The organism is Gemmatimonadales bacterium (assembly GCA_036279355.1).
Classification (GTDB): domain Bacteria; phylum Gemmatimonadota; class Gemmatimonadetes; order Gemmatimonadales; family GWC2-71-9; genus DASQPE01.
This window is the reverse complement of sequence record DASUJH010000016.1, coordinates 1-56614: the sequence shown is the minus strand read 5'-3', so window position 1 is coordinate 56614 and position 56614 is coordinate 1. Positions and strand designations below refer to the sequence as shown.

The following is a 56614-nucleotide window of genomic DNA, read 5'->3' as shown; positions in this document are numbered from 1 at the left end:
TCGCCGCGCCCACCGTGGCGTTGGACGGCTGCACGACGAAGACGAGTTTGTTGCTGATGCCGATCGTGCCGGTCGCGATGAACGTCGCGGGATTTCCTTGCGGCCCCGTGCCGGCGGCGGTCGCCGTCAGCGTATTCCGCCCCGCGATCACGCCGAGCCGCCACGAGGTGGCCGAGGCGACGCCGTTCGCATTGGTCTTGACCGGCGTGATGGGCGCCACGCTGCCGCCGCCCCCGGTCACCGCGAAGGTGACGGCGACGCCCGCCACCGGATTGTCATTGGCGTCGGTCACCTTGACGGCCGGCGGCACGGCCACCTCGCTGCCCGCGTTCGCGGTCTGGCCGTCGCCGGCCGACTTCGCAACCCTCGCCGGGGGCGATGCCGCCGCCGTCGCCGTGAACGTCGCCGAGAGATTTGCCGGCGCACCATTCCCGGTGGGCTTTGCCACGACGGTCTGCGCGCCCGCGACGTCGCCCAGCAGCCAAGCGGCGGCGGCGCGCCCGTTGGCGTCGGTGGACGGCGACGGCGGCACCACGGTGCCGCTATTCGCGCCGGGCGTGAAGCTCACCTTCTGGTTCTGGACGGGACGATCCTTCGAATCGGTAACGCGCACCGCGATACTGTCGCCGAGCACACCGCCCACCGTGCCGCTCTGCTTGTCGCCGCCCAGGACCACGATCTTCGCGGCGACGCTCTCGGCGGGCAGCGTGAGGTCGTTACCGCCGCATGCGGTGGCGGCCAACGCAAGCGCCAAGGCCATGCACGGCACGAAGCCGAGAGCGGCGCCGGCCCGCGCAACGGAGACCGGACGGGATCGGTGGCGCGCGAGGCGCCGACATGCGATATGCACAGCACGGCGACGGGCATCTTCCATGCCCTGCCACTGAGGATGCATGAGCTTATCCTGCTTAGAGTTTCGTGGTGTGCGGGGCGCTTCGTGTAGGTCCGTCGCCACAATTTGCGGAGAAGGGACGGCAGAAGCGCCAGCGACAATCTAGCGCGGCCGCCGACACAATTGGCCCCCCTTGGAGGAGCATGGAAAGCTCGCCGACAAAGCCGGCCCGGAAATCACGCGTCATTCTCGTCATTCTGTTCTTCGTTGTCGCAGCCGTGTGCGCGCGGCTCGGTGTCTGGCAGGTGCACCGGCTCGAGCAGCGCCGCGCCGCCAATGCTCGGGCACTCGCGGAGCGCGCGCTCCCCGAGGCGAATCTGGCCCAGCACGCGCCGGACACCGCGCTCTCCGGACGCCGCGTGCGGGCGCGCGGCACCTACGATCGCGCGCATGAATTCGTGGTTCGCGGCGAGGTGATCGAAACGCCCGGCGTCGAGATCGTCACACCGCTGCGCCTTGCGGGCAGTGACACCGCGGTGCTGGTGGACCGCGGATTCGTGCCCTCGCCCGACGCGCTCACGCTGAGCGACTCGACCCGCGCGGCGATCGACGAGCCGGGCGTGCGTGACGTGATCGGCCTCGCGAGCCCGATGCACGCGGCGCCCGATTCGGGCCGGCCGGTGGTGACTGCGGGCCGCACCACCTGGCGCCGGATCGACCTGGGCGCCGTGCGCGCGCGGCTCCCCTACCCCGTCCTCGACGTCGTGATTCTGCAAGAGCCCAATGCCGCACTGCCGAGCTTCCCGCGGCGCCGTCCGCCGCCGGCGCTGGACGATGGTCCGCACCTCGACTACGCGATCCAATGGTTCTCGTTCGCGGTCATCGCACTGGTGTTTGCCGCCGTCGTGTGGCGCCGGGGCACGGGCGCCCCGCGGGAGATCTAGGCGCGCCCGAGTTGCACCAGCTCCGGGTGCGCAATGAACTCAGGGCAGATCGTGCGGTCGAACTCGTAGGGCCCGCCGGTCTCCGCGTCGGTCCAGGGGAATCCCCGGCAGACCGCGGGGTAGTACGGCTCCCGATGGATCGTGCAGCAATTCTCCACCAGGAAGATGCAACGCCGCCTGCGCACCCGCGTGCGCCACTCGCCCCAGCGCGTGCGATATACAGTGTGCGCCCCGTGCACGCGGGAAATTGCCGCGGCCTCGTCCTCGCTCAACGTGACGCCGTAGGCGCAACACGCGGAGCCGTGCGGGCACGGAAAGCAGGGAAGCGCGGGATACGCGCGCGGTGCGCTCATCGGGCGTTCCTCGCGAGGATCTCGGTCAGCAGATGGCCGCCGAGTGGCTCAGAGGGCTGGCGACCGAGGCGCGCTTCGGGCTGGAGTGAGCATGCGCCAAATTAGTTGTGCGCTGACACGGCGGCAAAGTGCAGCGCGCGATGTCGCCCTTAGAGCACGCGGTGCGTCACGAACGCGTGCGGCGGCGCGCTGAACGCGAGCGTGCATCCGCTGTCGGTGAGCGGCGCCGGCCGGGGCTCGCGCTCGTCGGCACGCACCCGCCATGCCCGGCCACGCGACGTGCCGAAGCACCACCGGCCGTGCACCGATCTCGCGCTCAGGTTCACGCAGCGCAGCACGACGCCATCACCCGCTTCGGCCGGCTTCACGGCGGAGACGACGAGGCCGTCGCCCTCGAGCGCGATGGACTCCGGCGATGGCGCGAGTGCCACGGCATCGGCCACCCACCAGGGGCGGAGCGGGAGAAAGGCGTCTTCCCAGCGCGCGGCGAGCCGATCGCCCGGATCCAGGTCGGCCGCCGTGATGGGGCAAAGCGCGAGGTCGATCGCATCGGGGCCGAGGCACTGCGCGAGCGGGGTCGGCTCGGGCCACGCTGCGTGGCCGGGGCGCGCGGCGAGGTCACCGCGCGAGAGCGCGCCCACCGCGCGGAACAGCGTGAGCAGGAGATCGCCCGCCGCAGTCCACTCGACCTCGAAGAAGCCGGGGATGAACAGGGCAAGTCCTCGCGTGCCCTCCGCCGCCGCGGCGACGCGGTGCGCGGGCGCCGTTGGCACCGGAGTCTCGCGGGGATACTCGCGCGGATCGGCCTCGACGGGCATCCGTGCCGCCATGCCGAACTGCGCACCCGTCACGAGCGGCGCCCCCACGAGGCCGAGCGGCAGGCGGGCGCGGAGGCGGTGATCGGTCGCATGATTGTCGACCTCGAGCCGGCAGTGCACGAGCGGGCTGTCATCGTGCAATCGCACGACGAGGCGAGCGGTGCCGCGCCCGGCGGGGAGCGCGTAGCGGGCTTCCAGCACGGACACGAGCGGTCCCGCCGCGAGCACCCGCACGCGCGCGGGACCGCGCGCCCGCTCGACCCGGTCGTTCAGCGGCGGAGCGTAGGTGTACGTGTCGCCCACGTCGCCGCCGCTCTCGAGCGCGAGCAAGCGGTCGAACCGCGCGCCGGTGCGGCGGTCGGTGAGGCGGAGCGAGCCGTCGCGGGCGACGGCCACTTCGACGAACTCGTTCCGCAACGTGCGCCCGACCGCGCGCGTGCGCCCGCGCGGGCCGGCGCCCGGCGGCGCGGGGTCAAGAACCGCCGCGCCGAGCCCGGCGATGGCGGGCGCACGAAAGGCGATGCGGACCAGGTCGACTTCGTCCTGGTCCGGATAGTGGTGGTCCGCATCCAGTCGACGCTGCGCGACGCGGCGCCCCAGGATCTGCAGCGGGATGCGGGTGCCGTCCGTGGCGCGGAGCGAAAGCGGCTGCCACCCGCTGCCCCGCCGCGGCTGGCGCGCGCCGGGCGGCCCGACGAGCACGTCGCGCCGAAAGAAGGTGAGGTCGGCGACGATGATGCCGCCGCGCCGGCGCACCGCCGGATTCCAGAGCACGAGGCGCGGGCGCACGGCGCCGGGCTCGTCGCGCGCGCGATCGGCATCGAGACCGACGAGCCGAGCCAGCGCGCGGTGGCTCACCTCGCGCGAGACGGCCTCGACCGCGCCGAAGCGCGCGCGCATGGCGGCCACTACGGCGTCGCTCACCGAGCCCGAGATCGAGTCATGGAACTGGTTGCGCAGCAGCGTGCGCCAGGCATGGCGCAGCAGCGCGGGGCCCGCGCCCGCGGCACCCGTGAGCGCGACGAGCGGCTCGGCCACTCGCTCGAGGGCGAGCTCGGCGAGCGAATTGCGCCGCTTGAGGTGCGCCCGGGTGCCGTGCACGCCTTGCAGCGTCCAGGTGTACCCGTAGGACCAGCGAAGCTCGCCGGCGAGCGCGGCGGGCGGCGCTGCGGTTCGCACGTCATCAGCCGCAGCGGCGCAGAACTCGTCCAGGCGCGAGATCCGCACCTCATGGCCCGGCTCGAGCGCCGCGAGCGCGTCGCGGAGCCCCGTGAGATCTGAGTGCACCCAGTGGTGATCGGCACCGACGAGGACAGCGACGTGGCGCGTCACCGCGCGCGGCACAAGCTCGGCGCGCGCTCGGCGCCATGCCGACGCGAGCTCGTCGCCGCTCGAGAGCGCAGCGCCGATTTCGTATCCGTCGGGCGGCAGGTGATAGAGCAGCACGTCGCCACCGGCGGCCCCACGCCAGCGATAGAGGTCGCGCGCGCCGGCAAGCCCGCGCCAAAGCGCAACGGAGCCGAGGCCGAACTCGTTCGCCAGATCGGGCAGTGTCGCGGGGTGGCCGAACGCATCGGGCGAATAGAGCACGTCGCTCCGACGCCCAAGTCGCTCGGCGTCCGCCGCACCGGCCAGGAGGTTGCGCACAAGCGACTCGCCCGAGGGAATCTGCTCGTCGGCGAGCACGTACCAGGGGCCGAGCTGCACGCGGCCGGCCGCGGTCAGCGCACGAATGAGCGGCTCGCGCTCGGGTCGCACCGCGAGGTAGTCCTCGATCACCACGGTCTGGCCGTCGAGCAGGAAACTCCGCAGGCCAGGCTCGCGCTCCAGCCGGTCTACGAGATCGTCGAGCAGCTCGACCAACCGCGCGCGAAACGCCGCGGCCGGCAGATACCACTCCCGGTCCCAATGGGTATGCGGGATGAGATGGAAAACGAGCGCGGGCACGCTCAACTGTAATTGGTGTACGGCTCGAGCAGCACGCGAAGGTCGAGGGGCTTGAAGCGGAAGACGTGGGTGAGGCTGACCTGGTCATCGCCGACCCGCTCGACGCGGGTCTCGAGCAGCTCGAAGTCGTCGCGGCCGCCCAGGCCCATCTGGTTGAGGCGCTCGGCTTCGGAACGGCAGACGTCGCCGGGCGTCGGGCGGCTCGCGGGATAGGCGTCCTCGTGGTGACTCACGAGGGCGCGCCACTGGTCGTCGCCGGCGCGCTCGACGGAGGCACGGATCTGGTCGCGGGTGTACGCCATGAGGAGGAGAGCAGAACCGAAAAGTGCGCCGCGTCAGGCCCGGGAGGAGAAGATGTACCAGAGGGTCGCGAGCCCGAGCCCCGCGCCGGCAAAGAACACCCACCCGGCCGAGTGCACTGCCTCAGTCACCGTGGCAGTTACCGTACTGAGGCCGGCCCCGAAGGTGAGCAGCGCGTACTCGACCATATATCCCTCCGGACCAGCACCCGCCGCTCCAGCACCCACTTGCCGGCGCCCGCCGCACCGGCCCCCATCCGCCGGCCGGCCCCACGGACCCGCTCTACGCTACATGCCGCCATGTCGGCCGTCAATGTATGTTGCCCCGATGCCTGACCCGACCACTGCGCGCCGCGCGGCGCCAGGCCGCATTGTCCGCAGCGCCGAACCGCCGAACTACGAGCTGGACCTCGCTCGGCTCACGACGCTACTCACCCCGACCGATCAGTTCTACGTCCGCTGCCACGGCACGGTGCCCGACGCCGCGGCCGATTGGCGGCTCGACGTTGGCGGCCTCGTCACGCGGCCGTTGACGCTCGACCTCGCGGCGCTGCGTGCGCTCCCGCAGGCGGAGTGCATCGCGACGCTCGAATGTGCGGGCAATCGGCGCACGCTGCAGCGGCCCGTGCCCGGCGGCGTTCAATGGCAGGAAGGCGCGGTGAGCACGGCGCGCTGGGGCGGGCCGCGCCTGGCCGACGTGCTTGCGCGCGCCGGGCTCAGGCCGGAGGCGCTGCACATCCGACTTGCGGGCGCGGACCGCTGTGCGAGCGAGGGTGGCGACCTCGCGTTCGCGCGGAGCGTGCCCCGCACGTTGGCGGAGCAAGACGGCGCCCTGCTCGCGCTCACCATGAACGGCGTGCCGCTCCCGCCGTTGCACGGCGCGCCGGTACGCCTCGTCGTGCCGACGCGCTACGGAATGGATTCGGTGAAGTGGCTGCGGGCGATCACGGCTGCGGCGGAACCGGAGCCGGGAGCGTTTCAGACCGCCGACTATCGGTTGTGGTACGGTGATGGAGGGCCGGGCGACGAGCTTGGCCCGCTGCGGGTGGCGTCGGTGATCGCGATGCCGCGTGCCGGCGCCCCGCTCCGTGCGGGAACGGTGCGGATTGCCGGGGCGGCGTGGACCGGCACGGGCACGATCGCATCGGTCGAGGTGAGCACGGACGGAGGAGCCCGCTGGCGATCCGCGCATCTGCTCGGCGCTGCGGTGCCGGGCGCCTGGCGTCTCTGGGAATCAGAGTGGGACGCGAGGCCGGGCGAGCATACGCTCGTGGCGCGCGCCTGCGACACGGCGGGCAACCGGCAGCCCGACGCGCTGCCCCCCAACCGGAAGGGCTACGCGAACAACTTCGTGGTACCCGTGACCGTCGGCGTGGGGCCCGCCTGAGGGCGCTACGCGCTCAGCAAATCCGGCTGACGGACGCCGCGAACCGCGCGCGATCGAGCAGCCGCGCGATCGACACGCCGGGCACCGTCATCCACCCCTCGCGATTCATCGTCAGTTTGATCACGTCCACGTTTCGGCCGAACCAGCGCGTGCTCGGCTCCAGGTCCGAGGGGTAGACAAACCCCGCCTGCGCCGCCATCGCGATCGCGGCCTGGCTGCCGAGCCCGGACTCGGGCATGGTGCCGCCCCAGAGCGCGGCGCCGAATTCTCGCGCGGCGGCGTGGATGCGGAGCGCTTCGGTGAGCCCGCCGACCCGGTGCACTTTGAGGTTCCAGACCTTGGGACCGTCGAGCTCGATGAGCTGCCGGGCGGCGCGCGCATCGCGGAGCGTCTCGTCCACGCAGATTAGGGTGCGAAGCCTGTGCGCGAGACGCGCGTGGCCCACCAGCTCGTCGGGCGCGAGCGGCTGCTCGATGTAGAGGAGCTCGGCGTCGTCGAGCACGCGCAGACTCGCCTCGTCGCGCGGCCACTCGTAGGCGCCGTTGGCGTCCACCGTGAGCGGAACGCCGCTGCCGGCGAGCGCGCGCCGTGCTGCGATGACAGGCTCCACGTCCCAGCCGGGCATTACCTTGATTTTCACTCGACGATACCCGTGACCGAGCGCCTCGTGAACGGCTCGCTCGAGGGTAGCCGGCTGCCGGTCTTCCGGGATGCCGAGGGAAATGCCGCAGGGGATCGCGGGGGCCGGCGGCTCGCCGACGCGCGCCGACAGGCAGGCCGCGAGACTGGTGCCGAGGCGCGCGGCTTCGAGATCCCAGGCGGCGGTCTCGATGCCTGACCGCGCGAAGGGGTTGCCGCGGATGCCGGGGCGGAGCGCCGCGTCCACTGCTTCGGGGTTCTCGAACTCGCCACCCACGACGCGCGGCAGCAGCGCCCGCTGGATGAGATCACGCGCGGAGGCGAGCGTCTCCTCCGAGTAGAACGGCAGCTCGAACGGAGGCGACTCGCCATAGCCCATGTGGCCCGCCTCGTCGTGCAGGACGACGACGAGCGATCGCCGCTCGCGCATAGTGCCGCCGGAGATGGCAAACGGCTCGCGAAGGGGGAGGGTCAGCTCGTAGAGCTCGGCGCTGGCGATGTGCATGCGGCGGTCCGCCGGTGGTAAGTCTCAGGCCCGCGGCCCCGGCACGAGCTCAAAGCCTGCGACCGCGAAGTGCCGGTCCAGCGCGAGCGCGCGGCGGAGCCGTCGCTGGCGCATCACCTCGAAGCTCATGGCGTCGGTGAGGCTCAGGTCCTGGTCGGTGAAACGGCGGAGCCACCGCTCGACGGCGGCGAGGCGCAAGTCCCGGCCGACGTCAATGACTTCATGCGTGGGATCGGTGGCGACGCCGTCCAGAAACCTGAGCGCCATTGCCGGGCCGCCCAGCTCGAGCAGGAGGATGTGCATTTCGGCGAGGACGGGCGCGGTGGTGATGAGCGCTCCTCCGCGCCGGACCTGATCGGCATACGCGGCGCGCGCCCCTGCGTGCGACGACTCCCGCCGGCTCAGCGCCGCGAACCAGCCGGATGTATCGAGGAAAAGCGCGCCGTTCACGGCGCGCGATGGGCCTCGGCCAGCACGTCGTCATGCCCCTTGGCGATGCCCGTGGGCCAATCCCCGGCTTCCGCCTCGTTCAGGAACGCCAGCATGGGGCTGTCGGTGCCACTGGCTGCCGCGGCAAAGCTCCGGATGCCGCGGCGCAGGATCTCGGCGCGGGAAAGTCCGCTGGAGCGCACCAGCGACTCGAGCAGCGCTCGGTCATCGGGAGCCAGGTAGACCTGGACCGGTTCCCGAACAGTGCGGCGGGGCGGTTTGCGTGGCATCATGATGCGACTGTAGCGCGTTACATGTACCGGGGCAATCCCCCGGCCGCGGGCGGCCGGCGCGCATCGCCTCACGCGCCGACCACATCGAGAAAATGCAGTTCCCCGCCGCGCCGCTCGAGCTGCCCCTGGTCCGCGCGATCGAGCAGGCCGGCCACGAGCCCATCGATGGGATGGAAGACGAGCGCGTGCAGCGCGCGCTGGGTGCGGGAGCCGGCGGTCGCGGGGTAGGCGCCAAGCGGGAGCTGGAAGAACGTGTGCAACTGCACGCTGGCGCAGCCGAGGCGGGCGTACTCCAGCAGCAGATGGCCGGAGCAGACATTGCCACTGCCGGCGAGCGGCGGGAGGGACACGCCGCGTCCGCGCGCGAGGGCAAGCGCGCGAAAGTTGCGATCGCTCAGGTCCCAGCCGCCGTAGGCGGCGCCGAGCTCGGCGTCGAAGAGCCGGTTGAACGCGACGGCCGCATCGGCCGAGCGGGCGGCGGCCTCGAGCATCGCTACCTGAAAGTCGTCGTCGAAGCGCGCGTTCATGAGCTTGAGGGACACGCGCGCGCCGCCCGGCGCAGCGGCGCGAACTCGCGCCGGCACCTCCGCGATCCAGCGGAGAATGCGGGCACGCTCGTCGCCCAGTGCGTCGCCGGCGAGGGTGGGGGAAAAGTCCTGCTCCACCAGCAGCGGCCCCGCGCCCCAGGCGCGCGCCAGCTCGGCCGTCGTGTGCACGTACTCGGCGTCGCGGAACGGCTCGTCGACCCGGGGCAGATGGTACTTGACGGACGGCACCACGAGCATCCCGTGCTCGTCCATGATCCGGCGGCCGGACCGCACGAGCTCGCAGTACGCGGCGAGGTCGCGGTCCCAGCCGCGGCCTTTCCATGTCACGGTCCATCCCTCGCGCCCGTCGCGCGCGCGCCGCGGCTCGACCCGCATGCGGGTTTCGTGGATGGCCCACGCGTCCATGGCGCGCGCGCCCGAGGGATCTTCGGCGATCACGGTCTTGAGCACGACGTACGCGAGCCCCGCCACGCAATCGGTCTCGAGCTGGTCGGCGTTGAGCGAGAGCTGGCCCGAGCCCTTGCCGATCGGGTGCGGCAGCGGCATGCCGAGATAGTGCGTGGCGAGGTTCACCCCGTACGCCTGCCGGACGTGATCGGCAAAGTCGCGCGGGAGCTCGCGCCTGAAGCGCTCGAAGTCAGCGGAGAGCCGCGCGCGCATCCCGCACCGCCTGCTGCACGACCTCCCGCTCGGCGTCCGGGAGCGCCGGACCCCACGGATCGTCGCAGGCGTCGGCCGAGATGGCGCCGTCGGCGGCGGCGGCCCAGAGCATCCGGCGCACGTAGCCTTCCATCGGCGGTGTGAAGGTGGCTTCGCCGAAGCGGTCGCAGACGGCGGAGAGGGCGACGAAGCGCGGCCAGTCGCCCGCCGCATGCGCGCACAGGAGCCGGGCCTGCACGTCGGTGAGCGCCGCGCCCATGCCCACGAGCGCGGAGCGCGCCCCCAGGAGCAGCGAATAGCCGAGGAACCGGTCCTCGCCGGTCATGAGCAGCTTGTCGGAGAGCGGGGTGACGAGGCGCGCCAGGCGCTGGAAGGTCATCACCGAATCGAGCGTCGCGACCTTGATGCCCACCACGCTCGGCAGCGCCAGGATGCCGCGGAGCGCCGCATCGTCGTACGCAGCGCCGCCCGCAGCGGCGTAGAGATAGAAGGCGAGCACCGGCAGCTCGCGGCCGAGATGCTCGTGGTAGGCGACGGCGTCCCCCGCGTCGGCGCTCCGCGGGAAGGCGAGCAGCGCGTCGGCGGCGAGCGCGCGGGCTTCGGCCGCGGTCGCAACATCCCAGGCTCCCGCAATGAGGACGCGGTCGGGAAGCGCGGCGCGCCAGGTGGAAAGCACCAAACGCCGGTCGTCGGGAGTCAGGTGCGGGCCACGGCCGGTGTGCACGTTGACCGCGACGCCCGCAATCGGCTGGCGCGCCATCCAGCGCGCGTACGCGGCGAGCGCCTCGCGGTCGAGCGCGCGGCCGCGGAACGGCACCGGAACAGCAGGCACCAGACCGCCGTCGAGCCGCTCGCGGATCTGCGCGGCGGGTTCGATCACACGTGCGCCGCCCGCGGTCATCCGGCCGCCAGCCGCTCCAGGTTCGCGTGCTCGATCAGCGCGCGCCGCTCGGGCGCCAAATCGAGCAGATCGAGCTTGGCGACACTCGTCTCCGGAATCCTGAGCGGCATGCCGGTGCCGAAGACGAAACGCTCGGCGCCCATGGTCGAGAGCAGCAGCTCGAGATGGTCCTCGGGCGGTCCCCAGATCCAGCAGATGTCCCACCAGATGCGCGCCGCCTCTTCGGGTGTCGAGCCGAAGTGCACCTCCTCGATGAACCCGCGGCCCGCGTGGGTGACGAGGAGACGCGCGCGTGCATGGGATCGGAGCAGCGCGCGCACGGCGGCGGCCGGCAGCTCGGGCGCGCGGTCGAGCGGATGCCGCTGGCGCGGGTCTTCGAGCCGCACCGCAAGCACCAGCGGGATGCCGGCCTCGGCGCACGCCGCAACGAGCCGCCGCATCGCCGCGCCGGCGGGATCGATCCCGTAGTAGGTCGGATCGGCGCGCACGGCCGGTGCGCGTGTCGCCGCGGCCTCGGCGAGCACCGCTTCCCAGCGCGGGAGTCCCGGGTGCACGGCGAGGGCCGGGCGGAGCCGCGGCATCTCGCGGCAGACATCGAGGAGCCACGGATTGCCTTCGGTCGGGTCCCGCCAGAAAATGCCGGGGAGGTGCGTCACCCACGCGCTGTCTGCGCCAATGCGGTCCATATCGCCGAGTACCGCAGCGGGAGAGGTTCCGGGCACGCGCCGATAGGGATACCCGCCGAGAAAGACGTTCGCGTCGAGGAGCATCAGCGAGGCATCATGTGGGACGCGTCAATCGCCGGTTGGGAACGCGCCGGGCGGGAAGATGCGCGCGGCGTTCCGCCAGCGGACCAGCTCCAGCTCGCCCGGCGAGAGTAGGTGCGCGAGGTAGCGGAGCTTTGCCCAGCCGGTGCAAATCGTGAGATCGCAGCCCCAAAGGATGCGCTCGATGCCCACCGCGTCGAGGCAGGCCTCGAGCATGCCGCCGTCGACGCCGCTCCCCGAGAGATCCACAAATACGTTAGGCACGTCGCGGAGCGCACGCAGCGAATGCAGCCAGTCGCCGCCGCCGCCGATGTGCGCGAGGATGAACGACACCGCCGCGTGGCGCGCCGCGAGCGCGCAGAGCTCCACCGCGTCCGACGCCTCCTGCCCCGGCACGTCGCCGCGGCGGTGCTGCCAGATGTGGTGCAGCACCGGCAGGCCATGCTCGCGCGCCGCATCTGCTACGGGATCGAGCAGCGGGTCATCGGCGCGGCGGCTCGCGGCGAGCTTCACGCCGATCATGCCGGCCGCGACACCCCGGCGGATTTCACGCAGCGCGTGCGCGGTGTAGTTCGGATTGACCGCGACGTAACCCCGGATCCGCGCGGGATGCGCGTGCTGGAGTGCGACGAGTCCATCGTTGGCGTACTCGAGATCGTCGGGCGAGGGAAAGTACGTGGGCGACGTCAGCCCCCAACTGCCGAGGATGGAGGCGACGTGAATGGTGATGCCGACGCGCTCCCCCGCGCCGAGCCGGCTCGCGTTGCGCGCGCGCCAGTCATCGCGGGGGGAACGGTCGGTGTAGAAATGGGCGTGGACGTCGACCAGCATGCCGGGAAGATACAGCCCCGGCTACAAATGCACGTCCTCGTCCCGATTGCGCTCGTGGACGATCTCGGCGGGGTCGCGATCGTCTCGGTAGATGGTGCCGGGGGGCGGCGGCACGTCGTGATCGCCCTCGATCGTGCCCGCGGGGCCGGTCACCTCGCTCGGATTCACTTCGTGCAGCGTGAGGTCGGTATCGTCCGAGATATCCTGGCTCACGGTGCCGTCCTCGTCGTCCACGTCGTCAATGTTGTCCACGGTTGGCTTCCGGTCGTAGAACTTGGGGCGCTCGACCGGGAACTCGGGGTTGCTCATTCTCACCTCCGCGCAGGCCTGAAGTCGGGGTTCATGGCGCGAAAGGTGGCCCGCGGGACGGCAGGCGTCGGAGATGCAGATCACAGCGGCGCGAATCAGCGGGTGAGGGCCGCGGCCAGGGCCTCGTCGAGGGCGGCGAGCGTACGATCGACCGCCGCCTCGTCGTGCGCCACCGACGCGAAGTTGTAGGCCGAGCGCTTGAAGAGGACGCCCCGGGGGGCCACGTCGCGGACCAGCGCCGCGCCGATCCGCTCGTCGGTGAACTGGAGAAAACACATTTCCGGGATGCCCGCGACACCGGCCACGAGCTCCGGATGGCCCGCAGCAAGGCCGGCAAGGCCGTTGAGCAGGCGCCGGCCCGCGGCGCGGAGCCGCGCCGGCACCTGCTCCCGCTCGATCACGCCGAGCGTGGCGCGGGCGGCGGCCAGCGACACGTACTCGGTGGCCAGGGTGGACGAGATCCAGGTGCGCGACACGCCTGCCATCACCTCGCGCCGGCCGCCGACCGCAGCGAGCGGAAAGCCGTTCGCAATCGCCTTGCCGAGGACGACGAGGTCGGGGAGGATGCGATAGCGCTCGGTGCCCCCGCCCACCGCGATCCGCCCCGCGGTCTTGATCTCGTCGATCACGAGCAACGCACCGACGCGCTCGGTCTCCTCCCGCAGCGCGTCCAGCCATTCGCGCGAGGGCTCAACCAGGACGATCGGCTCGGTAATCACGCACGCGAGCCGGTCGCCGGCGGCACGGATGGCCCCGCGCGCGGCGTCGGCGTCGTTGAACACCAGCTCGCCGTAGAGCGCGCTGGTGGCCGCGGGCACGCCCGGTCCGCTCTGACACCAGTCGAGCCAGCCGTGATAGCCGCAGCCGAGCACGAGCTCGCGGCCGGTGGCGACACGCGCGAGGCGTACGGCGGCGGCGCACGCCTCGGCGCCGCTCTTCAAGAAGCGGGTCTGCTCCATCCACGGCATGAGCCGCCGGAGCGTGTCGGCCACCTCGACCTCGAGCGCGGGCGCGAGCGGGCCGACGACGCCCGCTCCGACCGCCTCGCACGCCGCGCGGTTCACCTCGGGATGGGCATAGCCAAGGGCGACGGCGCCCAGGGCCATGATCCAATCGATGTACTCGCGGTCGTCGATGCTCCACACTCGGCATCCGCTCGCGCGGCGCATGCGGATGGGAACGTCGCCGGTGGCGGGCGCCACGTCCGCACCGAAGAGCGCCTCCGGCCGCTTGCTGCCGGTCGACGTGAAGCCGGCGACGGGCCACTCCGCCATCAGGCGAGCTCGAGCCGGCCGAAGCGCGCCGGGTCCTGCCGATCGCCGCGGAGGTAGACCCAGCCGCCGCCGCCGCTCCAGACGAGCTGACCCGCGCGCCGCTCGCGGTCGGGCAGCATCTCGTTCACCAGCAGATCGAAGTCGATGGCGTCGCCGGCCACGCGGGTATCCCAGCCCGGCGGGCGGAGGGCGAGCGTCACCGTGTAGCCGCCCTCACCCTCCGCCCAGGCGCCGGAGAGCATCTCGCCGGCGGCGCCCGTGCCGGGCACCGCGCGCACGCGAAGCTCCCCCGACGTTTCGGGCACGACGAGCCAGCCGAACACCGGGCCATCCGGCTCGAGCCGGAGATACACTTGCAGGCCGTCGGAGTGGATGTCATCGGCCTCATTGTCGAATCGAAGCGCCGGCGCATCCGCGGGGCGGAGACAGAGATCGGGCTTCGTCACCGCGACCGCGAGGTAGAGCGCCTCGTCATCCCAGCATGCTTCAGCGATGGCGCTCAGCTCGTCGGCGCCGGCGAATGGCTCCTCGCTCCGGCGGTACTGGTCCTCGTGATCGAGCAGCAGCGGCTCGTCGGCCTCGAAGCCGTCCGTCGTGCCGTCGAGCGGAGGCGGCTCGGCGATGCGAGTCGCGACCCCGCGCTGGCGGAACGGCTCCTCGCGCGGGAGCAGCGACGGGAGCGAGCGCTCCGTCGGGCGGCGGCCGCGCAGGCGCACCGAAGCGCCGGGGCCGTCGATGTTCCATCCCTCGAGCACGAGGTGGTGGCGATCGACTCCCGCGGAGGTCTCGATTTCGATCGCTTCGCCGGCGACACGGACGGCCGGCGGGCTGCCGCCGGCTCCGGCGGCAGCCGGCGTGAGCACCGACACGATGCGCGCGCTCTTCCCGCGCGCGCGCGCGACGTAAAACGGCGCCTCGCCGGTGCCCGGCGCGCCGGGGGCGACTCCACGGAACAACTCACCGTCGTGCGCCAGCGTCAGCGTGAGCGACGCGCCGACCGGTACGACAGCGTGCAGCACGATCGGGGCCGGCCCGGCCGGACGAAACCGCTCGACTCGCGACGCATGACCGCCCGCGCGCTCGGCGCCCTCGAGCTCGGCCGGCTCCCACACGCCCGGGCTCCGGACCTCGGCCTCACCGGTCGGATGCCACGGCAACTGGAGCGTATGCTCGCCCTCCGACGCGAGCTCCACGACGTCGAGCAGGTAATCGGGGCCTCCGATGATGGATCGGCTCACGTCGCCAAAACGGCCACGCACCCAGGTCCACTCGCCGTCGGCGTCAAAGAACTCGCACACGGCGTCGCCCGGCGCTTGCGAGCGGCCGTCGAGCAGCGGGGCATTGTGCGCGAGCGTCGAGCGATACCACGCCAGGTCGGGCGATACATACGAGCCCGTGCCGAAGTCCGGCAACCAATAAACACCGTCGGCATGGAGCGAGATGTTCAGCCGGTCAGGGTGGCCGTGGCCGCCGCCGTACGCGCCGCACTCGAGGCTCGCGTAGCGGGCGGGCGCGCGCAGCACGGCGAGGCCCTGGGGCTCGAGCAGCGCGCTACCGGCCTGCCAGCGCTCGGCCGCGCCGTCGAGCGCCGGCGCCGCGGCGAGGAGCATCCACCAGGAGAGATCGGCGCGACTCCGCGACTCGGGCGCGGGCTGGCCGGCCTCGTGCAGGTAGGAGTCGAACAGCTCCGCCGCGGGCGCGGGCGCTGCGTAGAGCGCGGCGAGCCAGTCCGCAAGGCCCGCGGTGTCGCGTTCGGCCCCGATGAGACCCGCGAGACCCGCCTCCCACAACTCCAGGTACATCGGCTGCGCGAGCGAAACGCCGAAGCGCGAGTCCTTGCGCGCGGGAAACGTCAGGTCGGGGAGTGCCGTGAGCGCAGGTGCGCGGAGTGCGGCGGTGAGCCGCGCGGCCAGCTCGGGCTCGGCAAACGGATCCACGCCGGCCGCGCGCGCCCAAGAAAATCCCGTGAGGAGTCCGCGCAGGGCGAAGAGATGGTAATTCTCGCCCTCGAACCACATCCCGTCGGCGCCGAATCCGCTCAGCAGGTGCGCGAGCAGGCCGGTCGGGCCCTCGACCGCGCGAGCGAGCAGCTCTTCGTCCTCGAACCAGACGGCGATGGCGGCGAGCGCCGCGTTGTGCCAGGTCTGGCGATTGGAGGCGCCCTCGTCAAAATCGCCGATCAGATTGGCGGCCTCATCGGCCAATTGCGAGACGAGCTGCTCGGTGGTCTCGTCGAGCAATGCCGACTCGCGCAGGAGCACGGCGGCGGCGAGATAGTTCGTGAGCCAGATCGACTCGAGATAGGTGGAGAAGAAGAGCCGAGCCGGGCCGAGGACGTTGTCGCGATTGGGATAGATGAGGTAGCGCTCGCCGTACGCGGCAAGCAGCTCGCGGGCGCGTGCAGCGGCGGCCTCCGCCGTGGCCGAGCTCGAGGCATCGGCCGATTCATCGGGAGCGAAGGCGGCGACCGCGGCGAGGTGCGCCATCCGCTCGGCGAGCCAGAGATGCTGGAACCGCGCCCACCAGCGCTCGTGGCGCTCGCCGGCGTAATACTCGCCGCAGCGAGGGCAGCGGTGCCGCCCCGCGGCCCACGGATCGAACGTGAGGGTGGACCCGTCGCGCGGGCAGACGCCGCCGTCCATCGAGAGCAGCGCCTTGTGCTCGGGAATGGTGGGCATGCGGTCGAGCACCGGCCGGGCACGCTCGGCGAGTCGCGCGTACAGCGCGGCGAGGTCGGGGGACCCGGCGATCTCGGCTTGGCGCGCCGCCAGCGCGTCGGCAGTCAGCACGCGCATGCTCCTTCGCTGGCCCAGCGCACGGGAAAGACGACCGCGCCCGCGCCGGCGGCTGCGGTGCGCATGCGGCTGGCCGTCGCGGCGTCGGGCGCGAGAAAGAACATGCACCCGCCTGCCCCGGAGCCCGCCGCCTTACCCCCCAGCGCACCGGTCCGCTGCATCGCGTCCTCCAGCTCGGCCATCTCCGCGGTCCGCATACCGGCGTCGAGCGCCTGTTGCTGGGTCCAGTTCTCGGAGAGCAGCCGGCCCATGCGCGCGAGATCGCCGGCCCGGAGCGCATCGGCCATCCGGCACGCCACGTCGCGCAGGCGGCGGAGCGCATTGCCCACGGCCGCATTACCCGCCTCGTACTCCGCCATCACCCGGCCAATCGTAGAGCCGGAAAAGCGCGATGCGCCCGTGTAGCAGAGCACGAGTCGGTGCTCGAGCTCGGCCGCCGTGGCCGGGTCGAGCCGGAGCGGGTCCACCGTGACTTCAGGATCGCGGAACGTCAGCAGGTTGAATCCTCCGAGTGCGGCCGAGTACTGATCCTGTTTGCCTCCCGGCACCCGCGCCTCGACCGCTTCGAGGCGCCACGCGCGCTCGGCCAGCTCATGCGGCGCGAGCGAGATGCCCGTGGCGGCGGCGAGTGCGCCAACCATCGCAACGTCGAGCGCGCCGGAGCTGCCGAGCCCACCGCCGATCGGCGCGCCGCAACGGGTCGTGAGCGTGAGCGGACCGGCGGCCGGCATTACCCGCAGCGCCGCGCCGAGGAGACCGAGCCTCCCTTCGAGCGGCGGCGCGGCCCCGGCCGCGAGCTCGACCCGCTCGCCCAGGTCCTCCGAGCAAAGCCTGACCGAGCGGCCGCCCGGCTCGACGGTGGCGCGCGCGAACAGCCGGATGGCGGCGTTCACCGCGACGCCGCCCTCGCGCGCGGAGAACGGGGGCACGTCGGTCCACCCGCCGGCGAAATCGAGCCGCACCGGCGCCTCGGCGGACGCCGCGCGCGGTCGATTCACGTGCGGGCCATCTCCGGCGCCGCTCACTCCCGCACCCACCAGTCGTGCACTGTAACGAGCTCTCCCCGGAGATCCATCGTGACGCCGCGCACTCGCCGGTTCATTCCCTGTACGCCGCGCGCATGATAAAGAAAGGCGACCGGCACCGAATCGGCGAAGAAGCGCTGGGCCGCGGCGGGGTCGCGCGGGGCGTCGAGGCCCGCGAGGGCGGCGAGCGGCCCAAGATAGCCGAGTCCGAGATCGCCCGAAACGCCGAGCACCGCGGCGTCGAAATCGTGCGCCGGCCCGTACACGCGGCCGAGAAACGCCGAAAGCTCGAGCTGCCGGATGACGACGCTGAAGCCGGCGTCGCGAAGCTGGGCCTGGATCAGTTGCTCCAGCACGTTATCCCCGCTGCCGACGGTGAGCAGCTCGATGCGTACGGGGTCGGCGCGGCGCGCTGCGGCAAGGCGCGCGGCATGCGGCATCGATGGCGGCGTAGGCGTGAGCGCCAGCGCGCCGGGCACGCCGGGCGGCACGGGGCCGGTCGCGGGCGTGCCGTAGCCGTACACGTACGCCTGGACGATTTCGCGCCGGTCGAGCGCCGCGGACACGGCGCGGCGCGCGGCGAGCCGGTCGAACGGCGGCCGCCGCGTGTTGAGCACGATGCCATAGGTGAAGAGCAGCGGATAGTCGAGCACCTCGAGCCGCGGGTCGCGCCGCACGAACGCGACGTGCGCCGGCTGGATGCCGGCGATGTCGAGCTCACCCGAGACGAGGGCGGCGAGCTTGGTCACCGGCTCGTCCACCACCGCGACGACGAAGCGCTGGAGTCGCGGCGGCCCGCCGAGCGACGCGGGGAAGTCGGGATTACGCTCGAACACCCAGCGCCGGTTGGGTTGGTGGGACACGAAGCGGAACGGTCCGTTGCCCACGGGGCGCTGGTTCCATGCGGCCCCGCGCAGGCGCCCGGGCGGCACCGAATCGAGCAGATGCGCGGGGAGAATGGCGAGGTCGGTGAGCACGTCGGGAAAGTCGTCCTGGGGCGTGCGGAAACGGAGCACGGCGGTCGAGTCATCCGGCGCGTCCACGCGCTCGAGATCGGCGAGATCGTTGGCGCGCGGATACCCGGTTGCCGGGCGGCGCGCCGCGTCGAGGGTCCAGGCGACGTCTCGCGCGGTGGTGGCAACCCCGTCGTGCCAGCGCACGTCGCGGTGCAACGCGAAGGCGAGCGTGCGGCGATCGTCCGACCACCGCCACGCCCGCGCGAGGTACGGCACGGGCCGGAGCGCCGAATCGTAGCGCGCGAGCGTCGTGAGCAGCACGTACTTCTGCACCTGCCTCGCGAGCGGGTGCAGGGTGAGAAGCGGGTTGATGCTCTGAAGATCCGCACCCGAGGCGTAGAGCACCGTGGCGCCGCGGAGCGCCGCGGCGGGGCGGCAGGCAGGCACGGCGACCGCGACGGCAACGGCGGCCGCCGCGATGGCGGCGCGCGACACGGAGCGACTCGGCAAACGAAGCACTCGCGGATTCTACTCAAATTGCCCCCGGCTGCGAACCGCACGACATTGCGGCATGATTCGCCAACTGCTGGTGCGCGGCGTCGCCGGCCTCGCCGTCGTCTGGGGCGTGGTGACGGCGGTATTCCTGCTGCTCCGCGTGGCGCCCGGCGATCCCGCGGCGCTGCTCCTGGGCCCGACGGCGACGCCGGTGCAGCTCGCGGCCGAGCGGCACACGCTGGGCCTCGATCGGCCCGTCGCCGAGCAATACGTCGAGTGGCTCGGCCGCTTCGCGCGCGGCGACTGGGGCACGAGCATCGCGAGCGGCCGGCCCGTGCGGCAGGTGCTCGCCACCGCGTGGCCGGCCACCGCGTGGCTCGTGGGCCTCTCGCTCCTGCTGAGCTACGCGTTCGGCATCGCGGTCGGCGTCATGCAGGCGGGCGTGGGCGGGACGCGGCTCGATACCGCGCTCTCGGTGGTGAGCGTCACGCTTTTCGCGCTGCCGGGCTATTGGCTCGGCCTCATGCTGGTGCTCGTCTTCACCTACGAGCTCAGGCTGCTCCCCGCCTTCGGAGCGAGCGGACTCGACGCCGAATTTCTCCCGGCCGGCGCGCGCGCGCTCGACGCGCTCCGACATCTGGCGCTGCCACTCCTCACGCTGGCGCTCATCGGCATCGGCAGCGTCGCGCGGTTCGTCCGCGGTGCGATGCTCGACCTGCGCGGCAGCCTCTTTCTGTCCGTGGCCCGCGCCAAGGGGCTCTCGCCCCGCCGCGTACTCCTGCGTCACGCGTTTCGGAACGCGCTCATCCCCGTGCTCACGCTGCTCGGCCTCTCGCTCCCCGCGATCTTTTCGGGCGCGGTGTTCGTCGAGGCCATCTTTGCGTGGCCCGGGGTGGGACGGGTGCTGGTCGAGGCGGTGCAGGCGCGGGACTATCCGGTGGTGCTCGCCGCGACCGCCGTGAGCGCGATCCTGGTCGTGATCGGCAATCTGCTGGCCGAGCTGTTCACGGCCTGGGCCGACCCGCGGGTGCGGGGCGCCGAGGGCGGGCGGGGGCGTGGCGGCTGAAGCGGCTCCGGCGCCCCGCGCGCCCTCCACGCTGGGCGCATCGCTCCGCGACCCGCGCGGGCGCTTCGGCGCCGTCGTGCTCGCGATCATCGTGCTCGCGGCAGCGCTGGCGCCGCTCATCTCGACCGGCACGCCCGCGCTCCAGCGCGACGTCGTGGCGACCCGCTTCCTGCCTCCCGCGAGCGTCGACCTGCACGGCGTGCTCCACCTGCTCGGGACCGATCGACTCGGCCGCGACGTCTGGACGCGGCTCGTGTACGGCGCGCGGGTGTCAATCGGCGTGGGCGTGCTGGCAGTCGCGATTTCGCTCGCGATCGGACTGCTGGTGGGCGCCGTCGCCGGACTCTGGCGCGGACCGGTGCGGATCGTCCTGCTCGGGGCGACCGACTTCATGCTGGCGCTGCCCCGCGTGGTCCTGCTACTGCTGCTCGCGGCGCTCTGGTCACCCAGCGCCACGCTCACGATCGTCGTGCTCGGCGTCACCGGCTGGATGCCGATCGCGCGGCTGGTGCATGGCGAGGTGCGCGGGCTCGTGGCGCGCCCGTTCGTGGAGGGCGCGGTGGCGCTCGGTGCGGGGCGCGGCCGGTTGGTCGCGCGGCACCTTCTGCCCAACGTGCTGACCCCCGTGATCGTGGCCGCTGCCCTCGGCGTCGGCAACGCAATCCTGCTCGAGGCAGGCCTTTCGTTCCTCGGCCTCGGCGTGCAGCCGCCGGCCCCGTCGTGGGGCAACATGATCGCCTCGGGCCGCGACGCGCTGATGAACGCGCCGTGGGTGGCGGCCGCGCCGGGCGTGGCGCTCGTACTCGTCGTGGTGGCCTGCACCTTGCTTGGCGACGCCATCCAGAGTGCACTGACCGCCCATTCATGATCCTCTTCGATTTCGGTGGCACGCTCGACGCGGACGGCGAGCGTTGGTGCGTCCGATTTTACCGCGCGTACCGGGCGGCGGGCGGCACGCTTCCGTTGGATGAATTCGAGTACCAGTTCCGCCGCTCGGACCGATGCCTGGAGCAGCGCGCCGGCATCCGTACGCTCGGCCTCGCGGCCATGGCGCGGGCGCAGGCCGAGCTCCTGCGCGGGCTCGTGGCGGACGGGGCGCGACTCGATTTCGGGCGCGTCGCCCGCGACTTTCACGAGGAGACCATCGCCGCGGTGACACGCAACCGGCCCGTGCTCGAGCGGCTCGCCGCGCGGCGCCCGCTCGGCGCCGTCTCCAACTTCACCGGCAACCTCGACCGCTGCTTGGCCGAGCTCGGCATCGCCGAGCTATTTTCCGTCGTGGCGGACTCGGCCATCGTCGGCGCATCGAAGCCGGATGCCGCGATCTTTCTCCACGCGCTCGCGGCCGGCGGGGCTCGCCCTGCCGATGCCTGGATGGTGGGCGACAACTTCGAGGCCGACATCCGGCCCGCGGCGGCGCTCGGGCTCGCCACCGCGTGGCTGGCACCGGCCGCGCGCCCGGTCCCCGCGTCCGGCGTCGCCACGGCGCGCATCGCGCGGCTCGCCGAGCTCGAGCCACTCGTGCGCTGACGCGACGCTTTCCGGATCACGCATGCACGGACTCATCCTCGCCGGCGGAGAAGGCACCCGGCTCGCGGCGAGCGGCGTGGCGGAGCCCAAGGCGCTGGTCCCCGTCGGCGGAACGCCGCAACTCGTCCGGCTCATTCGCACGTTCGCACGGCTCGGCTCAGACTCGGTGACCGTGGCGCTCAGAGACGATGTCCCGCCCGAACCGGCGCGGTGCGAGCTCGCGCGGCTGCCGCTGCCTTCGACCCTGCTTCGTTGCCATACGCCATCCTCGCTTCACACGCTCGCGGTGGGACTCGAGGCGGTGCCGCCGGGCCCGGTGTTCTGCAGCATGGTGGACACGGTGATGCCCTGGGCCGACTGGGCCCGCGCGCACGACGCCGCACGCCGCGCGCTCGACCCGGATGACCATCACCGGGCCAGGTGCGAAATGCTGGACGCGATTCTTGTCGTGACGCCGCACGTCGACGACGAGCGTCCGCTCCACGTGGGCCGCGACACCGAGGGCCGCGTGCGCGAGATCGGCGGCGCAGCGTCCGACCCGCCCTGCGTTTCCGGCGGCCTCTACGGATTCGGGCCGCGCGCCCGCGCGCGCGCCGCCTTCGCCCGCGCGGCCGGCATGGATCGGATGCGCGCCTTTCTCGATCTCCTCGTGCGCGACGGCGCGGCGGTGGGCTCGGTCGAGATCGCGCGCATCATCGATCTCGATCACCGGCGCGACCTCGATGCCGCCAACACGTGGGACGCCGCTGCGTGGCAGGACTCCTGCGAATGATCGGCGCGCATCAGTCTGCGCCGGCAACCAGGAGACATTTTGGCCCCAATTCGTGATCGCGCGGGACATTGTGTCGCGATCTACCGCAAGCCCGCCTACTCACCTCAGCAGCACCTTGCGAACGACGCCGCGATCATGGACGCGGTGGTGCTCGAGCTCGCACGCAGCGGCTGGGAGATCGCCAGGACACACGAGCAGGACGTCGAGGCTGATCGCGCGCGGCCTGCCGCAGATCTCATCCTCAACATGTGTCAGGGCGCCGCGGCCTCCGCGCGACTGGCCGACGTCGAGCGGGCCGGCGCGCTCGTCGTCAACCGACCGGAGAGCGTCCTCGCCTGCCACCGGCACGCGCTGGTGCGCGCGCTGGCCGGCGGCGACATCCCGTTTCCGCACACGCTCATCGTGCCCACCTGGATTCCGGACGACACCGCGCGCGCCCTGGCCGACTTCCTCGCGGGACACGCGCTCGTCTGGGTGAAGCGCGGCGACGTGCACGCCGAGCGACCGGACGACGTGCTCTGCGTCGAGCCGGACGAGGTGCCCGCGTGCATTGCCACGTTCGGCGCGCGCGGCATCACGCGGCTTGCGGTGCAGGCGCACGTGCCCGGACCCGTGCTCAAGTTCTACGGACTCGCCGATCAGAGTTTCTTCCGGTTCTACGGCGCCGAGGCGGGGGCCGCCGCGCCTCCGCCGCGGGTGGACGAGGCCCGGCTTCGCGCCGTGGCGTTTGGCGCGGCCGCGCGGCTCGGCCTCAATGTCTTCGGCGGCGACGTGGCACTCCCGGCGCCGGATGCGCCGGTGCTCATCGATATCAACGACTGGCCGAGCTTCGCGCCCTTCCGCAGGGATGCGGCGGCGGCCATCGCGCGGTACGTCCACAACGCCGCGCGGACCGGAGTTGCCGCATGACCGCGGTCGAGCCGCTCCTCGCCCTTCCCGGCCCGCGCTCGCGCGCGCTGTTCGATGCCGAAGCGCGGCACCTGGCCCCCGGCACACAGAGCGTCGCCCTCTTCAGCCGGCTCTGCATCGATCGGGGGGACGGCGCGTTCCTCTATGACGCAGACGGCCACCGCTACATCGATCTCCTGGCCGGCGTCGGCGTCGCGAGCCTGGGCTACGCGCACCCTCGCTACGTCGCCGCGATGCAGCGCCAGCTCACCCGGGTGCATGTGGGAAGCTTCACGTCGGAACACCGCGCCGCGCTGGTGCGGCTCATCGCGGATCTCGCCCCGGGCGACCTCAACCGCACCCAGCTCTACTCGAGCGGCGCCGAAGCAGTCGAGGCGGCGGTGCGGCTCGCCAAGTCGCACACCGGCCGCACCGAGGTGGTGGGCTTCTGGGGCGGCTTCCATGGCAAGACCGGCGGCGTGCTGCCGCTCCTGAGCGGCAGCTTCAAGCACGGGCTCGGGCCGCTCATGCCCGGCATGTATTCGAGCCCCTATGCCGCCTGGGGACGCACGCCACTCGGCCGTGACGAGGCATCGTGCGCCGCCGCGTGCCTCGATTTTCTCCGGCAGAAGATCGCATGCGAGACGAGCAACGACGTCGCGGCGATCATCGTGGAGCCGATCCAGGGCACCGCCGGCAACGTGGTCCCCGCGCCCGGATTCCTTCCGGGCCTCCGCGCGGTGGCCGACGAGCTGGGTGCGCTCCTCGTTGCCGATGAGATGATCACCGGCTTCGGCCGCACGGGACGGATGTTCGGCGTGGAGCATGAGGCGGTCCGGCCTGACGTCATGCTGGTGGGCAAAGGCTTCGGCGGCGGGTTTCCGATGAGCGGGATCATCGCGCGCGAGGCGGTCGCGTTCGCCCGGCCGTGGGCCAATCCGAGCGGCAGCTCGTCGTCGTACGGGGGCAACCCGCTCGCGGCGTGCGCCGCACGGATCACGATCGAGACGATCCTGGAGGAAGACCTGGTCGAGCACAGCCGCGCGCTCGGCGCACGCATGCTGGACGAGATCGCGAGTTGGGAGGACGAAATTCCCATCGTTCGCGGCGCACGCGGGCGCGGGCTCATGATCGGCTTCGACCTGGTGGTGCCGGGGACACGCACGCCGCTCGACGGGCGCGCGACCCGCTCCATCTTCGACACGCTGCTCGCCCGCGGCGTGCTCGCGATGATCTACACCCCGGCGGTGCGGATCAACCCGCCCCTCGTCATCCGCGATGACGAGGCGATGCAGGCCCTCGCCACCATGAAGGACGTGCTGCGTGAAGCCGCCGAACGCGCTGGCCGCTAAGGGCCAGGTGGTGGAGGAGTGGATCGACCTCCACTTCTTCCGCCCGCTCGGCTTCGCCATCGCCCGGCGCCTCGGCCCGACGCGCGCGACGCCGGACCAGGTAACGCTCGCCTGCCTCGTGCTTGGGCTCCTGGCGGGGACACTGTTCTACTTCCCCAGCACGCCACTCAATCTGCTCGGTGTGGCGCTCTTCGTCGCCTCCGACGTGCTCGACAGCGCCGACGGCCAGCTCGCCCGCATGCGCGGCAGCTCGACCCGGTTCGGCCGCATCCTCGACGGGGTGTCCGACAACCTGCGGTTCATCAATCTCTATCTCTGCCTGCTGCTCCGCCTGGTACACGCGGGCTGGGGCGCGGACGCGCTGGTGCTGGCGCTCGCGGCGGGTGTGAGTCATTCGCTCCAGAGCGCGGCGGTGGATTTCATCCGGCAGGCGTATCTGTACCTCGGCGCCGGGTCGGGGAGCGAGTTGGACCTGCCGGAATCGCTCCCGCTCCCGCGCGGCGGCTCGCTCCTGCGGCGCGTCGGGGCGGCGCTCTACCGCGACTACGTGCGGAAGCAGGCGGGGCTGCTGCCGCGCACGGCGGAACTGGTGCGCGCCGCCGGTCCGCACGCCGCCGAATCGGTCCGCACAGAGTACCGGGACCGAGCCACCGCGCTCGTGCCGCGCTGCGCGTGGATCGGACAGAACGCCCGATTCGCGCTGCTCGCGGTGACCGCCGCCGTGGGCTGGCCGGCGGGATTTTTTTGGATCACGGTGGGGCCGCTCAATCTGATCCTCGTGCTTCTGGTGCGCGCGCAGGAGTCGCGCGCCCGCGCACTGCTCGGCGCGGCGGCGTCTGCGCCCGCCGTGCCCACGCCGACCCATGTACGCGTCGCCTGAGCCGCGCCGCTATCGCGGCGCCATCATCGGGTTGGGAAACGTGGCGCGACAGTCGCACGTACCGGCGTACCGGCTCGAGCCCGCCGCATCGCGGCTCACGCTGGCGGCGGTGTGCGAACCGGCGCCGCACACCGTGCCGCCGGTTGACGTGGCGCTCGTGCGCAACCTGTTCGACCTCTCCGAGCTGGTCGGGCCGCTCGACTTCGTCGATATCTGCACGCCGACGGGCACGCATCTCGACCTCACGCTCGCGTGCCTCGAGCGCGGCTGGCACGTGCTCTGTGAAAAGCCGGTGGCCACGACTCGCGCGGAGGCCGACTATCTCCGCCGCGCGGCGGCGCGGGCGGGGCGCGTGGTGATGCCCTGCCATCAGTACCGCTACAACCCGGCATGGCGGCAGATGCGGGCCTGGCTCGACGCGGGCACGATCGGGCGATGGCATCTCGCCGAGCTCGACGTGTACCGGGCGCATGCCGACCGCGGCAACGACAAGCGCCCTGTGCCGTGGCGCGCCCGCGCGGCGGCGGCACGCGGCGGGGTACTGCTCGACCACGGTACGCACCTGGTGTACGAGCTGCTCGACCTCGCCGGCGCGCCCGCCGCGGTGCGCGCCTGGACCGGACGGCTCCGCCACCGCGACTACGACGTCGAGGACTCCGCCCACCTGCTGCTCGAATACCCGGAGCGGCTGGCCAGGATCTTTCTCACCTGGGGCGGGCCGCGCCGCGAGGCGAAGGTCCGCTTCGTGGGTGAGCTAGGGACGATCGAGTGGGTGGGCGGCATCCTGATGCTCGAGCGCGGCGGCATCACGGAATGCTTCGACTACTCCGCCGAGCTGGACAAGACCGCCTATGCGCGCTGGTACGCCGACCTCTTCAGCGACTTTGCGGCGGCGCTCGATGGCGGCACCACGGCGCCGCTCGACGACATCACCGCGGTGGCCGACGTGCTGGATGCCGCGTACCGCTCCGCGGCGAGCGGTGGTGTCGCAACCGCGCCGGGAGGGCCGCCCGCAACGCCTGCCTCCGCGCAGAGTGGGAAGCGGAGGTCGCGGAAGGAGCCCGTGCGAAAGGCCCGCGTCAGGTGAGCCGCCGCTGGCAACTCGCCCTGCTCGCGCTCGGCGCGCTCCTCTTCACGCTGGTGGTGCGCCGGATCGGCGCCGGCGAGATTGTGGCGAACGCCATCGCGGTCGGGTGGTACTTCGTCCCGATTCTGGCGCTCTATGGCGTGGCCTACGCCTGCAATACCGCCGCCTGGCGCCTCGCGATGCCGCGCGGGTACGAGCGTCCATCGTTCTGGCGCACCTACGCGATCACCGTCTCGGGTTTCTCGCTCAACTTCGTGACGCCGATGGTCAACGCCGGCGGCGAGCCGTTCCGCGCGGCCGCCGTGGTGCCCTGGTTCGGTCGCCGGAAGGCGACGAGCACGGTGATCCTGCACCGGATGCTGCACACACTGGCGCTGCTGCTGACCTGGCTCACGGCGCTCGTACTGGCGCTCGTGCTGCTGCCGCGGAGCGCGCCGGTCGTCGGGACCCTTCTCGCGGCGACGGCGGTGGTGGCCTTGCTCGCGTGGCTCCTCGTGCGCGGACACCGCCACGGCGTGCTGGAGGGCGCGCTCGACCTGCTGCACCGCATGCCGCTCGTTCGCCGCGTGGCGGCGCGATTCGAGCCCCGCCGGGAAATGCTGGCCGACATGGACCGGCAGATCGCCGAGTTCTATCACGCGTCGCCGGTCGCCTTCTTCGCGGCGCTCGCCCTCGAGTACACCGCCCGCGGCCTCTACATGGTGGAGTACTGGCTCATCTGTCTCGCGGTGGGCATTCCGGTGACATACGCCAAGGCGTACCTCATCGGAGGCCTCTCGTCGCTCGCGCTCAACGCGCTCTTCTTCATTCCGTTCGAGCTGGGGTCGAAGGAGGGGACACTGTACGTCCTGTTCAGTCTCGTGGGTCTCGATCCGAGCGCCGGCGTCTACACGGCGATCGTAAGCCGAGCGCGCGACATGCTCTGGATTGCGGCCGGGCTTACGCTGCTCGCCGTCGTGCGCCACGAGCGGCGTCCCCGCGTTCCCGTGCCCGCGACGCCGCCGGGGGTGGCCGGATGACGATCTTCACCCACATCCTCGCCACCACCGCCGTGGTGCAGGCGATGGGTCTCCGCGATCCCAAGCAGATCGCCCTCGCCTATCTCTTTGGCGTCGCCGTGGACGTGGACCACCTGATCAAGGCGCCCTATTACCTGCGCGCAATCGGGCTCCGCGACAAGCGGGGCTACTACTGGCGCTCCTCGCTGCAGGAGCCGATCGCCTTCCTCTGGATCGTGCCGCTCTCGCTCCTGCTCGGCACCGTGGTGCCGATCGTCTGCTTTGGGGTTCACCTCGCAATGGATTATTCGGTGCGATTCGAGAAGATGCCGCTCTATCCCTACTCCCGCTGGGTCACGCGCGGGTGGCTCGTCGATGTTCCCGACCGGACCAAGGAGTCGGTCGTGTTCGCCGCGCTCGCCGTGCTCACCGTCGCGCTTTACCTCGTCCGCCGATGAGACGGATCGCCGATCGCGCGGTGCGGCCGGCCGCGCGGCTGCTGCACGTGACGTTCGGCCTCTCGCCGAGCCAGGTGTCGTGGTTCGCGTTCGCGGTGAGCGCGGGAGCCGCGGCGTCGATCGCGCTCGGGCGGATCGAGGCCGGGCTTGCGCTCATGCTCGCGGGCCAGGTGCTCGACGGGCTCGATGGCGCCATGGCCCGCACGTTCGGGCTCCAGTCGCCCCAGGGCCACCGGCTCGACACCCTGCTGGACCGCGCGTCGGAAACGGTCATCTTTCTGGCGTTCGCGGCCGCCGGCCGAGTGTCGCTCGAGCTCGCGCTGCTCGCAGTGGCCGCCGTGCTGCTGCTCACCACCGTCTGCGACCGTTCCGGTCTCGACCCCGGCGCCAAGCGCGTGGTGCTCTACCTCGGCCTCTGGGTGCCCTACCCGGTGCTGTTCGAGGTGATCTTCGGGGTTAACCTGGCTGCGTACGTGATCGGTCTGCTCGTGATCGACTGCCAGTTTCAGCGGGCGATGGATGCGCTGGGCGGCGATCTGGACACGGTCGCCTCGCGCGCGGTGGCGCTCGAGGACGCGCTGGAGTCCGACGGGCACGCAACGAAACGGCCGCCGAGCCGAAGCTCGGCGGCCGTCTCCGCGTGAACTAGGCCGAGGGCGGGGCATCGCTGCCGCCGTTCTCCTCTCGGCGACCGCCGGCGGTTGATGGACCGCGGTGGGGCCGCACGAGGCCTCGGTTTCGATCCCCAGGCCGGATGGCCGTCCCGCCTGGTTCGTTCCTGCGAGCGCTGCGGATCGGATCGGGTCGCGGACCGATCTTCCGCACTGCACTCCGGCGCGCCAGCCCGGAGTGAATGGGACACGCGACTGGCCCCACTCGCCCAAACGAGATGCCCATTGGGATCGACAGGCGCCTGAGCCCTTGGTTGCATCGGCGCCCTCCCCCGAACTCCTCGTCCGGTCCGCTCTTCCATTCGCTGCCGAGGCCGGGGGCCGGGGCGCGCGAGCGGCGAAGCGTGGGCCCAATCTACCGGTCGCTAGAAATCCCGCAAGTGCCTTTGTTTCTTCGGGTTACGCCCTCGTCATGTGGATTGCTGTGGAGCGCCAACGGTCGCGCGCAGGCGCGCTTGGAGCGCGCTTCCACATGGTGTGCAGATGTGCGCGCACGATCTCCACAGCGACGCGGTCCGATCGCGATTCGCGCACGCAGAGATGTGGCGCGAATCGCCGGACCTGAGTTATGATCGTGCCGGCACGTCGCACGACCGGGACTCACACGGCGGGAGGCGCCATGGCGGATCAGGCTCGCTATCCGGAAAATCACGTCGTCGGCGTCATCGACACGCCCGAGGCGCTCAGCACCTCGCTCGCGCAGCTCACGAGCGGCGGCTTTCTCGAGTCGGAGGTGAGCGCGGCGTGCGGAACCCAGCGCGCGGAGCAGCTCGCGAGGAGCACCGGGCACGCGGGACTCGTGGATCGGCTGGTGCGGGTGGCGCAGCGGATCGGAGTGCGCGACGAGGAGATGGAAACGAAAGATCGGTACGAGAAGGCGCTCCGCGACGGGCAGTACGTCGTATCGGTCCTGGCGCCGACGCCCGAGCGCAAGACGAAGGCGGCGGACATTCTGCGCCAGCACGGCGGCCACTTCATCAACTTCCTGGGGCGATTCACGATCGAGTCGCTCACGCGATAGGGCCTACGACCTCCCGCTACACCATCCCCACCGACGCCGACATCGGCCACGTGCATTTGCGCGTGGCCGACCTCGAGCGTGCGCTCGCGTTCTACACCGGCGTGCTCGGCTTCGAGCTGACCCAGCGCTACGGGACCGGGGCGGCGTTCGTCTCCGCGGGCGGATATCACCACCACATCGGGCTCAACACCTGGCAGAGCCTCGGCGGCTCTCCGCCGGCGCCCGGCAGCACCGGGCTGTATCATCTCGCCATTCGGTACCCCACGCGCGCAGCGCTGGCCGAGGCGCTCCGCCGGCTGCTCGAGGCGGGCGTGCGGCTTGACGGTGCCAGTGACCACGGCGTGAGCGAGGCGCTCTATCTGCGCGATCCGGATCAGAACGGGGTGGAACTGTACTGGGACCGTCCGCGCGAGGCGTGGCCGCGCTCGGCGGACGGTGGGCTCGAGATGGTTACTCGGGCACTCGATCTCGAGTCGCTTCTCAAGGAGGCACCGACGAAGTAGCCGCCCCATCCGACATCGCTGCCCGGGCCCAGCAGGCGGTCGGCCGCCCCCGCGGAGCCGTGCCTCAGTGCTTCTGAAACAGCTTCAGCAATCCCTTCTTCACTTCCTCCTTCGCCTTGGCCTTCGCCATCGAGCCCACGTCGACCGAGGTCTTCGGCGCCGTCGTCGTCCCGGTGACGGTCACCGGGACGCTGATCTCCCCGCGCCCGTTCTCCATCTGCCGGAGCGCCCCCACCTTGGACGCGAGCTCGGCCGACTTGGCCGCGCTAAAGCCCGCGTTGAGCCGGAAGTCGAGCGTCCGATCGAAGCCGAGCACCCCCTTGCCGGTCATCGCGAGGTCGCCCGCCTTCATCAGAAGGTCGTCCGTACGCGCCTTCCCGCCGGCGATTACGGCCGACCCCGAAAGCACATCGTACTTCGTGTCGCGCGCGTCGCCGCCGGTGAGGCCGAGGGCGTGGTTCACCGCCGAGACGAGGGGGAATCCGCGTAGCACGCCGTCCTTGAGCTCAAACTTGACGGTGCCCGAGAGGCTACGCTGAATGGCCGCCGCCTCGTTGCCCCGGCCGCGCACGTCCGCGCTGAGCCTGCCGGTGCCGGTCAGAAAATCTTTCATCGTCGTGTTGGCGCTCAACGCCTGGTTGATGTCGAGCCCGTCGAGCGCGGTGCGGATAGCATAGCCGGCCGGCGGCTTGGCCAGCGCGATCGTCACCGTGCCCCGCTGACGCCCGCCGTAAGCGGCGAACGTGATCGGGTCGAGCATAAAGGTGCCATTCGACAGGCGGAAATTCGCCTGAAGCCCCTCGAGCGTGAGCGTGCCGAGGCGCACGCGCTCGACCGCCGCCTTACCGTTCACGGCGAGGCTCGCGAGGTCGGAGCCCACCGTGGTCGTCATCTCGAACGGCGCCTTGCCGGAAAAGCTCAGGCCCGGATACGGCGCGAGCCCGGCAAGGCCGAAGAGCGCGGCCACGTCGGCATCCCGGATCGACTCCGAGGCGAGCCGCAGCTCGGTGTGCCTGGGGCTCGCCTCGGCCGAGCCGGTGACGGTGGTGCCGCCGAGGCGGCCGGTGAACTGCGGAACGGAGACCGCGCCGCCGGAGGCGTGGAGGTCGGCCCCGATGTCGGAGATCGTGGTGATCGTGGGCGCGCCCGCGGCGGTGTGGAGGCTTTCGTCCACCACCCGAATGGCGCCGTTCCGCACGCGCAGCACGCCCAGCACAAAGGCCGTCGATGCGGGCGCGGCGCCCGGCGCGCCGGACTTGGGCGCCGCGCTCGCGGGCGGCACCGGCAAGTGCCAGTGGCCCGCCGGATCGCGCAACACCGACACCGTAAGGCCCACGAGCTCGACCCGCGAGATCGTCGGCGTGCGCCCGGGAAGAAACGAGCTGATCGTGGGTACGACGGTGAGCCCGGCGAGCGCGATGCCGGGCGCCCCCGCGGCGCTCCGTGCCGCGCCCGAATCCGCGGCACCCACGTGGATGCTACCGGCACGGAGCGTCGGCGTCGGCAGGAGCGAGAGCGACATGTCGCCGATTGTGACCGGCTGGCCAAGCGCGGTCGAGAGCGCCCCCGCGATCCGCGTGCGTCCGGTTTCGGTGCCGAGCGCGCGCAAGCCGACGAACGCGGCGACGAACAGCAGCACGACGAGGCCGAGCAGCACGTAGACGATACGGCGCATGGGAGGCTCGTGGTCAGGGTCTGGAGCGATCTACCGAGTCGATGGCGGCTAGCACCGCCTCCGGACGTTCCTCCTGGATAAACTGGCCTGCGCCGAAGATGCTGTCCACGGCAAAGTCCCGGAGGCCCTGCTTCAGCTCCGCGATCTCGGTGTCGCCGATGCCGCTCCCGTGGCGCATGCTGCCGACGAGGAGCCGCACCGGGCCGCGGATCCCGCCCAGGTGATCCCGCAGGAGCTCCGGCTCCTTTGCCCGCGCCATGCCGTGCATCGCGTCGATGGCCTGGTGAACGTTGCGCGCGGGACCGGCGGTGTAGCCGTACACCACGGAGTCGGTGATCCAGGTGCTGTCGGCCGAGTTCTCCAACATGCCGTGGCGGACTTTCTTGCGCAGCGTGCCGCTCCCCATGAAGAGCTTGATGAGACCGGCGAAGCGCATGGCGCTCCGGAGGCCCGGCGTGGCGGCCTCCTCGACCGGGCCGCCGTCGAGCGAAACCACGCTTCGCACCAGCTCGGGCCGCCGATACGCGAGGCGGAACGCGATCGAGGCGCCGACCGATTGGGCGACAAGCATTGCGTGCGTCACGCCCAGCGTGTCCAGCGCTCGACCGATGCGATCGGCTTGCGCCGTCAGCGAGTAGTCGGCGTGCTTGGGGTAGCCGGAGAAGCCGGTGCCGAGCGGGTCGATGATGATCGCCTGGTACCCGCGCTCGGCGAGCGGAGCCATGATCGTGCGCCAACTGTACGCGCCGCCCACGAGACCCGGAATGAGCACCACCGGCTTGCCGATCCCGAGCAAGGTCGTGCGCACGACTTCATCGGGGCCGAGGGTGATATCGCGGGTGGTGACATCGAGGGCCGGCCGACGGGCGGGTCCGGCGGCGGCAAGGGCGGCGCCCCCGATGACGATGGCGACGACGAGCCGGGCGCTCACGCGAGCGCGGCGCGACGGCGCTCGATTGCCCAGTACGTGCCGGCGCAGGCGACCGCGATGATCGGGAGGATGGCCCGGAGCGGGTGGATCAGAAGGATGCAACGGCCGCTTCCGCAATGGTGAATCGGCAAAAGCTAGCGAGGCGCGGTGCGCTCTGCATGGAGGAGAGGGTGGTAGAGCGGATGGCGATTGGAACTGAATGCGCCCCCAGGGAGTCGAACCCTGAACCTAGGGATTAAGAGTCCCTTGCTCTGCCAATTGAGCTAGAGGCGCGTGACCGATCGAATCGGCCGTGCGGGAGGGGAAAGCCCCCGCGAGGGTATAGCCCCAACGGGAATCGAACCCGTCTTTCGACCTTGAAAGGGTCGCGTCCTGAACCGATAGACGATGGGGCCGCGGTCCCGTCGAGCCGACGTCGAACAATAGCGCTAACGGGATTCGAACCCGTGTTTGGGCCTTGAGAGGGCCCCGTCCTAGTCCCCTAGACGATAGCGCCAGGTGCGCCGCCGTGTGCCAGCCCCGCGCGGCCTCCGCGCGCCCCACGCGACGCCAACACCACAGGCCCGGAGGGAATCGAACCCCCAACCCCCGGTTTTGGAGACCGGTGCTCTACCAATTGAGCTACGGACCTACATCCCCCGGACATGCACCCGCGGAAATGCGACCGCAAGGGTGGCTGACGGGACTTGAACCCGCAACCTCCGGAGCCACAGTCCGGCGCTCTAACCGATTGAGCTACAACCACCGCGAGCTATGACCACCTGCGGAGCCGCGACCGCGCCCAGCCGCTCAAAATATCGGCTCCGCGCGAGGCGGGTCAAGCCCAGAATTGGCGCCGAAGCGCGGCGAACGCAGCCTCGACGGCGCTCCCGAGCGCGCCCGGTGCGGGCACCGGAACGCCGTCGAGCGTCGCTACCTCCACGATGCCTCGCACCGCGTTGGCGACGAACATCGGCGTGCCGTCGAGCGCGCCGCGCGGCTCCCGGCGGCCGGCGAGATCGGTCAGCTCCTCGATCCGCGCGCGGGCCACCCCCGGCAGCACGCCCAACTCGAGCGCCGGCGCGCAGAGGCGGCCCGCTTCCCACCAGAATACGTCCCAGATCGATGTCTCGGCCACGAGGCCGGCGGCGGTGAGGAGCAGCGCGTCGTCGGCGCCCGCGCGCGCGGCCTCCGCCGCCGCCTCGTCGAACTGGCGGCGCTCGGTGGTCTTGTGCGGATACGGCTGGTGGACCACCGCGCTCGTCACGAGCCGCACAGGCTCGGTCTGGCCCACCCTCCGCTCGGACACGCTGACGCGCGCCTTGCCGCCTCGCCCCGTCACTTCCAGCCGATGGACCCGGTCCGCACCACCCGCCGGCACCGCGAACTCGGCGGGAAAGGGCACACCGAGCTCGCGACAGCTTCGCACGAGACGCCGAAGGTGCAGGCCCCAGAGCGGCGCCGTGCCGTTTCGCACGCGGATGGTTTCGATGAGCGTCGCCGTCACCTGGGGCTCACGCGGCCGTCGGTGGGCAGGGTTCGGGCGGCCGGGCGCCCATGTCGAGCGCCGTTTCCTTACGGGAGTCGAGCCAGGTCTTCGCGGCGGTGGCGCCGAGGATCACCGCGCCGCCTACGAGCGCCCACGCGCCCGGCACCTCACCTTCGAGCACCCAGGTCCAGAGCGGGTTCAGCGCGGGCTCGACCAGGAGGATCATCGATGCCGTGAACGCGGGGACGGCGCGGAGCGCCGACGTTACGAACACGTACGCGAGCCCGATCTGGATCGCGCCGAGATATATGATGACGAGCCAATCGGGCGCGGCGTGCGGTGCGACGGGAAGCGCGAGCGGAAGCGCCGCCGCGCACGCAATGACGTTGCCCACGACGACGGCGGCGAGCGCGGATTCCCCGCCCCGGGCCGTGCGGACGCGCGCCACGCCGCTGGCCGCCACCGCCCGGTACGCCTGTGCATCGGGCCCCGGCTCGCTGGCCGCCATCCACCGGAGGCCCACGACGGTAAGCGCCCAGGTGACGCCGCTCAGCGCGGCGAGCAGATCGCCGCGCGCCGGATCGGGCGCGGTGGCGAGCGGCTCCTGGCCCGCGACGAAGAACATCGCGAGACCGAGCGCCACGAGCGCCATGAGCGCCACGTCCCGGGGGCGCACCGGCTCATGCAACAGCCACGGCCCGAAGAGCAGCAGGTAGAGCGGCGCCGTGGACTGGAGAAAAATGGTGTTGGCCGACGTGGTGAGCCTGTTGGCGAGCACATAGAGGATGAGCGTCGCCGCGTAGGCGATGCCCACCACCGCCGCGCGCCAGGTCCAGCCGCGCCGGGCCTCGGGCAGGAACAGCAGCAGTACCAGCGCGGCGACGCCCGACCGGAAGCTCGCCACCTGCCAGCCGGTGAACGCGGCCGACTTGATCGCCGCGCCTCCGGTCGAAAAGAGCACGGCGGCGAGCACGAGCCGCGTGCGCGGAAAGCTGGGGGACTGCATCGCGCGAAGATCGCGCCGGGATGGCCGGAACGCAAACCGGCGGCGCACACCCGCGCGCGTCGCGCTGGAGCGCTACCCGCGCCGGTCCGCCGCCACCTGCCCGTAATTGAGCAGCGCCACGATGATCACGCCGCCCACCGCGTTGCCGAGCACGGCGGGCACGATGAACTCGCCGGCCATCTGTCCCAAGCTCGCCGAGTGGATCGCGACGCGGTAGAACGCCTCCACCGAGCCCGCAATCGAGTGGCGAAAGTGGAACGCGGAAATGGGCGCGGTGGCGAGCCAGATGAGCGCCAGCTGCGCGCCGGTGGCGCGGGTCGAGCCAAGAAGCCAGGTGAGGAGCGCGATGAGCCAGCCGGCAAAGATCGCCTGATATGCGACGAGCCAGAATCCGCCGGCCGTGGCGTGCATCGACACCTTTGCGAGCGGCGCCGCGAGCACGGCGTCGATCATCGGCGTAGACGCGAGCGCCCAGGCGAAGATCGCGGCCCCGACCAGATTCCCGAGGAGCAGCAATCCCCAGAGACGAAATACCCGCCAGAGCGTCCGGAGGTCACGCCGGTTGAGCAGCGGGAGGATCGGCACCAGCGTGTTCTCGGTGAAGAGCGCGCTGCGGGCCATGATGACGAAGATGAACCCGAGCGGGTACACGGCCGCGGCGGCCGCCTGGCCCAAGCCATCGGGCACGAGGAGCTGGACGTAGCCGCCCGCGAGAAAGCTGAAGCCGATCGCGAGGCCGGAGGAGAGCGCGGAGAGCAACACCGCCCACACCGGCCGCACCAGCTCGCGCTCGGCCGGCTCCAGGATGTTGTCGTGGATCTCGGCGGCCGAGAGGCGCGTATCCTTGGCCGGCTCGGGTGGCGGCGCGTTCCGGTGCTCAGGAGCGATTCCGCGTGGAGGTTCGGCCATTGCGGGGCGTCTACGAGAGGGCCGACTGGTGCATCGCCCGCGGGGCGCGCCGCTCGCCGGCATTTCGATCGCGGGCATCGCGCTCGCGGGCATCGCGCTCGCGGGCATCGCGCTCGCGCTCGTGTCGCACGGCCTGGCGCTCCGCCTCGTGCAGCCAGCAGACGAAGAGCCAGAGTGCGGCGGCGATGTACGCGGTGCCGGCCGGCACCCACATGATGAGCCCCGCGAGCTGCTGATCTTCGAGCGGTGTGACACCCCAGGCCGCGGTCCGCGCTGCATACGCCGGGTACCACGGCACCGTGGCGAGGGTGAGCAGCGCGCCGAGCGCGCCGGTGAGAAGCATCGTGACGAAGAGCCATCCGACGTTCTCGCCGGCGTGCACCCGCCGGGCGCGCGGGCCCAGCATCGCCCACCAGAAGAGGAGCGCCGAGCCGAGAAAGCTCGCGTGCTGCGCCGCGTGGGCGAGGTCGCTCACGAGCACCGTCGAGAAGACGGCCGGCAGGTGCCAGATCCAGAGGACGAGCATCTGGATGGCAGTGGCAACCGCGGGGCGGGAGAGCCACCGCCACGCGCGCCGTACGCTCGGCCGGCGCGCCAGGGCACCGAGCGCGAGTCGCCATGAGCGCGGGAGACCCCGGAGCATCGGCGCGAGCGGCCGGCCGAGCACGAGGAGCGGCGCCGCGACGGCCATGAGCAGCTCGTGCTGCACCATATGCGCGGAGAAGAGCGACTCGCCCAGCTCGTGGATCGGCGAGACGAGCGCCAGGGCGAGCGAGATCCAGCCGAGCGCGAACAGCGTCAACTCGGCGGGGGGCACGCCCCGCCGGCGCCGCATCGCGAGCGCGCCGCGGGCGTAGAGCACGCCGCTCAGTCCAAGGAGCGTGACCTGGCCGGGCTCCCAGGTCCATGCGCGCCAGAGATCGTGCGGCACAAGGGCGCCGTCGCCATGGAGTGCGAGAGCGAGGAGCGGAGCGAACGTCATCCAGCGCTTCCGCAAAGCGGCAGCATCGTGATCGGTATCCACTGCGCGATCACGACGGTCGCGAAGAGCACGCTCAGGATGAATCCGAGCGCGCCCATGAATCGCGTCCGACCGAGCGGGCCGCCGGCGCCGGCACGGGGCCACTCGCGGTCGGCGCGGTCGGCAGCATCGCTGCGTCCGGCAGCATCGCTGCGTCCGGCGCGCCCCCAGGTGCGCCAGGCGATCGCCACGCCGGCAAGGGCGATGAGAAAGGTCACGAGCGCAATGAGGTCAAGCGGAAGCTGCGCATCGTTGGTGCACGCCGACGGCTCCGCGAACGTGAGCGCCAGATGGTTCAGCACGAACGCGACCGGTCCGAGCAGCACTCCGGCCCAGGCCGCGAGATTGGAGACCGGCGGATGCTCGCGCGGCGGCGCCGCGGGGCGGACGATGGGAGGGGCACTCACCGGTCAGATCCAGCGGGGCAAGAGGTACACCATCGCATAGAGCGGCACCCACACGAGCACCATGAAGCGGGTATAGAACACGTTGTCGCTCGCATCGGGAAAGTGCTTGGGCTCGTAGTCGCCGGCGGCAAAGATGACCGCGCTGGTGCCGGTTTCGAGCAGGTCGACGATGAGCAGCGTGTAATGTCCGACGAGCACGGCCCACACGGCCGAGCCATAGCCGCTGCCGTCCCAGCTCACGTGCACCGCACGCAGCTCGAACCAGCGGAGCACCACCGTGGCGGCGCCGAAAGCGGTCGAGATCCAGAGCCAGCGGGTGGTGGCCGGGGCGTCGAGCCGCTTGGCCGCACGGTCGAGGATGCCGTAGGGCACGAGCGAGGCGAGCAATATGGCGAGGTTGATGGTCGGGATGACGAGCCCGGGGAGCGGCGTGCCGGGCGGCGGCCACGCGGCGGCGTCTCGCTGCAGGAAGAACCATGCGGCGGCGGCGCAGGCGAGTGTCATTCCCTCCACGATCATGAACCCGATTACGCCCCACCAGAGCACGTCGCGCGAACCGAATGCGACACTCGGGAGATCCGAGAGATCGACCACCGGGCGGATGGCGGACGGCGCGCTCACCGCGGCACCTCGACGACTTCGGGCGGCGCCCTGCCCGCACCGCGGGGCCACGCCCACACGAGGAGGGCGAGGAAGGCGAGCGCCGGCCCGAAGACGAATGCCCACGCGGTGTAGATGCCGGGTACGAGCGTCACACCGGTAGCGAGCGCCAGCAGCAGCGGCGCCACCGTGGGCGAGGGTTGGGTGTGCCGCACGTCGGGCACCGCATCGAGCATGGTGGTGAGCAGCACCTCGCGCCGGTGGTCGGAGAGTCCCGTCGTCACCTCGTGCACGGGGCCGGCGTCCCAGAGCGCCGAACGGCCACGCACCACCGGCAGGCGCGCGAAGTTATAGGGCGGCGCGGGCGAATCGGTGGCCCACTCCAGCGTTTCGCCACCCCAGGGATCGGCGGCCGCCACCCGGCCGCGGCGGAGCGACCACAGGACGTTGCCCAGAAAGACGAGGATGCTGAGCGCGATGAGCCCAGCACCGAGCGTCGCCACGAGGCTCAACCCGCCCCAGCCGCTCTCGGCGGGATAGGTATAAACGCGCCGCGGCATCCCCTTGAGCGCGAGCAGAAAGAACGGGAAAAACGTCACGTTGACGCCGATCACGAGCAGCCAGAACTGCACCCGCGCCCAGCCTTCGTGCAGCAGGCGGCCGGTCGCCTTGGGGAACCAGTAATGGAAACCGCCGAGCAGCGGGAACACCATCCCGCCGAGCATCACGTAGTGGATGTGGCCGGGCACGAAGTAGGTGTCGGTGACCTGCAGGTCGGCCGGCACGGAGGCCAGGACGAGCCCCGTCATGCCGCCCAGCACGAAGATCACGAAGAATCCGAGCACATACAGGAGCGGTACTTCGAGCCGCGGGCGGCCGGACCAGAGGGTCGCGATCCAGCAGAAGAGCTGGATGCCGGTGGGGATGGCGATCATCGCGCTCGCCGCCGTGAAAAAGGTCTGGCCGAGCTGGGGCAGCGGCGTCGCGAACATGTGGTGCACCCAGAGGCCGAAGCTCAGGAAAGCGACGGAGATCATCGAGAGCACCACCGCGGTGTAGCCGAAGACCGGCCGGCGGCTGAACGTCGCCACGATCGACGAGATGATGCCTAGGCCCGGGATAAAGGTGATGTACACCTCCGGATGCCCGAAGAACCAGTAGAGGTGCTGCCAGAAGATCGCGTCGCCGCCCATCGTCACGTCGAAGAACCGGGTGTGCACGAGGCGATCCATCGCGAGCATCATGCTGGCCGACGCGACCACCGGCATGGCGAACAGCACCATGAACGCGGTGATCACCATGGCCCAGACGAAGAGCGGCACCCGGTCGAGCGACATCCCCGGCGCCCGCTGCTTGAACGCGGTGACGATGAGCTCCACCGCGCCCACGATGGCGGCGATCTCGGTGAAGGTGATCATCTGCGCCCACACATCGACCCGCTTGCTGGGCGAAAACTCGGGGCCCGAAAGCGGCACGTAGGCGAACCAGCCGGCGTCGGGCCCGTTGTTGGCGAAGAGATAGACGTAGATGAAGAGTCCGCCGATGAGATAGGTCCAGTACCCGTACGCGTTGAGTCGCGGAAAGGCGACGTTGCGGGTGCCGATCATGAGCGGCACGAGAAAGAGCCCCATCGCCTCCATCACCGGCACGGCAAAGAGGAACATCATCGTCGAGCCGTGGGTCGTGAAGAACTGGTTGTAGCGGTCGGGGCTCAGCACGTGCCCGTCCGGGCGCGCGAGTTGGAGGCGCATGAGCGCCGCCTGGATGCCGGCGGCGAGAAAGAACGCGAGCGCCGTGATGATGTAGCGGAGCGCAATCGACTTATGGTCGACCGACGTAATCCAGCCCCAGAGGCCGGGCGGGTTGCGCCAGGTCCGCTCGAGCGTTTGGCGCACCTTTGCATCCTCGGCCGCGCTCGGGGCTCCGGCGGTGGAGGCGGCGGCGAGCGCCGGCTCGGCCGGTGTCATCAGAGCCCTTCCAGATAGTCGACCAGACTATTGAGGTCGGATGATGAGAGCGATGTCGCCGGCATGGGCGTGCCCGGCTTGAGCGTGCGCGGATCGAGGATCCAGCCGGCCAGGTTGCCGCGCGTGTTCGGCAGGAGGCCGGCGGCAATCTGCGCGCGGCTGCCGACGTGGGTGAGGTCGGGGCCGAGGCGCCCGCCGGCCGGCGTGCCGCGGATCGTGTGGCAGAGCGAGCAGCTATGGGCGAGAAAGACCTGCTCGCCGTGCGCGCGCGACGTCTCGATGGGCTCAGCGGCCGGCGCGAGCTGGCCGGCATACCACGCCGCGTAGTCCGCATCGGACTGCGCCACCACGACGAAGCGCATGTGCGCATGCTGCAAGCCGCAGAACTCGGCGCACTCGCCGGTCCAGACGCCGGGCGTGTCGGCGCGGAACCAGGCTTCGCTGCTGTAGCCGGGGATGAGATCGCGCTTGCCGTGGAGGTTGGGCGCCCAGAAGCTGTGGATCACGTCGTACGACGTCCCGACGAGGTGAACCGTGCGCCCGACCGGGACATGCAGCTCGTTCGCGGTGACCAGATGCTCGAGCGGCCTCGCCTTCTTGTAGGTGAACTCCCACCACCAGCGGTGCCCCGTGACCGACACCGTGACCGGCTCCGGCGCGCCGGGCGGCGCCTGGGCGAGCAGGTTGAGCGCGCGGCCGGTGCGCGCGCTCGCGCCGATGTAGATGAAGAGGACCAGCGCGGTGAGGAGCGCCGCGCCCAGCACCACGCGCCCGAGCCGTCGCTCGGCGTCCGGCGCAACGGAGGGCGTCGGCTCGCCGGGTGCGCTGCCCGGCTCGGCGCCGCCTTCGGCGCGCGCCCGCCGCCATCCGTGCCGGACCGCAAGCGCGAGCACGAGCAGCGTGATGAGATACACCGCGGCGCCCGCGGCCATGATGCCTATGAGGAGCGCGGCGATGCGCGCCGACTGGATGCCGGTGGGATGGAGCAGCGGGAATCCGCTCATCGGGCGTGCAGCCGACCATCAAGAAACACGGTGTCCTCACCGCGCATGCGAGTAGCCTCGAGCTGCCGCACCGGCGGCCACGACGTGCCGTGCGTGCCACCAAAGTGGGCGGCGACGGCGCGTGGTTGCTGTGCGGCAGGTCACCCGCCCCCGCGCCCTCCCCGGGTTATTGTGGCCGATGAGCCTCGGCCGCGTGGTCCGCTACGGCGCGCTCCTGCTGGTGCCGCTCTCGCTCGCCATGAGCCATTTTGGCGCGCCGCCCACGTGGGTATTCGTCGCTTCCGCTGTCGCCATCGTGCCGCTCGCCGACTGGATCCGGCGCGGCACCGAGGCGCTGGCGGCGAGCTTCGGGCCGGCCGCCGGGGGGCTGCTCAACGTCACCTTCGGCAACGCCGCCGAGCTGATCCTGGCGCTTTTCGTCCTGGCCAGCGGCAAGCCCGCGGTGGTGAAGGCGACGATCACCGGATCGATCGTCGGCAACAGCCTGCTCGGGCTCGGGCTCGCCATCGTGGTCGGGAGCTGGGGTCGGGATGTCCAGAGGTTCAAGCGGGAGCGCGCGGGCCTGCTCGCGAGCCTCTTTATCCTGTCGGTGATCGCGCTCCTCGTGCCGGCGCTCTTCGACTACACGGAGCGGAGCCTGCGCGGCGTGCCGAACGCGGGGGCGCTGGACGAGCGCCTGAGTCTCGGGGTCGCGGTGGTGCTCATTCTGGCCTATGGCGCGAATCTCGTGTACACGCTGGTGAGCCGGCGCGATGTCTTTGCGGCCGGGGGCGAGGAGATGGGCAAGCCGGCCTGGTCCGCATGGGCCGCCATCGGGATCCTGGTCGCCGCCACGGCCGCCGTGGCGCTCGAGGCCGCGCTGGTCTCAGGCGCGCTCGAGTCCGCCGCGCAACGCTTCGGGCTCACGCCGTTCTTCGTCGGCGTGATCGTGCTGCCGCTCATCGGTAACGCGGCCGAATTCTTCGCCGCCATCTACTTCGCCCGGCAGAACCGGATGAACCTGGTGATGTCGATCGCGGTGGGGTCGAGCATTCAGATCGCGCTGCTCACGGCACCGGTGCTCGTGCTCGTCTCGTGGGCTCTCGGGGACGCAATGAACCTCGTCTTCGCGAATCCGCTCGAGCTCATCGCGATCGCCGGCGCCGCATTCACCGTGAACGCCATCGCACAGGACGGCGAGACCACGTGGTTCGAGGGCGTACTCCTGCTCGCGGTGTACGCCCTTCTCGGCACCGCGTTCTTCTTCGTCCGCTGAATTCCCTCCGTCCGGTGGACCCGCGCGGGGGCGTGTGGGCGTCCCCGCGCGGCCGGGGCCGGCGAGGGGGCATGAAAGCCCCCGGCGTCAGCCTGCCTCAGTCAGCGTTCGCACATATCAGCCGAAGAGCGTCCCGATGCGGCTGGCGAACGATGTCCCGCTGAAGAGCGTGGCCGCGCCGAGCGCCAGCATTGCGATGGTCGCGAGCAGGAAGGGGTTGATCCCTGCGAGCCCGAGAATGCCGAGCACGATCGCGCCGAGGCCCACGAGCACTTCCGCGCCGCTGGCGGTGACCACCGCGCCATGGGTGGCCGAGGACCCGGGCTCCAGCGAGCGCACCCGCAGGGCGTTGTCGAGCTGCGCGAGCGACCCGCTGGACAGCAGGAGCGCGGCTCCGAGCACGATAGCGGCAATGCTGAGGAGCATCAGATTCCCGATGCCGAGCAACGCCAGGATGCCGAGGACGATGCCCGCGATGCCGCCGAGCACCTCGAGCCCCAGGCCTCCGCTGATTTCGTGCTGCTCCGACGGCCGGAGCGCCACCAGGCGGTTGTACTTGGCCAGCACCGCGCCGCCGCCGACCACCATTGCCACCCCGACCGCGATGGTCGCGATGGAGACGAGCGTGAGCGGCAGGACCCCGAGCAGCGCAAGGATGGCGAGGATGACCGCACCCGCGCCGCAGATCCCCTCGGTGGTGGATCCGCCTTCGATGCTCCTGACGGCCGCGTCAGGGCCGGTCGCCGGGTAAGACATGCCGATGTTGTGTGTCATGGATTCCTCCTGTTGTGATCGAATGACGGCGCCTGGACGAAGTCGCACGACGCGGAGCGCCGCGGCGGCGGGGGTGGGGCGGCATCTGCATGGGGGAACGTTGCCGGGGCCAGGCGGACACGGGCCGGTCTGGGGCCCGCGGCACTGCTCGCTTCCGGGACTCGTCGGCGCCGCCGGCCGCTCCGCCGCGCACGCCATCTCAGCCTGGGTCGTACTGTTACCCGCCCTGCGATCACCACAGCCATCTCCGCGCTTCGTCAGGTGCCAACCCGCACGATAGCGCACCGCGGCAGGGGGGCACAGTGAAGCGGGTCACCGCCAGGCGGTGCGCTACCGCAGCGTATAGAGGTAGGCAGCGATGTCCCTCGCCTGCTGCTCGGTGATGCCCAGATTGGGCATGTCGGTGCCCGGCTCGATGGCCTGTGGCACCTCGAGCCATCGGATGAGGAAGTCCGTCGTGTTGGGCACCTCGCCCGCGATGTACGTGCGCCGGCCGAATTTGAGGAGCGGCGGCCCGACCAGCCCATTGGCGTTGTCCACGCCCGGGATCATGTGACAGGTGCCGCAGCCGTACGCCACGATCTCCTGCTTCCCGCGGTCGGCATCACCGCCGGGAACGGCGGCACGGCCGGATTCCACGGCATCCGCGTTGCCGTTGCCGCACCCGGTGAGCCCGGCCAGCATGCCGGCCAGGCCGAGCGCGCCGGCCACGAACGCGGAGTAGGCCGCGCCCCGCGTGACCGCCCGCACCCTGCCGCCCGAACGCTCTCGGCGCCCACGGCGCATCGCTCCATCGTCCCTCGTGTTCATGCCGTTGGTCTCCCTCCGCCTCATCCGCACGCCGATACCAGAAAGAGCGACAGCCCGTTCATCACAATCCCGTACAGGAACAGCACGCTGAAGAGCACCCCGGAGAACGCCATGAACGGCACGCGGCCCTCCTGCTGCGCCTGCACTGTACTGCCGCGGTGGGCCTGCTCCGCGCCGATCCTCCGCCAGTTGCGCACCGCATACACCGTGATCACGATGGCAAGCGCCAGAAGGATCAGGGTGATGATGAGCGCGGCCGTCCAGGCACCGGGCGCCGGTTGCGACAACGGCATCGAGCGCGGGAAGCAGGCATGGCCGATGATCGCGGTGTCGACCAGCGCCTGGATGGACCAGAGCAGCGGCACGCCCATGAGCGTGATCCAGAGCATCCAGTCGCTGATCGGCTGCCGCGCCGTCGTGTCCGCGTGGGTCATGCGGGCCCCCTATGCCAGCCGGGGCGCGATGTAGAGCGAGGCGAACACGAAGAGCCAGACCACGTCGACGAAGTGCCAGTAGAGGGCCACGTTCGAGACGGCGAGATGGCGCCGGGCCGTGAAGTGCCCCGCCCAGGCGCGCACCTGGACGAAAAGGTTCATCAGGAGCCCCGCGACGACATGGGCGCCATGAAAACCGGTGATGGTGAAGAAGAGCGAGCCGTACACGTCCGACTGCGGCGTGAACATCTTGTTGCCGTACTCGATGCCCTGCAGCACGATGAAGAGCGCGCCGAGCAGGAACGTGATCAGGAGCCCGATGCGGAGCCGCTCCTGATCGCCGCGGGTGATGCCGCGCTCCGCCCAGACCATCGTGCCGCTGCTGATGAGCAGGATGATCGTGTTGGGGAGCGCGATCTTGAGCTCGGGCGAGCCGCTCGGCGGCCAGGTGCCGCGGGCAGCCGAGGCCACGTAGAAGTAGCTGAACAGGAGGTACGCGAAGAAGGTCGCCTCGTTCACGACGAGGAAGACCATTCCCCACCAGCCGAGCGCGTGTCTGCCCCGGCCGTCGCGGGGCAGCTCGGTGGCGATGGCGGCGGTGGTCATGCGGCCGCCTCCTCGCGCATCGCGAGCTCGCGCTCCTCGCGGGTGGGCCAGAGCCAGCCGATCACGCAGACGAGGAGCCCTACGCCGCCGATCACGACGAGCGCCCACACCGGAGCGAGCAATCCGAAGAACAGCACCAGCAGCGAGAACGCCAGCAGGAACGGCCAGTACGAATCGCTCGGCATCTGGAGGACGGCGAGCGGCTCACCGTCGAGCGAGCTGGTGCCCACCGTCTCCCGGCCCTGATCGAGCACCGGGCCACGATCGAGCTGACTCGGCTCCTTCCCCGCCTCTTCCCGCTGCTCGGGCCGCTCCCACATCGGGTACGCGCTCCGCACGGTGGGGATCACCGCAAAGTTGTAGGGCGGCGGTGGTGAAGACGTGGACCACTCGAGCGACGGACCGCGCCATGGATCCGGACCCGCCACGCGGCCGCGCCGGAGGCTCCAGAAGAAATTGATCACGAAGAGCAGCACGCCGACCGCGAAGAGGTACGCGCCGATGCTCGTAATCAGGTTCGCGGTGTCCCAGCCGAGCCCCGAGGGATAGGTGTAGATGCGCCGCGGCATCCCCAGCAGCCCCGAGATATGCATCGGGAAGAAGCCGAGGTTGAAGCCGACGAACATCACCCAGAAGTTCCACTTCCCGAGCCGCTCGCTCAGCATCCGCCCGGTCATTTTGGGCAGCCAGTAGTAGAGGCCACCGACCACCGGGAACACGTTGATCCCGATCAGCACGTAGTGGATGTGGCCCACCACGAAGTAGGTGTCGGTCACCTGCCAGTCGAACGGTACCGCCGCCGTCACGACCCCCGATACGCCGCCGATCACGAACAGGATGATGAACCCCGCCATGAAGAGGAACGCGGTGGTGAACACCGGCCGCCCGGTCCATATCGTGGCGATCCAGGCGAAGACCGCCACCGCGCTCGGGATCGCGATCACCATGCTCGCCGCGCCGAAGAAGCTGAGCGACATCTCGGACAGCCCGGTCGCGAACATGTGGTGCACCCAGACGCCGAAGCCCAGGATGCCGGTGGCCACGGTGGCGAGCGCCACGAAGGTGTAGCCCACGAGCGGCCGGCGGGCGAACGTAGGGATCACGTCGGAGACGATGCCCATCGCCGGCAGCACGACCACGTAGACCCATGGGTGCGCCAGAATCCAGAAGAGGTGCTGCCAGAGGAGCGGCTGCCCGCCGGCCGCGGGGTCGTAGAAGTGCATCCCGAAGCGGCGCTCGAAGAAGAGGTAGATGCACGCGACGGTGAGCGACGAGAGCGAGAAGATGATCGCGACCGAAGCGGTGAGCGTCCCCCACATGATGATCGGCACCCGATTCACCGACATGCCGGGCGCCCGCAATTTGAAGAAGGTGACGATGAAGTTGATCGCCCCCACCGTCGTCGAGACGGCGAGAAAGACGAGCCCGAGCGCGTAGTAGTCCATGTTGAGCCCGGGGTCGTACGGCCGGAGCGAGAACGGCGCGTACGCGAACCAGCCGTCGTTCGGCGCCTGGCCCACGAGGAAACTCGAGTAAAGGAAGATCCCCGACGCGAGAAAGATCCAGTAGCTCAGCGCGTTGAGCCGGGGGACCGCCATGTCGCGCGAGCCGATCAGGAGCGGCCAGAGGTAATTGCTGAAGCCCGAGAGCACCGGCGAGGCATAGAGGAACATCATCGTCACGCCGTGCATCGAGTAGAGCTGGTTGTACACCTCGGGCGAGACGAGCCGCAGGTTCGAGTGGATGAGCTGCGCCCGCATCACCGCCGCCTCGACGCCGCCCAGCACCAGGAAGACGAACGACGTCACCAGGTAGCGCTTGCCGATCGTCTTGTGATCGACCGTCGACAGCATGCCGCCGATGCCCCGGGGCGTCTCCCAGATCCTGGTGAGCCGATCGTCGACCGCGGGGGCGGGAGGAGCGAGGGTGGCCACGGACGCTCCGCTACTTCAGGGTTTCGAGGTAGGCCACGATCGACTGCAGCTCGGCCGGGTGCAGGTACATCGTGGGCATGAGGTTGCCGGGCTTGATCGTCTGCGTGTTGGAGATCCAGCCCGCCAGGTTGCCGCGGGTGTTGGGCAGCGTGCCGGCGGCAATCGTCTGGCGGCTCGCCAGGTGAGTGAGGTCGGGGCCCACCCGGCCGTGGGCCGCCGTGCCCTGGATCGTGTGGCAGAGCGAGCACGCCTGGCCGACGAACGTGCGCTGCCCGAGCGAATCCAGGGAGGTGGTGGGCTCCGCCGCGGGCTGGCGCTGCCCGGCCATCCAGTGATCGAACTCGGCCGGCGGGTCCGCTTCCACCACGAGCTGCATGTGGGCGTGCTGGAGGCCGCAGTACTCCGCGCACTGGCCGTGGAAGCGCCCGGGCGTCGTGGCCTCGAGCCAGGCGACGTTTTGCTGGCCCGGAATCACGTCGGTCTTGCCGGCGAGCTCCGGCACCCAGAAGCTGTGGATCACGTTGTCCGAGGTGAGCTCGACCCGCACCGGCCGCCCGACCGGCACGTGGATCTCGTTCGCGGTGATGATGACGGGCTTCCCATCGGGATCGAGGTACTTCACTTCCCACCACCAACGATGCCCGGTGATGGCGACCGTGAGGCCGGGGCGGACCGGCGGCCGAGCCGTGGCGGAGAGCGTCACCAGCGAGAACACGAAGCTGAACGCCAGCACGATGGCGGGGATGATGATGCCGCCCCACAGAATCCAGCCGAGGCCGCTGCGCGGCTCGGCGAGCTCGATGGTCTCGGTGTCGCGCGGAGGACGGCCGCGGAAGAGCGCCATCAGCACCAGCACGATGATCACCCCCATCACGACGAGCGACATGATGATGAGGTACCAGCCGAGGGGCGCGACCCGATTGGCAATGGTGCCGTGGGTGTCGAAGACCGACGGTGCGGCGGCGCACCCGGTGACCGCGAACGCAGCGGTGCCGATGGCGGCGCTCCGTCCGGCGGCACGGGTCATTGGATCTTCACCTCGTGCGGCACGAGTGGAACCTTGTCGGGCTCCCGCGAGGTCTCGAGCGAACGGATGTAGGAGATGAGCTTCCAGATCTGGTCTTCCGGAATCTTGGGACCCCATGCCGGCATGCCCGCGGGCCGCCCCTCGGTGATCGTGGCGAAGAGCTGGGTGTCGGTGTTGCCGTAGCTCCAGAGACTGTCGCGCAGGCTCGGCCCCATGCCGCCGCCGGCGTGGCCGCCGTGGCAACCGGAACAGTTGTACATGGTGAAGAGACGGCGCCCTTCCGTCAGCACGGTCTTGTCCTGGCCGTAGGGGTTGTGGCGCTCGCCGTAAATCACGTGCGGATGGATGCCGGGCTGCACTCCGCCCGCTACGAGGTGCATGCGGTAGACGTCGGAGCCCGATGAGTCGGCCGCCACCTTCGCGTCCATCAATCCCGTTTCCGCCGCGCCGCTCGGCGGCGGGCCGGTCATCTGCCGGTTCGGCTTCGGCGAGTTGTTGCACGCCGCGCCGGCCAGGGCCAGTGCCGCCATCGCACCCCACGCGAGGGGCTTCCGGGCATCTACTCGCATACCGCCTCCGCAGTCTTCGCCACTTCCGCCCCGTGTGCACACGGCCCCGCGGCGGCGACCCGCGCGGAATCGCCGACGAGCGGCACGTGGTAGCGCCTCAGGATTCGATGGATCTCGCCCCGCCGGTGCGCGAGCGCGCGGTCGACCTGCGCCACGAGCGTCGAGTCGCCGCGGCGGGCGCCCATCGCAATGGCGTACACGAACCGGCCGGCCGGCCCCGCATCGGCACCTTGCACCGGCACCACGCGCAGGCGGTGCCCGCTCCGCGCGCCATCGCGCGCGGCGTAGTAACCCGCGAGCGGGCCCCACGCCACCGCCACGTCGATGTCGCCGCGCGCGACCGCACGAATGAGCACCGACGGTGCGCTCCGCTCGGGGTCGGCGGATGCGGCATCGCCGGGGTCCGCCGCGGCATCTTTCGTGGAGTTGCCGTACATGCTGAAGCCCACCACCTGCGACGCGAGCCCGCGCCGCGCGAGCGCCACGCCGGGCGGGAGGCTGTTGTAGTCGTCGCCGATCACGTGGACGCCGATCCGGAGCCGCCGGAGGGCCGGGTTGTCGAAGGAATTGATGTGATAGCCGCGGTCCGCCCGGTACACGAACACGTAGGTCGAGCGGAAGTACGGCGCGGTGGTGAGCAGGCGCGAGTCGCCGGCCGAGATGCCAGGGACGACATCGCAAGCATGCGCGTTGAGCGTGTGCCGGAGAAAGCCGCGCTGCTCGGGCCACCAGGTGTACGCGACGCTCGCGCCCATGTCGCGCGCGACGAGCGCCACGATCCGGTTCTCGAACCCCTCGAGCCGCCGGTTGGAGAACGGCATGTTGTCGGGATCGGCGCACACGCGGAGCACGCGCGGACCCGCGGGCGGCACGACACGAGCCGCGGCACCCGGCGCGGGCTGATGCTGCGACGGCTCCGCGCCGGCGAGCGCCAGCACCACGAGCGGAACGGCAAACGCGCGCATGCCCATGCCCGGCTCAGGGCAACGCAAAGACGTAGACGGTGCCGCCCGGCGCAGTGTACTGCGGCAGGTCCTGCCCCGCCCCGACGGCACCGAGCGCGGCCGTCGGATCGCTGGGCGAAAGCCCGAGCGCCACCGCCCCGTACCAGCCGCCGACACCCGAGTAGATCGCCACGTATTGCTTGCCGTCCGGGCCCATGAACGTGACCGCATTGCCCACGATGCCCGAGCCGGTTTTGAACTTCCACAGCTCCGTACCGCTCTTCGCGTCGACGGCCTTGAACCAGCCGTCCATGGTGCCGTAGAAGACGAGGTCCGAGCCCGTCACCACCGGCCCGCTCCAGACGGGGAAGCGCTCGGTGATGCCCCAGACCTTCTTGCCCGCGACCGGATCCCAGGCCAGGAACTCGCCCCGGGCGTCCTTGCCCCCGGGGCCGGCGTACATCTGCACCTCGGCGCCCAGATATGGCGTGCCCGCGATGTAGCTCACCTCGGTGCCCTCGTAGTCCATGCAGAGATTCGTGCTCGGCGTGTAGAACAGGTGCGTGCGCGGCGAGAAGGCGGCCGGCTGCTGGTCGCGCGCGCCGGTGGACGAAGGACAGATCGCCTGGGTGTTGATGCCCTGGTGGGTTTCCTTCGAGGCCACCCGCTGCGGTCGTCCGGTCTTGAGGTCGACGCCGGTCGACCAGTTGATGTACTTGAATGGCTGCGCGACCAGCACCTCGCCGGTGGTGCGGTCGAGCGTCGAGCCGAAGCCGTTGCGGTCGAAGTGCACCAGCGCCTTGCGGGGCTTGCCGTCGATCGTCAGGTCGACGGGGATGCTCTCGTTGATTCCGTCGTAATCCCACGAGTCATGCGGGGTGTACTGGTAGGCCCAGCGTGCCTCGCCCGTCGCGGGATCGCGGGCAAAGACGGCCGCGGTCCAGAGATTGTCCCCCGGGCGAAGGTCGGGATTCCATACGCCCGGATTCGCGGTGCCATAGAAGATGAGGTCGGTCTCGGGATCGTAGCTCACCCACCCCCAGACGGTCCCGCCGCCCAGCTTCCAGTCATCGCCGGCCCAGGTCTTGGTGCCGAGGTCCTTCCCCCGGAGATCGGCATAGAACGGCTTGAAGTCGGGGCCGATCTTCACCAGACTGTCCGGCCCCGTGCTGTAGGCGCGCCAGAGGATGTGGCCGTCCTTGAGATCGAGCGCCGTGATCCAGCCATGCACGCCCAGCTCGGCGCCGCTGTTGCCCACGAAGACTCGGCCGTTCACCACGAGCGGCGCCATCGTCATCGTCTCGCCCAGGGCGATGTCACCGAGCTTGGTCTGCCACGCCGTCTTCCCGGTCTTCGCGTCGAGGGCGACGGTCGTGTTGTCGAGCCGGTTGAAGACGATCTTTCCATCCGCGTACGACGCGCCGCGATTGACTACGTCGCAGCAGGCTTCGCCCTGCGCCGCCGTCGCGGTGGGCGGATTGTACGACCACTTGAGCGGACCCGAGGGATCGGTGAGGTCGATGGCGAACACCTTGTTGGGCCACGGCGTCACGATGTACATCGTGTTGTCGACGATGAGCGGCTGGCCCTCGAAGCCGCGCGCGAGTCCCGTCGAAAAGGTCCACGCCACCTTGAGGTTCTTCACGTTGGCGGGCGTGATCTGCGCGAGCGGCGTGTAGCGGGTGCCGGCAAAGTCGCGGCCGGGCAGCGTCCACTCGCCGGCGTTCGGCGCGCCGGGCTGATTCACGGCGGCGGGTCCCTCGCTGCCGTTGGCCGACGCCGCCGCGGCGGCAGTCTCGGTGCGCGGAACGCCGGCCCTGCCGGTTTCGGTGCCGCTGCCCGAGCAAGCGCCCGCAGCCGCGATCAACACCGCGAGCGCGGTTCCCATGGCAGCGCGAGTTGGGGTCATCCTGGGTTCCTTGGTCACGAGCGGGTCCTGGACATGGGTGCGCTACGGCTTTCGCATCGCCGCGACGGCGGGACGCGCCGTGGAGGTGCCCGCCGTCGAGCCGGGCGGAATCATGTTGTCGTGCGACGCGTGGCCACCGGGCCAGGGCTCGCCGTTCACCGTGCTGATCGCCCATACGTAGGCGGCCACCGCCCTGATCTGGTCGTCGGAGAGATCCGACTTGCCGCCGCGCGGCGGCATCCGGATGCCCGAGCGGGTGAGCGCTTCGGGAATGCCGACGCTCACCAGCGAATCGATGGCCCGCGGCTGGATCGGCACGAAGTTGAGCCCGGCGGTGAGCGCCGACCCGGCGTCGGGCAAGCCCTGCGCGTTGGCGCCGTGGCAGGCGAAGCAGTGGCCCGCGCCGTGGAAGACCGAGTCGCCCTCGCGCACGAGGTCGAGGGTGACGCCGGCGGGCAGCTGCGGCAGCGTGGTGGCCTGGCCGGCCTCGATGGTGTGGCCCTTCTGGCCGACGACGGCCGCGGTCGTATCGCCAAAGCCAGTCGAGTCGGCGGTCGGCGCCGAGGACGGCGGCGCAGTTAACCCGCGGGAGTTCTGCGCGGCAAGCGGCGTCGCGAATCCGAGCGCGGCGAACGTGAGCGCGAGCGTGATGAAGGCGAGCGCGCCAGAGAGACGCCGCATCACGTGCCTCGCGCCGCCTGCGCGCTGTCGAGCCGGAAGACGAGCACTTCGTCGCCCCGAGGCGCGTTGATCTGGTAGTTGCCGCCCGCGGCCACGGCGACGTACTGCACGCCGTTCACCGCGTAGGTGATGGGCGGCGCGTTGACGCCGGCGTCCGCCTTGTAGCTCCAGAGCTGCCGCCCGGTGCGCGCGTCGTACGCCAGCACCTGCTGGTCCTTGGTGCCGGTGAACACGACGCCGCCCGCGGTGGCGAGCGCGCCGCCGATCATCGGATCGGCCACGCGACTCTGCCACGCGATCTTGCCGGTGTTGAGGTCCACCGCAGTGAAGAGCCCGTACTGCGGCTCGCCGGTGGCGAAGAACGCGCCGCCCAGCCAGAACGCGGGCGGCAGCAGCGGCTCGTGCTCCAGCTTGTAGTACATCGGCTGGTGCAGGCCGAGCACATACAGGTAGCCGGTCTCGGGGCTGTAGGCGGGCGCGGACCACTCGGAGCCGCCGTTGGCGCCGGGGAGCATGCGGACACCCATGGGTGTGGGGCGCGCGAATATGTTCTGCTGCGGCACGAACGCATCGCTCCGGCGGATCGGCTTGCCGGTGGCGCGGTCGACGACGTAGACCCAGCCGGTCTTCCCGGCTTGCGCTACGGCCTTCACCGTCGCCCCGCTCGCGTCGGTCACGTCCATGAGCACCACGGGACTGATCGCGTCGAGGTCCCAGGCATCGTGCGGCAGCTCCTGGAAATACCACTTGAGCTTGCCGGTCTTGAGATCGACCGCCACGATGGAGCAGGTGTACAGGTTGTCGCCGGGGCGCACGGTGTAGTCGAGGTCGGGCGAGGCGTTGCCCACGGAAAAGATCACGAGCCCCAGGTCGCGATCGACCGCCGGCGCCTGCCACACCGAGCCGCCGCCCGTCTTCCAGGCGTCGGCATAGCGCGCGCTGTCGGCCTTCTCCCGCGCGATGTCGCGGTTCAGGTTGGTGCCGAACGCGTCGGTCTCGGCCCACTTGCCCCACCAGCCGCCTTCGGCCGGGCTCGGAATCGTGTAGAAGCGCCAGACCTGCCGGCCGGTCGCGGCGTCGTACGCCGTCACGAAGCCGCGGATGCCGTACTCGGCGCCGCTCACGCCCACGATCACCTTGCCGTCGGCGGCGACCGGCGCGCCGTCCACGGCGTAGCCGCGGTCGTTCTCGCCCACCACCACGTCCCACTGCTTTCGACCCGTCCGCGCGTCGAGCGCCACGAGGCGGCCGTCGAGCGTGCCCATGTACACCCGCCCGCCGTACACCGCCACCCCGCGGTTCACGGCGCCGCAGCAGTGGATCGTGGTGGAGAGCGTGTCGGCAAACTCCCAGCGCTTCTCGCCGGTGCGCGCGTCGAGGGCCACCACGTGGTTGAGCGGCGTCGAGACGTACATGACGCCGTCCATCACGACGGGGCTCGCCTCGAACGCGTGCGGGATGCCGGTGTGATAACGCCACGCGAGCGTGAGGCCGCCGACGTTGGCGGCGGTGATCTGGCCGAGCGGTGAGTAGCGCTGGTTGGTGTAGTCGCGGCCGTAGGAGGGCCAGCTCTCGGGCTTGCCCATCGCGGCGCGGAGCGCGGCATCGGCGCCCGCGGCGGTCTTATCGCCGGCCGCCGACGCCTTTGCCGCGTTCCCGGTGTCGCCGGCAGCACCCGAGTCGCTTCCGGCAACGGCAACGTCGACGTCTCGATTGGCGTCGCGACGCCCGCAGCCCGCGGCAATCACGAGCGTCGTGACGAGGGAAACCACACCGACTGCGCGAACGCGAGCGATCACGGGTCCACCGATGCGGCGATGCATGGGTTGCCATGAGTACCAGCACCCTGAGTAGCATCGGACCGGCCGGTGGAGCGGTGACGAACGTCACAGCCCCGAATTACCGCCGCCGCGCGCCGGCTCCGCGTCAGGTGATTCCGCGTCGCTCCGATTCGGGCAGCGGCAGCACTACGATTGCGTTCTTCCGGAGCGACGGAACGAGCAGCCGGCCGCGCCTGGTGTCGAGCCCCATCTGCGCCGGCGAGTCGATGCCGGTAGCGAGCGTGTCGACCTTGCCGCCCTCCGCGATCCGGTACACCGCCGATCCCTGCCAGCTCGTGACGAGCATGGCGCCGTCGGCGAGCCGCAGCAGGCCGTCCAGCGTGCCGGTGGGGACCTGTGCCACGCGCGTTGGGCCGCCCGCCGTCGTGTCCGCGCCTGCGGGCGCGGAGTCGGCGGCGGCCGGCGACCGGGTCGAGTCGGCCCCGCGCCGGACGGGCGGCAGTGGGAGCTGATAGATGTCGCTCCCGCCGAACGGCGCCACGAAGAGTTTGCCCGAGCCGCCCACGATGCCGTCCGGGCGCTCAAGGTTCGGCCCTTCAGCGATCGGCGTTCCGCCCTTGGCTTCGAGCCGGAGCACCGCGCCACCCGGTTGCTCGGTCCGGGCCTCGCCCCGGCGCGCCTTGCCTCGCTTGGGGGCGGGCGCCGCCGTTGCCGAGTCGGGGCCGAGGTCGGTGACGTACACGCGGCCATCGGAGCCGATCGCGAGATCGTTGAGGCCGACCCGCCCGGGCATCGGCCGCTCGCCCATCGGCGCGCCGCTCCTGAGGTTGAAGAGCCGCACCGCGTCGACGTCCGCCACGAAAAGCGTGTCGCCGAGATAGATCATCCCCTTGGGCCCATTCAACGTGGCGCCGTTCTTCCCGCCCTCGATCCACTTGAGCGTGAGCACGTGACCATCGGGCGCCAGCTTGCTGATGAAACCATTGCCGTCCGCCGCACTCGCGTCGCCGTTGATGTTGGAGACGAGATACACATCCTCCACCGCGTCGTAGAGCACCGTCTCCGGGCTCGCGAGCCCGATGTCCGCGATCGTCTGCGGGTGCGTCGCCGCCGAATCACCGGGCGCGGCACCCGCGCCGGTTTCGCGCGCACCCCGATCTCCCGCCGGACCGGAGCAGGCCGCCACGACAAGTGCCAATCCCGCCGCGAGCGCACACCGCGCCGTCACCGTTCTCCCCTTCATCATCTCACTCCTCCATTGCTTCATGCTGACGTCCACGCCGGTCGACGCTATCAATTCTGCATCGTCAGCTACGTCCGGCCGCCGCCGGCATGCGGTGAGCGGCGTCACCCGCGGATTCGGCCCGCCCGAGCCATCGAGCCGCCAGCACGTCGGTGGACGAGTGCGCCACGATCGAAAGCGTCACGACCAGCGCCGCCAGCTCGAAGAACCTGAGGCCGCCCGCGGGCGCCGCCGCGACCACGAGCGTCGCGTAGAGCACGGAGGAGAACCCCTTGGGTCCGAACCACGCGGCCACCGCGCGCTCGCGCGCATCGAGCTCACTGCCGATGAGCGCGATCGCGATGGCCACCGGACGCACCGCGACGAGCATGAGCACCGCGAAAACGTACGCCCACACCGATACGCCGAAGAGCCACGACGGCGAAAGCAGCGCGCCGAACACGAAGATGCCGGCGAACTTGAGCAGGTCGGCCGTGCCCTCGATGTAGCCGCGGAACGCATCCGACAGCTCGGGCCGGACCGTGCGCGCGGTGATGCCGGCGGAAAACGCCGCGAGAAACGAATTGGCCCGGGTGAGCCGGGCGACCACGTACACCAGGAGCCCGAAGCCGAATCCCGCCGTGGCCCGGTATTCCGGCTCGATCCCGAAGAGCTTGAACTGCTCCACCCGGTGCATCACCCAGGGCAGCACCACGCCGAGCGCGATGCCGCCGCCAAGCGGGAGAAGGAGGCCGGCCGCATCCGGCCCCTCACCCGGGTGCGGGAGCAGCGCGAGCACCACCGGAAGCGCTAGCCCGTCATTGAACCCGCTCTCTACGTTGAGCAGCCGCCTGAGCGCCGGCGACACGCCCTTCCGCCGCACCAGCCCCGCCGCGAACACCGGATCGGTGGGTGCGAGCACGGCGCCGAGCAGCCAGGCGGTGCGCCACGAGATGCCGAGCAGGCCGTGCGCGATGAGCGCGGCAAAGAGCATGGTGAGCGGGAGCCCCACGAAGAGAGCGCGGCCGGCCGGGTGCCAGTCCGACCGGAGCTCCTTGATGTCGACCCCGAGGCCCTCCGAGAGCAGCGTGCTGAAGAGCGCCAGCTCGGCCACCTGGGCTACGATCGGAAGCCGCGGATCGAGCGCCACCAGCCCGAGTCCGCCGGGCCCTACGAGGTAGCCGACGACGAGCATGACGAGCGCCGTCGAAAGGGCGGTGCGCGATGCCCGGCTCGAGAGCAGCACGGCGCCGAGCAGCGCGAGGGTGAAGACGAGCAGCACGAGCATCGTGCAGAGTGGGGGCGGCCGAGGCTGTGCTGCGGTGATGGGGGGCGCAAGCGGACGGGCGGACGGGCGGCCTGAAGAGATCGCTGTGGGGTCGCGGCGCAGCAATGGGGCGGGGGCTCCGCCGACAAGCACACAGTCGGCTCCGCCCCCGCCCCATTG

Annotated in this window: 56 protein-coding genes and 5 tRNA genes (1 of these 61 cut by a window edge); 16 read left to right on the top strand and 45 right to left on the bottom strand. The window is 71.0% G+C overall.

Going from position 1 to position 56614, the window contains the following annotated elements; all coding sequences use genetic code 11:
- Window positions 1-760 carry the 5' portion of an Ig-like domain repeat protein gene (locus VFW66_03750; GenBank protein HEX5385794.1) on the bottom strand. 1718 nt of this gene lie to the left of the window's left edge, so only the first 760 of its 2478 coding nucleotides appear in the window; it begins with the start codon at window positions 758-760; the stop codon falls past the left edge of the window.
- Window positions 761-1035: 275 nt separating this feature from the next.
- Here VFW66_03750 and VFW66_03745 point away from each other — a divergent pair, with 275 nt between their 5' ends.
- Window positions 1036-1776 carry an SURF1 family protein gene (locus VFW66_03745; protein HEX5385793.1) on the top strand — a complete coding sequence of 247 codons (741 nt, stop codon included), beginning with the start codon at window positions 1036-1038 and terminating at the stop codon, window positions 1774-1776.
- Here VFW66_03745 and VFW66_03740 read toward each other — a convergent pair.
- The 4 genes from VFW66_03740 to VFW66_03725 form a co-directional block, all read right to left on the bottom strand.
- The gene (locus VFW66_03740; GenBank protein HEX5385792.1) at window positions 1773-2129 is read right to left on the bottom strand and encodes a hypothetical protein; all 357 of its coding nucleotides are present in this window, start codon (window positions 2127-2129) and stop codon (window positions 1773-1775) included. The genes VFW66_03745 and VFW66_03740 overlap by 4 nt on opposite strands.
- Before the next feature lie 149 nt (window positions 2130-2278).
- Complete coding sequence (locus VFW66_03735; protein HEX5385791.1) at window positions 2279-4894, bottom strand: glycoside hydrolase family 38 C-terminal domain-containing protein; 2616 nt, start codon at window positions 4892-4894, stop codon at window positions 2279-2281.
- 2 nt (window positions 4895-4896) lie between these two features.
- Window positions 4897-5196, bottom strand: a complete 300-nt coding sequence (locus tag VFW66_03730) for a hypothetical protein (GenBank protein ID HEX5385790.1) — start codon at window positions 5194-5196, stop codon at window positions 4897-4899.
- 33 nt (window positions 5197-5229) lie between these two features.
- A complete protein-coding gene (locus VFW66_03725) occupies window positions 5230-5382 on the bottom strand; it encodes a hypothetical protein (protein ID HEX5385789.1) in 153 nt (50 codons plus the stop codon).
- A gap of 139 nt (window positions 5383-5521) precedes the next feature.
- On the opposite strand from VFW66_03725, the gene VFW66_03720 reads away from it, so the two are divergent.
- Entirely contained in the window at window positions 5522-6580 is a 1059-nt protein-coding gene (locus VFW66_03720; GenBank protein ID HEX5385788.1) for a sulfite oxidase, read from the top strand.
- Between the two features lie 13 nt (window positions 6581-6593).
- On the opposite strand, the gene menC is transcribed toward VFW66_03720, so the two are convergent.
- The 12 genes from menC to VFW66_03660 all read right to left on the bottom strand — a co-directional run bounded on the left by menC (window position 6594) and on the right by VFW66_03660 (window position 19007).
- Complete coding sequence (gene menC, locus VFW66_03715; GenBank protein HEX5385787.1) at window positions 6594-7724, bottom strand: o-succinylbenzoate synthase; 1131 nt, start codon at window positions 7722-7724, stop codon at window positions 6594-6596.
- 24 nt (window positions 7725-7748) lie between these two features.
- Complete coding sequence (locus VFW66_03710; protein HEX5385786.1) at window positions 7749-8174, bottom strand: PIN domain-containing protein; 426 nt, start codon at window positions 8172-8174, stop codon at window positions 7749-7751.
- Window positions 8171-8446: a ribbon-helix-helix protein, CopG family gene (locus VFW66_03705; protein HEX5385785.1), complete on the bottom strand. Its 276-nt coding sequence runs from the start codon at window positions 8444-8446 to the stop codon at window positions 8171-8173. Before VFW66_03705 ends, VFW66_03710 begins: the two co-directional genes overlap by 4 nt.
- A gap of 68 nt (window positions 8447-8514) precedes the next feature.
- On the bottom strand, window positions 8515-9654 hold the full coding sequence (locus tag VFW66_03700) for a hypothetical protein (GenBank protein HEX5385784.1): 1140 nt from the start codon (window positions 9652-9654) through the stop codon (window positions 8515-8517).
- Window positions 9632-10534, bottom strand: a complete 903-nt coding sequence (locus tag VFW66_03695) for a hypothetical protein (GenBank protein HEX5385783.1) — start codon at window positions 10532-10534, stop codon at window positions 9632-9634. The genes VFW66_03700 and VFW66_03695 overlap by 23 nt, the downstream gene beginning before the upstream one ends.
- A 17-nt stretch (window positions 10535-10551) precedes the next feature.
- A complete protein-coding gene (locus tag VFW66_03690) occupies window positions 10552-11325 on the bottom strand; it encodes an amidohydrolase family protein (GenBank protein HEX5385782.1) in 774 nt (257 codons plus the stop codon).
- A gap of 24 nt (window positions 11326-11349) precedes the next feature.
- Entirely contained in the window at window positions 11350-12153 is an 804-nt protein-coding gene (locus VFW66_03685) for an amidohydrolase family protein (GenBank protein HEX5385781.1), read from the bottom strand.
- A gap of 21 nt (window positions 12154-12174) precedes the next feature.
- Window positions 12175-12462 (bottom strand): hypothetical protein, encoded by a 288-nt coding sequence (locus VFW66_03680; GenBank protein ID HEX5385780.1) that lies wholly within the window; start codon window positions 12460-12462, stop codon window positions 12175-12177.
- A 95-nt stretch (window positions 12463-12557) separates the two neighbouring features.
- Entirely contained in the window at window positions 12558-13736 is a 1179-nt protein-coding gene (locus VFW66_03675; GenBank protein HEX5385779.1) for an aminotransferase class III-fold pyridoxal phosphate-dependent enzyme, read from the bottom strand.
- Complete coding sequence (locus VFW66_03670) at window positions 13736-16525, bottom strand: heparinase II/III family protein (GenBank protein HEX5385778.1); 2790 nt, start codon at window positions 16523-16525, stop codon at window positions 13736-13738. The genes VFW66_03675 and VFW66_03670 overlap by 1 nt, the downstream gene beginning before the upstream one ends.
- On the bottom strand, window positions 16519-17529 hold the full coding sequence (locus VFW66_03665; protein HEX5385777.1) for a hypothetical protein: 1011 nt from the start codon (window positions 17527-17529) through the stop codon (window positions 16519-16521). The genes VFW66_03670 and VFW66_03665 overlap by 7 nt, the downstream gene beginning before the upstream one ends.
- Before the next feature lie 23 nt (window positions 17530-17552).
- Window positions 17553-19007 (bottom strand): ABC transporter substrate-binding protein, encoded by a 1455-nt coding sequence (locus VFW66_03660; GenBank protein HEX5385776.1) that lies wholly within the window; start codon window positions 19005-19007, stop codon window positions 17553-17555.
- A gap of 76 nt (window positions 19008-19083) precedes the next feature.
- Here VFW66_03660 and VFW66_03655 point away from each other — a divergent pair, with 76 nt between their 5' ends.
- From VFW66_03655 to VFW66_03595, 13 genes are all read left to right on the top strand, one after another.
- Window positions 19084-20073 carry an ABC transporter permease gene (locus tag VFW66_03655; protein HEX5385775.1) on the top strand — a complete coding sequence of 330 codons (990 nt, stop codon included), beginning with the start codon at window positions 19084-19086 and terminating at the stop codon, window positions 20071-20073.
- On the top strand, window positions 20063-20941 hold the full coding sequence (locus VFW66_03650; GenBank protein HEX5385774.1) for an ABC transporter permease: 879 nt from the start codon (window positions 20063-20065) through the stop codon (window positions 20939-20941). Before VFW66_03655 ends, VFW66_03650 begins: the two co-directional genes overlap by 11 nt.
- Complete coding sequence (locus VFW66_03645; GenBank protein ID HEX5385773.1) at window positions 20938-21603, top strand: HAD family hydrolase; 666 nt, start codon at window positions 20938-20940, stop codon at window positions 21601-21603. Before VFW66_03650 ends, VFW66_03645 begins: the two co-directional genes overlap by 4 nt.
- Before the next feature lie 22 nt (window positions 21604-21625).
- A complete protein-coding gene (locus tag VFW66_03640; GenBank protein HEX5385772.1) occupies window positions 21626-22375 on the top strand; it encodes an NTP transferase domain-containing protein in 750 nt (249 codons plus the stop codon).
- Between the two features lie 39 nt (window positions 22376-22414).
- Window positions 22415-23284: a hypothetical protein gene (locus tag VFW66_03635; protein ID HEX5385771.1), complete on the top strand. Its 870-nt coding sequence runs from the start codon at window positions 22415-22417 to the stop codon at window positions 23282-23284.
- On the top strand, window positions 23281-24615 hold the full coding sequence (locus tag VFW66_03630) for an aspartate aminotransferase family protein (GenBank protein ID HEX5385770.1): 1335 nt from the start codon (window positions 23281-23283) through the stop codon (window positions 24613-24615). The genes VFW66_03635 and VFW66_03630 overlap by 4 nt, the downstream gene beginning before the upstream one ends.
- The gene (locus tag VFW66_03625) at window positions 24587-25495 is read left to right on the top strand and encodes a CDP-alcohol phosphatidyltransferase family protein (protein HEX5385769.1); all 909 of its coding nucleotides are present in this window, start codon (window positions 24587-24589) and stop codon (window positions 25493-25495) included. Before VFW66_03630 ends, VFW66_03625 begins: the two co-directional genes overlap by 29 nt.
- On the top strand, window positions 25479-26582 hold the full coding sequence (locus VFW66_03620; GenBank protein ID HEX5385768.1) for a Gfo/Idh/MocA family oxidoreductase: 1104 nt from the start codon (window positions 25479-25481) through the stop codon (window positions 26580-26582). The genes VFW66_03625 and VFW66_03620 overlap by 17 nt, the downstream gene beginning before the upstream one ends.
- Window positions 26579-27601 carry a lysylphosphatidylglycerol synthase transmembrane domain-containing protein gene (locus VFW66_03615; GenBank protein ID HEX5385767.1) on the top strand — a complete coding sequence of 341 codons (1023 nt, stop codon included), beginning with the start codon at window positions 26579-26581 and terminating at the stop codon, window positions 27599-27601. The genes VFW66_03620 and VFW66_03615 overlap by 4 nt, the downstream gene beginning before the upstream one ends.
- Entirely contained in the window at window positions 27598-28038 is a 441-nt protein-coding gene (locus VFW66_03610; protein HEX5385766.1) for a hypothetical protein, read from the top strand. Before VFW66_03615 ends, VFW66_03610 begins: the two co-directional genes overlap by 4 nt.
- Window positions 28035-28682, top strand: coding sequence for a CDP-alcohol phosphatidyltransferase family protein (locus VFW66_03605; protein ID HEX5385765.1), 648 nt, complete (start codon window positions 28035-28037; stop codon window positions 28680-28682). Before VFW66_03610 ends, VFW66_03605 begins: the two co-directional genes overlap by 4 nt.
- A gap of 646 nt (window positions 28683-29328) precedes the next feature.
- A complete protein-coding gene (locus tag VFW66_03600) occupies window positions 29329-29730 on the top strand; it encodes a hypothetical protein (protein ID HEX5385764.1) in 402 nt (133 codons plus the stop codon).
- Window positions 29731-29780: 50 nt separating this feature from the next.
- Window positions 29781-30233 carry a VOC family protein gene (locus VFW66_03595; GenBank protein ID HEX5385763.1) on the top strand — a complete coding sequence of 151 codons (453 nt, stop codon included), beginning with the start codon at window positions 29781-29783 and terminating at the stop codon, window positions 30231-30233.
- Window positions 30234-30297: 64 nt separating this feature from the next.
- Here VFW66_03595 and VFW66_03590 read toward each other — a convergent pair whose 3' ends face one another.
- The 15 genes from VFW66_03590 to VFW66_03520 form a co-directional block, all read right to left on the bottom strand.
- Window positions 30298-31908 (bottom strand): AsmA-like C-terminal region-containing protein, encoded by a 1611-nt coding sequence (locus VFW66_03590; protein HEX5385762.1) that lies wholly within the window; start codon window positions 31906-31908, stop codon window positions 30298-30300.
- A gap of 13 nt (window positions 31909-31921) precedes the next feature.
- Window positions 31922-32839: an alpha/beta fold hydrolase gene (locus VFW66_03585; protein ID HEX5385761.1), complete on the bottom strand. Its 918-nt coding sequence runs from the start codon at window positions 32837-32839 to the stop codon at window positions 31922-31924.
- Window positions 32840-33039: 200 nt separating this feature from the next.
- Window positions 33040-33112 (bottom strand) — tRNA-Lys (locus VFW66_03580).
- 49 nt (window positions 33113-33161) lie between these two features.
- Window positions 33162-33234 (bottom strand) — tRNA-Glu (locus VFW66_03575).
- Between the two features lie 28 nt (window positions 33235-33262).
- Window positions 33263-33335: transfer RNA gene (locus VFW66_03570), tRNA-Glu, on the bottom strand.
- Between the two features lie 62 nt (window positions 33336-33397).
- Window positions 33398-33470: transfer RNA gene (locus VFW66_03565), tRNA-Trp, on the bottom strand.
- A gap of 40 nt (window positions 33471-33510) precedes the next feature.
- Window positions 33511-33584, bottom strand: a tRNA-His gene (locus tag VFW66_03560).
- 72 nt (window positions 33585-33656) lie between these two features.
- Window positions 33657-34325 carry an aminotransferase class IV gene (locus VFW66_03555; protein HEX5385760.1) on the bottom strand — a complete coding sequence of 223 codons (669 nt, stop codon included), beginning with the start codon at window positions 34323-34325 and terminating at the stop codon, window positions 33657-33659.
- A gap of 7 nt (window positions 34326-34332) precedes the next feature.
- On the bottom strand, window positions 34333-35313 hold the full coding sequence (locus VFW66_03550) for a DMT family transporter (GenBank protein ID HEX5385759.1): 981 nt from the start codon (window positions 35311-35313) through the stop codon (window positions 34333-34335).
- Between the two features lie 72 nt (window positions 35314-35385).
- Window positions 35386-36222, bottom strand: a complete 837-nt coding sequence (locus VFW66_03545; GenBank protein HEX5385758.1) for a formate/nitrite transporter family protein — start codon at window positions 36220-36222, stop codon at window positions 35386-35388.
- 10 nt (window positions 36223-36232) lie between these two features.
- Window positions 36233-37204 (bottom strand): cytochrome c oxidase assembly protein, encoded by a 972-nt coding sequence (locus VFW66_03540; protein HEX5385757.1) that lies wholly within the window; start codon window positions 37202-37204, stop codon window positions 36233-36235.
- Window positions 37201-37650: a hypothetical protein gene (locus VFW66_03535; protein ID HEX5385756.1), complete on the bottom strand. Its 450-nt coding sequence runs from the start codon at window positions 37648-37650 to the stop codon at window positions 37201-37203. Before VFW66_03535 ends, VFW66_03540 begins: the two co-directional genes overlap by 4 nt.
- A 3-nt stretch (window positions 37651-37653) precedes the next feature.
- Window positions 37654-38271: a cytochrome c oxidase subunit 3 gene (locus VFW66_03530; protein ID HEX5385755.1), complete on the bottom strand. Its 618-nt coding sequence runs from the start codon at window positions 38269-38271 to the stop codon at window positions 37654-37656.
- On the bottom strand, window positions 38268-40217 hold the full coding sequence (gene ctaD, locus VFW66_03525) for a cytochrome c oxidase subunit I (protein HEX5385754.1): 1950 nt from the start codon (window positions 40215-40217) through the stop codon (window positions 38268-38270). The genes VFW66_03530 and ctaD (VFW66_03525) overlap by 4 nt, the downstream gene beginning before the upstream one ends.
- On the bottom strand, window positions 40217-41221 hold the full coding sequence (locus VFW66_03520) for a c-type cytochrome (protein ID HEX5385753.1): 1005 nt from the start codon (window positions 41219-41221) through the stop codon (window positions 40217-40219). The genes ctaD (VFW66_03525) and VFW66_03520 overlap by 1 nt, the downstream gene beginning before the upstream one ends.
- A 178-nt stretch (window positions 41222-41399) precedes the next feature.
- On the opposite strand from VFW66_03520, the gene cax reads away from it, so the two are divergent.
- Window positions 41400-42476 carry a calcium/proton exchanger gene (cax, locus tag VFW66_03515; protein ID HEX5385752.1) on the top strand — a complete coding sequence of 359 codons (1077 nt, stop codon included), beginning with the start codon at window positions 41400-41402 and terminating at the stop codon, window positions 42474-42476.
- Between the two features lie 117 nt (window positions 42477-42593).
- On the opposite strand, the gene VFW66_03510 is transcribed toward cax, so the two are convergent.
- The 13 genes from VFW66_03510 to VFW66_03450 form a co-directional block, all read right to left on the bottom strand.
- On the bottom strand, window positions 42594-43250 hold the full coding sequence (locus VFW66_03510) for a hypothetical protein (GenBank protein HEX5385751.1): 657 nt from the start codon (window positions 43248-43250) through the stop codon (window positions 42594-42596).
- Window positions 43251-43580: 330 nt separating this feature from the next.
- Complete coding sequence (locus tag VFW66_03505) at window positions 43581-44060, bottom strand: c-type cytochrome (GenBank protein HEX5385750.1); 480 nt, start codon at window positions 44058-44060, stop codon at window positions 43581-43583.
- A 20-nt stretch (window positions 44061-44080) separates the two neighbouring features.
- The gene (locus VFW66_03500; GenBank protein HEX5385749.1) at window positions 44081-44494 is read right to left on the bottom strand and encodes a hypothetical protein; all 414 of its coding nucleotides are present in this window, start codon (window positions 44492-44494) and stop codon (window positions 44081-44083) included.
- A gap of 9 nt (window positions 44495-44503) precedes the next feature.
- Window positions 44504-45100, bottom strand: coding sequence for a cytochrome c oxidase subunit 3 (locus VFW66_03495; protein HEX5385748.1), 597 nt, complete (start codon window positions 45098-45100; stop codon window positions 44504-44506).
- The gene (gene ctaD / locus VFW66_03490) at window positions 45097-47034 is read right to left on the bottom strand and encodes a cytochrome c oxidase subunit I (GenBank protein ID HEX5385747.1); all 1938 of its coding nucleotides are present in this window, start codon (window positions 47032-47034) and stop codon (window positions 45097-45099) included. Before ctaD (VFW66_03490) ends, VFW66_03495 begins: the two co-directional genes overlap by 4 nt.
- A gap of 10 nt (window positions 47035-47044) precedes the next feature.
- Window positions 47045-48061 (bottom strand): cytochrome c oxidase subunit II, encoded by a 1017-nt coding sequence (coxB, locus tag VFW66_03485; protein ID HEX5385746.1) that lies wholly within the window; start codon window positions 48059-48061, stop codon window positions 47045-47047.
- Window positions 48058-48630: a c-type cytochrome gene (locus VFW66_03480; protein ID HEX5385745.1), complete on the bottom strand. Its 573-nt coding sequence runs from the start codon at window positions 48628-48630 to the stop codon at window positions 48058-48060. Before VFW66_03480 ends, coxB begins: the two co-directional genes overlap by 4 nt.
- Window positions 48621-49601, bottom strand: coding sequence for a quinoprotein dehydrogenase-associated putative ABC transporter substrate-binding protein (locus VFW66_03475; protein ID HEX5385744.1), 981 nt, complete (start codon window positions 49599-49601; stop codon window positions 48621-48623). The genes VFW66_03480 and VFW66_03475 overlap by 10 nt, the downstream gene beginning before the upstream one ends.
- 7 nt (window positions 49602-49608) lie before the next feature.
- Window positions 49609-51483, bottom strand: coding sequence for a methanol/ethanol family PQQ-dependent dehydrogenase (locus VFW66_03470; protein ID HEX5385743.1), 1875 nt, complete (start codon window positions 51481-51483; stop codon window positions 49609-49611).
- A 42-nt stretch (window positions 51484-51525) separates the two neighbouring features.
- Entirely contained in the window at window positions 51526-52164 is a 639-nt protein-coding gene (locus VFW66_03465; protein ID HEX5385742.1) for a c-type cytochrome, read from the bottom strand.
- A complete protein-coding gene (locus tag VFW66_03460; GenBank protein HEX5385741.1) occupies window positions 52164-53963 on the bottom strand; it encodes a PQQ-binding-like beta-propeller repeat protein in 1800 nt (599 codons plus the stop codon). The genes VFW66_03465 and VFW66_03460 overlap by 1 nt, the downstream gene beginning before the upstream one ends.
- Before the next feature lie 127 nt (window positions 53964-54090).
- Window positions 54091-55191 carry a hypothetical protein gene (locus VFW66_03455; GenBank protein HEX5385740.1) on the bottom strand — a complete coding sequence of 367 codons (1101 nt, stop codon included), beginning with the start codon at window positions 55189-55191 and terminating at the stop codon, window positions 54091-54093.
- A 61-nt stretch (window positions 55192-55252) separates the two neighbouring features.
- Window positions 55253-56455: a cation:proton antiporter gene (locus tag VFW66_03450; protein HEX5385739.1), complete on the bottom strand. Its 1203-nt coding sequence runs from the start codon at window positions 56453-56455 to the stop codon at window positions 55253-55255.
- Window positions 56456-56614 lie beyond the last annotated feature (159 nt).

Coding starts and splice junctions, on each gene's coding strand:
- VFW66_03730 (HEX5385790.1), bottom strand. CDS start 5,196: ATGGCGTACACCCGCGACCAGATCCGTGCCTCCGTCGAGCGCGCCGGC.
- VFW66_03690 (HEX5385782.1), bottom strand. CDS start 11,325: ATGCTCCTCGACGCGAACGTCTTTCTCGGCGGGTATCCCTATCGGCGC.
- VFW66_03520 (HEX5385753.1), bottom strand. CDS start 41,221: ATGAGCGGATTCCCGCTGCTCCATCCCACCGGCATCCAGTCGGCGCGC.
- VFW66_03590 (HEX5385762.1), bottom strand. CDS start 31,908: ATGCGCCGTATCGTCTACGTGCTGCTCGGCCTCGTCGTGCTGCTGTTC.
- VFW66_03630 (HEX5385770.1), top strand. CDS start 23,281: ATGACCGCGGTCGAGCCGCTCCTCGCCCTTCCCGGCCCGCGCTCGCGC.
- coxB (HEX5385746.1), bottom strand. CDS start 48,061: ATGACCCGTGCCGCCGGACGGAGCGCCGCCATCGGCACCGCTGCGTTC.
- VFW66_03545 (HEX5385758.1), bottom strand. CDS start 36,222: ATGGCCGAACCTCCACGCGGAATCGCTCCTGAGCACCGGAACGCGCCG.
- VFW66_03605 (HEX5385765.1), top strand. CDS start 28,035: ATGAGACGGATCGCCGATCGCGCGGTGCGGCCGGCCGCGCGGCTGCTG.
- VFW66_03480 (HEX5385745.1), bottom strand. CDS start 48,630: ATGCGAGTAGATGCCCGGAAGCCCCTCGCGTGGGGTGCGATGGCGGCA.
- cax (HEX5385752.1), top strand. CDS start 41,400: ATGAGCCTCGGCCGCGTGGTCCGCTACGGCGCGCTCCTGCTGGTGCCG.
- ctaD (HEX5385754.1), bottom strand. CDS start 40,217: ATGACACCGGCCGAGCCGGCGCTCGCCGCCGCCTCCACCGCCGGAGCC.
- VFW66_03550 (HEX5385759.1), bottom strand. CDS start 35,313: ATGCAGTCCCCCAGCTTTCCGCGCACGCGGCTCGTGCTCGCCGCCGTG.
- VFW66_03455 (HEX5385740.1), bottom strand. CDS start 55,191: ATGATGAAGGGGAGAACGGTGACGGCGCGGTGTGCGCTCGCGGCGGGA.
- VFW66_03675 (HEX5385779.1), bottom strand. CDS start 13,736: ATGGCGGAGTGGCCCGTCGCCGGCTTCACGTCGACCGGCAGCAAGCGG.
- VFW66_03540 (HEX5385757.1), bottom strand. CDS start 37,204: ATGACGTTCGCTCCGCTCCTCGCTCTCGCACTCCATGGCGACGGCGCC.
- VFW66_03645 (HEX5385773.1), top strand. CDS start 20,938: ATGATCCTCTTCGATTTCGGTGGCACGCTCGACGCGGACGGCGAGCGT.
- VFW66_03500 (HEX5385749.1), bottom strand. CDS start 44,494: ATGACCCACGCGGACACGACGGCGCGGCAGCCGATCAGCGACTGGATG.
- VFW66_03620 (HEX5385768.1), top strand. CDS start 25,479: ATGTACGCGTCGCCTGAGCCGCGCCGCTATCGCGGCGCCATCATCGGG.
- VFW66_03510 (HEX5385751.1), bottom strand. CDS start 43,250: ATGACACACAACATCGGCATGTCTTACCCGGCGACCGGCCCTGACGCG.
- VFW66_03700 (HEX5385784.1), bottom strand. CDS start 9,654: ATGCGCGCGCGGCTCTCCGCTGACTTCGAGCGCTTCAGGCGCGAGCTC.
- VFW66_03610 (HEX5385766.1), top strand. CDS start 27,598: ATGACGATCTTCACCCACATCCTCGCCACCACCGCCGTGGTGCAGGCG.
- VFW66_03745 (HEX5385793.1), top strand. CDS start 1,036: ATGGAAAGCTCGCCGACAAAGCCGGCCCGGAAATCACGCGTCATTCTC.
- VFW66_03705 (HEX5385785.1), bottom strand. CDS start 8,446: ATGATGCCACGCAAACCGCCCCGCCGCACTGTTCGGGAACCGGTCCAG.
- VFW66_03655 (HEX5385775.1), top strand. CDS start 19,084: ATGATTCGCCAACTGCTGGTGCGCGGCGTCGCCGGCCTCGCCGTCGTC.
- VFW66_03475 (HEX5385744.1), bottom strand. CDS start 49,601: ATGGGCATGCGCGCGTTTGCCGTTCCGCTCGTGGTGCTGGCGCTCGCC.
- menC (HEX5385787.1), bottom strand. CDS start 7,724: ATGCACATCGCCAGCGCCGAGCTCTACGAGCTGACCCTCCCCCTTCGC.
- VFW66_03640 (HEX5385772.1), top strand. CDS start 21,626: ATGCACGGACTCATCCTCGCCGGCGGAGAAGGCACCCGGCTCGCGGCG.
- VFW66_03450 (HEX5385739.1), bottom strand. CDS start 56,455: ATGCTCGTGCTGCTCGTCTTCACCCTCGCGCTGCTCGGCGCCGTGCTG.
- VFW66_03465 (HEX5385742.1), bottom strand. CDS start 52,164: ATGCGGCGTCTCTCTGGCGCGCTCGCCTTCATCACGCTCGCGCTCACG.
- VFW66_03495 (HEX5385748.1), bottom strand. CDS start 45,100: ATGACCACCGCCGCCATCGCCACCGAGCTGCCCCGCGACGGCCGGGGC.
- VFW66_03505 (HEX5385750.1), bottom strand. CDS start 44,060: ATGAACACGAGGGACGATGGAGCGATGCGCCGTGGGCGCCGAGAGCGT.
- VFW66_03680 (HEX5385780.1), bottom strand. CDS start 12,462: ATGAGCAACCCCGAGTTCCCGGTCGAGCGCCCCAAGTTCTACGACCGG.
- VFW66_03725 (HEX5385789.1), bottom strand. CDS start 5,382: ATGGTCGAGTACGCGCTGCTCACCTTCGGGGCCGGCCTCAGTACGGTA.
- VFW66_03740 (HEX5385792.1), bottom strand. CDS start 2,129: ATGAGCGCACCGCGCGCGTATCCCGCGCTTCCCTGCTTTCCGTGCCCG.
- VFW66_03720 (HEX5385788.1), top strand. CDS start 5,522: ATGCCTGACCCGACCACTGCGCGCCGCGCGGCGCCAGGCCGCATTGTC.
- VFW66_03685 (HEX5385781.1), bottom strand. CDS start 12,153: ATGCTGGTCGACGTCCACGCCCATTTCTACACCGACCGTTCCCCCCGC.
- VFW66_03600 (HEX5385764.1), top strand. CDS start 29,329: ATGGCGGATCAGGCTCGCTATCCGGAAAATCACGTCGTCGGCGTCATC.
- VFW66_03470 (HEX5385743.1), bottom strand. CDS start 51,483: ATGACCCCAACTCGCGCTGCCATGGGAACCGCGCTCGCGGTGTTGATC.